Source organism: Wolbachia endosymbiont (group A) of Gastracanthus pulcherrimus (genome assembly GCF_964028265.1).
Lineage (GTDB): Bacteria > Pseudomonadota > Alphaproteobacteria > Rickettsiales > Anaplasmataceae > Wolbachia > Wolbachia pipientis.
On the sequence record NZ_OZ034763.1, the window covers coordinates 1,150,969 to 1,208,639 of the forward strand.

Genomic DNA, 57,671 nt, shown 5'->3' on the forward strand with positions numbered 1-57,671 from the left:
ATATGCAAGTATACCAATTATTAGTATTGAAAATGCTGAAAAAAAGAAACCGCCATGTGGTAAAGCGCTACACATTCCAAAACTAATACCTGAATTCCAAACTTCAACTAGTTTTATAAAACTAGCGATCTCAATTGATTCTCCTTCATCAATCAATGAGTTTATGTACAATTTGCTCGTTTGGTCAATCAATACTATAATTAATATAACAACTAAGCATAACTTTTTCATAAATTTGCCTTTAACCTATAAACTTTAAGTATATCATAATTTATCTGTTTTGTTAACTCCTCAATACTATGGAATTTTTTTTCTGACCTTATGAATTTTAAAAGTTGTATATTGACTTTATGACTATATACGTCTTCATCAAAATCGAATATGTGCATTTCTATTATAGGCTTTTTCAGATCCTTAAAAGTAGGTCTCATACCAATATTGACTACTCCATATAACCAATTTGGATTACTATCAGGAAAAGTCACTCTAGCGTAATATGTGCCAAACTTAGGTTTTATCATGCAATCTTCTATAGGAATATTTATGGTTGGAAATCCTATTTCTCTACCTCTACATGCACCTTTTGTCACAACACCAGAAACTTGATAAGGCCTGCCGAGCAATTTATTAGCAATTTCTATTTCGCCCCTTTGTACATACTCCCTTATTGAAGAAGAAGAGCAAATTTTGCCGTCAATTGTTAATGGCTCTAATTTAGTCAAAGAGTATCCATATATTTCAGAATATTTCTCTAGAGTTAATATATTACCCAATCGTTTATGACCAAAAGTGCAATTTTCTCCGACAATTATGTGTTTAGCGCCATATTTATCTATTAAAATCTCACTGATAAAGTCATCGCAGCTAACCTCAGAAAAACCTCTATTAAAATTAATAATATATAAGTAATCTATACCATAGCTGCTGATTAGTTCCTTTTTTTGTTCTTGGTCTATTAACCTAAAATTGTTTCTACCAAATAAAACAGTTGATGGGTGAGGCTCAAAAGTTAAAACTGCAGAGGGTAATCCTCTTTCTTGTGCTACCTTCTTTAGAGTAGAAATTGCAAACTCGTGTCCTAAATGAATGCCATCGAAATTTCCGAAGGTTAGTGCTATATTATTTTCTATCCCTTGCTCACAATTATAAATAATTTTCATACAATTTGATGTTTTTACATGTTTCTTATATATAATAACTATATTTTAGTAAGCTACGGAGATAAATTGTGAAAAATGTTGTGATATATGTAAAGAAGGGCTGTCCATACTGCATAAGGGCAAAGGATTTACTAGATAAAAAAGGTGTGAAGTATGAAGAAATTGATGTGCTCAAAAACTCAGATCTATTTAACGACATAAAATCAAAGTATAACGTTAGAACAGTTCCACAGATTTTTATCAACGATAAGCACATTGGGGGGTGTGACAAATTGATGGATCTTGAAAAAGAAGGAAAGTTGGATGATATGCTAAATAATAATGACAATCACACTGATGTCACAACCTACACAAACAGCAATGATGAATGTGGAGAGTGTGTTATACCACATGATGATTTTATGTAACTTTTTATCTTGTTTTGTCGTGTAATACGTAAATGAAAACTAGTATGCTCACTTTAAACAATTCTTAATGAATTAAAAATACAATTCATTCAGTGAGTTTTTTTAGTGGGAAAAAATGACAAAAAATATTTCAATTATTAGCAGAAACTTAATTAGTATCGAATTAGTTAACAAACAAGATTTAGAGAATTTCATCAAGATTTTCACAGTGCTTGATAAACATATAGCAGCTAAAACACTTTTTACAGAAGAAGTGAGAATAGAGTATAAACAACACAACGGCATAGAAGTTGTTGAATTGCTAAAAGATACAGACTTTACATATCATGAGGTTGAAAATGTATTGAACCACCTGAGTAAACATGGAATGAAGGTGCCCAGCAGTGTTATAGCACACACCCTTTTTGCTGCATACAATCATGCACTTGAATTTAAGGATGTAGCATTTTCCTTTTCTGAAGGCTCTCCACAATTTAACATCAGAGTGAGTAAGAACACCTTCATAATAACTCCTATGAGTGAGGAGAATTTGGAATTGAATTCACAAAGTAGCAAGAAATTAATAGAGTCGTTACAGAGCGAAAAAAATATTTATGATTGTATAGTAGAAGAAAATACCATTAAAGTTATAGTGCATTCTGAAATACATCAAGCTATAAATTTGATTATAAAATCACTGATAAAGTCTCGCCTTTTAGCAAAAGAGGAAGAAGGAAAATTCAAAGAGAAATTGAGACAACTTGCTTTTAAGGATCAAGCTTTTGTTGAGTATTCCAGTATCAAAACCATCAGTAGGTATCCACATAATCATCCTCTGAGAAAGCATGAAAGTGTTACTAAGGATATAGAAAATATTTTATGTGATTTCATAGCAAATGAGAATAGCGAGTTCGCTATAGAGCGGTTAAATAGGCTGAGCTCAGCAGTTTCTCCGGATACTCCAAGAATCATCACTAAAACTATAGATAAACTTGTTAAGTTTCACTAAGATATACGAGAGCCAATAGATTTCTTGTATTACCTTTTGTCATCCAAGTAGCCTTGGCTACTTGGTTCTTTTTTTGGGTTCCAGCTATGTACATAGCTGTATGAACATTGTAGCCGTTATTCAAGTAGCCCGCAGAAGCGAAAAACTTACTTGACAAACTCCGCCAACTCCCTTATCATGAAACTGAAGCTATTTATTTATCTTCTCTGTACAGATTAAATGACAAAAAAACTCACGTATCTGGCGTATCATGTTTAATTTTTTGCACTATGTGCACCTTATGTCTTTATAAAACTTCTAGGTTTTTACCTAATATAAGCTAAAATGCGCTTATAAAGCATTTAAAACATAAAAAAACGCCAACTTAAAAAATGGATAGTGAATAACTAGCTACCCTAGGGTTTCTTTTGCCTTTTTTTCTGTTTAGTAAATTTCTTAATGTTTATAATTTAGATTAGTTGCGGCTTAAAAGCAACTAAATCGCGGTTATTAAGCGTTTAGAATAAAAAAACGCCATACTTGAAAGTATAATGTAAGTAATTAGCCAACCACGGGGCTTCTTTTGCCTTTTTTTTGTTTGGTAAATTTTTTAACATTTATAGCTAAACGACAACCGTCATCCCACTACTTGTTAGCGGGATCTAGAGATACCGCGAATGAATCGCGGTATGACGGTTCGTGGCGGTATGACGGTTCGCGGTGGCATGACGTAGAATTTTATACTCACCAACTCAGTATTCCAACCTGGATTGTATCTTATCGGTAAAAAAGAAGAGCTATTTTAGGAAGTTTTTATAGGACTAAAACCAAAGAAAACTTGCATATAAGTTTATCAAGATGTAAAATTGAAGTTATTTTAAAAGAATAGGTTAATTATGAATCTTGTAACAAAATCTGCTATCGATTTTACTGCTTCATCTGTTCTCTCTGACGGAGAAATTGTTGATGATTTCTGTCTGAGTAAGCGCATAAAAAATAAGTATGCTGTCCTTTTTTTCTATCCACTTGATTTTACTTTTGTTTGCCCAACTGAATTGATATCGCTCAATAATAGAATAAATGAGTTTGCAAAGCGTGGTGTTGAAGTGATAGGAATAAGTGTAGATTCAAAATTTTCACATTATAAATGGCGAAACACTCCAGTTAATGATGGTGGTATTGGAGAGATTAGCTACACTTTAGTGTCTGATATCAAAAAGTCTATATCAAGAGACTATGGGGTCTTATATGATGACTCAATTGCGCTGAGAGCAACTTTCGTTATTGATGATAAATTTATTGTACGTCATCAATCGATAAATGATTTGCCTTTAGGGCGTAATATCGATGAATTCGTTAGAATCGTTGATGCAATTAAACATAATGAAGAGCATGGTGAAGTATGTCCAGCAGGGTGGAAAAAAGGTAAGCCAGCAATGCAGGCAAGCGATGAAGGAGTAGCTGATTATCTAAACTCATACAGTGAAGAATTATAAATTTAGTACAAAAGTTCTTATTATTGGATCTGGGGCAGCGGGTTATGCTGCCGCTATATATGCAGCACGTGCAAACTTAGAGCCAATTGTAGTAACGGGAATGCAGCCTGGTGGTCAGCTTACAATTACTACAGATGTTGAAAATTATCCTGGTTTTGTTTCAATACAGGGTCCAGAACTAATGGAGCAGATGAGGTTGCATGCAGAAAAGGTTGGAGCAAAAATAATAGATGATGAGATAAAAAGCGTTGAACAACTTGAGGATTCTAATGAGTATAGATTTAGATCTTCGGGTAATATCAATGACTACTACTCGGATGCAATTATAATTGCATCCGGTGCGCAAGCAAAATGGCTTGGTCTCAAGAGTGAAAAGGAATTTCAAGGTTACGGAGTTTCGGCTTGTGCAACTTGTGATGGTGCATTTTTTAGGAATAAAGTTGTAGCCGTGATTGGTGGTGGAAATACTGCTGTTGAAGAAGCAATATTTTTAACTCGATTTGCCAAAGAAGTGATATTAATACACAGGCGTGATAAATTAAGAGCGGAAAAAGTAATGCAAGATAGACTCTTTAAAAATGATAAAATAAAAGTAATGTGGAACCATACCGTAGAGCAGATTCTTGGAGAAGAAAATCCGAAGAAAGTTACTGGTATTATAGTTAAATCAACGGAAGCTCAAGAATTGAAAGTCGATGGAGTGTTCATTGCAATTGGGCATGCACCAAATACGGGTATTTTTAAAGGCTTTGTTGAAATGGGTGAACAGGGTTACATAATTACAAAACCTGGAACAACTTTAACTAGTAAAGCAGGAGTGTTTGCTGCAGGTGATGTTCAAGATAAGGTATATCGTCAGGCAGTAGTTGCAGCAGGAACAGGATGCATGGCTGCGCTTGATGCAGAAAAGTTTTTGGAGTCGTAGTTAATTCTAGGATTTTAGATAAATTGCTTGCAATTTTCCTTTTCTTTTACATAATTATGTTAGTAAATTATTAGATGGGTTTAATATGCTTTATGGAGAGAATAGGACAAATACTAATGGTTACAGATATCAGAGAACTCTAGATGCACCGACACAAAAGTTATTTAAAGCTATTGATGATGAAAATCTAGAAGATTTTAGACAAGCTTTGGAAGGAGATGCGGATGTTAATGCGTTTGATGAGGGATATACACCACTAATGACTATTATCATGAATGGTGATGACAGCCCTATATGCTTAAAAATGATGATGTTGCTTTTACAACATCAAAGTTTAAATATTAATGCTCAAGAAACTAAAGAACGCAATACAGCTCTACATCTAGCCTTTCGCATGGAAAATAGGAATTTTGTACAGATGTTACTTAGACATCCTGAATTAGGTCTAGGCACTGAAAATTCTTATGGAGATCGTTATGGGACACACAGAAGTTATACTCCTAAAGAATATATTGAACAAATTGGGAGAGAGCAGAGGAAAGATTTTTCGCATCTTACAATGGAAATAACAAAAGCACGAAAAGGAAAAGAATTATTAGATGCTCTTTCTAGCGGAAATATTTACCAAGCGAAAAGACTATTAAATCAAGAGCTTAACCCTAATTGCTGGAAAAGAACCTACAATGAAGAAATAGAAACACCGCTTAGCTTAATTATCGAATCGTGTTTACGAGGAATAACACAAGATAACGAAGAAGTATTGACTAAACTTTTAAAACATAAAGACCTAGATTTTAGTCAAATAAAGCCAATACAAGATATAGAGAAAAATCCATGGGTGAAGCAAATAATTGAACAAGCCATTAAAGAGCGATTAACCGGTACTATTAATAGAAAAGATCTAGATGATGTAAAAGAATTGGTAAAGGATAATTGCTTCATAAATCGTGCAATTGTTACTGCTGCATTGAGAAATGTTGATAATCCAATCGAGTCCATTAAAAATTATCTAAATGAAAAATTTCCTGCAAGTGTGGAACAACCTGTGGCAAATACGAATAATATACCAGCAGGTTTTGAGCGGGCTTTTCAAGAAGTTGTAATTGAGCTTGAAAAAATAAAAGCTCAACTTGCAGAAACAGAGCAAGAGCTGGATAGTGCAAAGCAAGAGAAATTAAGTCAGCAAGCAAGGATTAGCGCTCTTACTAATCAAGTAGCTCGACTGACTGAAGAAAGAGATAGGCTTTCATCAGAAAATAGACGGCTCTGTACTGAAAGTCTGAGTAATAAAAACGAAAAACCCTCGCAAGCAATTTCTCCTGGTAAAAAACAAAGCAACTACGCTTCTGCTGCTTTTGTATTATCTGGAGCGTTTGCTGTTGGTGCATGTTTAGCAGTTTTATACGATTATCCAGTAATAGGTGCTTGTCTTACAGCAGTTGCACTGGTTCTTCTTTTAGTAGGATATTTTTTATACAAAGGAGATGAAAAAGACATAGGACCTGGTAGTGCCACAGATAATCCTCGAGTTACAAGGGTTTTGGCTTCTTCTCCAAACTTTGTTGGAAATTCTTATACATATTAAAAACATCTTGATAATTGAGGTGAGTGTAAACTTGAGTGGTCTCAAGACTCGAATGACCAAGCAGTTGTTGTATTGATCTTATGTCAATATCTTCCTGAAGCAAATGAGTAGCAAAACTATGACGAAATGCATGTGGAGATAAGATTTCTGGCAGATTTAATATTCTCCTTATTTTCTGCAAACGATTAGCCACATAAGTTCTTCCCAATTTTTTTCCTCTTACTCCTAAAAAAAGATATTGTGCTTCATCATTAATGCCAAGATAAGGACAGGTTTTTACATATTCCTGTATACATTTTTTTACTACCGGAAGAATGAATACCTGCCTTTGTTTATCTCCCTTACCTGTTACTATTAAACTTTCATTGTTAATATCACTAACCCTAAGGTTCAACGCTTCACTGATTCTTAAGCCTGTACTATATAGCAGGACGATAATCGCAATTTCTCTTTTTACCACCCAAGATTCGCCCAGATCGGATAGTTTCATTTCTTTCAATAAAGTTTTTATATTAGGTATTGATAATGCTTTGGGCAAAGTTCTTCTCTGAATTGGCCTTGATAAGGAAAATACAGCTTCATTGTCTATATTGTAGTTGTTTTTTATGTACTTGAAAAAATTTCTGATTACTGACAATGCACGAGCGTTAGATCTTGCATTCACACCTCTTGCGTAACGAGAGGTAAGCCAACTTCTTAACTCAGGTACGCTCAATTTTTCCAAAGTGCCGACATTTACTTCTCCACCAATGTGAGTATTTAGGAAACTTATAAGATCCTTCAAGTCCCTCATGTATGACTCTAAAGTGTTTGGTGAATAAGATCTGTTGCACCTCAGCCACTCATACCATTTTTCAATGATTGAACCGAGGTCCACAATTATTTTTTAAAGAAAGCATCGATGCACGCATCTCGAAAGGCTTCATTTATATCAGGATGAGAGTGACAAATTCTGTATATATCCTCTGCTGCTGCGCCATATGCCATTGCAACCGCTGCTTCGTTGATTAGCGTATCAGCGTATGCTCCTATGATATGCACACCTAGTATTGTATCTGCTCTGCTACAAGTCAGCACTTTCACGAATCCTTCAGCATCATCAGTGATTTTTGCTCTGCCATTTGCAGCAAATTGACACTTACCCACTTTGTATTCACGGCCAGCATTTTTGAGTTCCTCTTCGGTTTTACCAATCGAAGAAACCGCAGGGTGAGTGTAAATGACAGATGGTATGATTCCATAATCAACGTGAGGTACTTGCCCAGCGATTATCTCTGCAACTGCTACCCCTTCTTCCTCTGCTTTATGAGCAAGCATTGCTCCACCGATCACATCACCAATAGCAAATATTCCTTTCACATTAGTTTCATATCTGTTGTTAACTTGAACGAAACCGCGATTATCTTTTTCTATTTCTTCATCAATACCAAGATTCTCAGTGCATGGTTTGCGACCTACTGCAACCAGCACCTTATCTGCTTCTATAGTATTTGTTTGGTTATCTTGAGCAGAGCAAACTTTCACACTCAAAGAGTTACTACTTTGTTTTATCTCCTCAACTTTAGTGCTAAGTAAAAATTTTATTCCTTGTTTTTGTAGACTAGAAAATAGAGACTTACTTAATTCTCCATCCATTGCTGCAGCGATTCTGTCAAAAAATTCTACTACAGTGACTTCAGACCCTAGCCTCCTCCATACAGAAGACATTTCAAGCCCTATTGCCCCGGCTCCGATTACGACAAGTTTTTTTGGTACTTCAGTTAAAGATAGTGCACCGGTGGAAGAAATAATACTTTTCTCATCGATATTAATTCCTGGCAAAGAAATAACGTCAGAACCGGTTGCAATTACTATATTTTTTGTCTTCAGCACCTTACCTTCAACTGAAACTTCAAGATTACCTTGGTCAAAAGAAGTAATTTCCCCAAGCCCATTGACTTTAGTGATTTTGTGAAGGTTAAACAGATATTCTATACCTTTTCCAAGTTCCTGAACTCTGGCATCCTTATAGCCTAGCATTTCTTTTAAGTCGAAACTTGCGTCCTTAATTTTTATGCCAAACTTCGACAGATCATTTTTCGTGTGAGCATACTGATAGGAAGAATGGAGCAATGCTTTGGAGGGTATGCACCCAACCCGCAGGCACGTACCACCAAAAATGCTATTTTTATCTATGCAGGCAACTTTCAATCCAAGTTTTGCAGCAGCGATAGCACACTTATAACCACCTGGACCACCACCTATAACAATCAGGTCATAATCAATCATAAAGAACAAACCTATTTTCTAAAGAATAAACACCTTTTCCCTCAGTTGTTACATATATTTTATCGTGAGTAAACACTGGAGTGTGAAACACATTGCCAGGTACTTTGACTACCTTTCCTGCATTTTCAGATCCCGGAAAAGCAAACATTGAACCTTTATTGCTTGTCACCCACAGTGTATGGGCATGCATAATTGGAGCAAACAATTGCGTATTTTCTATTAAATCAGATGCCCAGACTGTTTCTCCATTTTTTATATCCAGGCCAATTATTTTATCGTCTTTAGTAACTATAAAAATTCTTCCGCCTTCTTTTTGCTCCTTTGGAGGAATAAGAGGACTGTAATATGATTCAATGTCTGATACACTTTTTACTTGCAGTGACTTTGACCATAAAATATTCCCTGATTTTACGTCAATACCATAAATATAAGAATTGTTTGTAGCTATTAAAGTATCGCCAAGCACTCTCGGTGTAGTAGTTACATCTGTGAGCTGTGTATCCAAAAGGTTTGTAGCCAATTTTTGGCTCCACAATTTTTTACCGTCTTCATTAAAAGCTATTAACTCACCATTTGAAAATGGCGCTATTATTTTATCGTTAGAAATTGCTGGCGATATGGAATACAAACCTCGAACCTCATTGATACCGTTTTGATAAGCCCAAACGAAGCTGCCATCTTTTATATCAAACACGTACAGATAATTATCAATAGTCAATACTACCAATTTATTGTTTATTACTGCTGCTTTCTCTCTTACTGGAGCTCTCAATTCTTTTTCCCACTGAATCTTGCCGGTTTTTGCATCTATTGTGTGTAGAACGTTATCCACTATAAAGAAAACGTTTCCTCTGTGACGCAATAGGCTCATGTTACTAATTTTTTTTCTGTGTGAGAGGTGTAATTTCCAATTCATAGCCTTTGAGTTATCAATATCAAAGGAATATAAAGCGCCGTGCTTGTCTGATAAAATAACGCTATTTTCTGTAAGCACTGGAGCTACATATCCTTGAGATAGTTTTTTATCCACTAGACTTATTCTCTCGCTTGCCATTGTGTAACTGCTACACAATAACATTATCATGACAATTATTACTTTCATTATTTATTGAAAACAAGATTCATTAATATACATCTTAAGAACCTTAATTACAACGGAAATGTTCTTGCTGCATGTTAAAAACGTTGATTTATGAACGAAATATTATATTATTATGTGAGATAATGTATACTCTTAGAGGTAGTACACCTCATCCACTATGCGGCAACGTGCATAGCTGTACGAACATTGAGATATAAAAGTAATTTATACCAAGAAGAAAGATGTCATCCAAATAGCCTCTTTTCCTGTCATCCCAGTGCTTGACACTGGGATGGCTCTGTTGCATCGCAACTGAAAAAATCTGGTGGCTACTGACAAAATTCATTATAAAATAGCCATTTAACCGCTTAAGGAAAAATATGCCACAAAAAATGAGAGTTAGTAACTGCCATGAATATAACAAATTTCTAGAAAAAAGAGGAAATATTTTTCGTTACATCGATAAAGCTATCGAAAATTGGTATGAAAATAGTCCAAAAATGCAGGGCGGCAACTATATTTATAGTGATAAAGTTGTGATTTTAGTGCATATAATCGTTAATCTTTTTAGAATTGGCTTAAGACAAACAGTCGGGTTTATAAAAGGATATTTGCAACAAATAGGAAGAGATTTGGCAGTTATCAGCTATTCGCAAGCTTCAAAAAAAACTTAATATTAAGATCAATGATTGCAGAATTGATAAAAATAATATGGAAGATATCGAAATTGCCATAGATAGCACAAGCATCAGCATTTATAACAACACACAGCAGGGAAAATAGCGCTGACAGAAAATATCGTGGCTATGAACAGACAAGAAAATTGCATGTAATGTTGAATATAAACAGCAAAAAAGCCATAGCTGCAGAATACAGTAACGGTCTGATCACTATGGAGCTTGCGATTTACTTAAAGGAGTTAATTTTCAGCATGCCATAAAAGCACTATATGCAGACAGAGCATATGACAGACATAAACTCTATAAATTGTGTGATGAATGCGGCATAAAGACAAAAATTCCTCCAAAAAAACAATGCAGCAGAGCATCCAAAGTATGGCAGAGAGAAATGCTGCAATTAGACTAATAAAGTCATACAGCGAAGATGGAATGAAGAGGTGGAAAAGGCAAACAAACTACGGAAAAAGATCTTATGTAGAAAGTTTTTTCTCGCGACTGAAACAAACATTCGGGTTTAATTTTCGGAACAAATCTGAAATTAATCGTGGGAAGGAACTGCTACTCAAGTGTTATTTGCTTAATCAATTTACTGACATTGGTATGGCTAAATTTGAAATGGCTACATGAATTTATCGTAAATTACCACCGCATAGTTGTAACATTGTACCATATTACAATGTTCGTACAGTTGTGTGCGCGACCGGGGGTTTTATACTATTCTAGAAGTAACATACGGAAAAGGGGGGATTCGAACCCCCGACATATTTTCATATGTGCACGCTTTCCAAGCGTGTGCTTTAGACCACTCAGCCACCTTTCCATGCTTATTCATAATATTGAAAATTGTACTGCTAAACAATATAAAAACCTGGTATATAGGGTTCACCACGAAAATTCACAGTATTGTTAAACTTGCTTCTGCAAGTTGGAAATGTTTTATCGCAACCTGCGAGTATTGAATATTTATCTCCAGCAAAAATTTGGTATGGAGGCGAAGTAAACAACGTAACTACTTTATTTTTATATTCTTTTACTACACCTTCAAACGCTATTGAGCCAAAGAATTTTACTACTCCGTGCTTATAATATTCATCACTCTCAGTTAAATTCGTGTCTTCAAATCTTCTTTCGTCTATTACTTTAGTGATTGTACTTATTTTACTAAATTTTTTAGTATCGGCTTTACATTTATCATCGCAAAATTGTGCTCTGCATGCAGGAGAGTATAACTCTGCTATGCTTCTCTCAAGCTTTGCTGAAAGCCCTCTAATTTCAACAATAAATCTTCCACTACTTAATGTCACTTTACCAAAAATTCCTGAATGTAGATTCATTGTTCCCTGGGTCAAGTCTTTATAATTCACAAGAAATATTTCAATATTTGCAAAGTCGTACTTTCCTGATAAAACATCTTCTTCTTTAATATCAGCACTATTTAATATCCCTTCAATTTCTAGATTATCAGTTTTTAAATCGCTGTTTAATATTATACTACTGGCTGTAAATCCACTTGAAGATTTATAGAGTATATTATCAATATTTAAATCTTCATCATAGTCAGTGAATCCCATTACTTCTCCACCTGCGAGCTTTAATTTCCAGCACGTAGCGGTGGTAAGTAATTCTCCAGCTAAATGATTTTTTAGTGTGGTTTGCATAGGGGCCTCTTGCTTAATTGATTAAATTTGAAAGTAGCTATACGGCCAGTAGAATAAGGGCAGTGTGTTCTTTTCTCATCATCTAAGTAGCCATAAAGCGTCATTCCGGTGACCATAGGGTGTCATTCCAGTGCTTGACACTGGAATCCAGGAAATTTTGCTTGTAAGTAAGCAAACTGATTTGGTGAGCATAAAAAGTGGCTGATCTTATGCTGAATAAACGCTTTTGATGAAGTTGCATGGAAAGCTGGATCCCAGTGTCTGGGCACTGGGATGACATCCTTCTTGGTGGAGTGTCCTCAAATCACAATGTTCGTACAGTTGTGTGTCACGCACTGGGATGACAGGAGAGAGGACACCATATGTTTATTTGATCGACAAATAAACACTAACAGACAAGAATACACCACAGTTAACTGTGGTGTGTACTGGCTGGTTAGAAAGAAAACTTCACACCAGTAAGAAGGAGAATTCCTTGGTTAGAAGGTACATCAGCATCAGACTCATCTTTCAGCTTACCTGTTTCGTTAGTCATAAAATAATGGAGAGCTGCGTAAGGAACAAATTTGCTCTTACTGCATGCAGGAGACAGATCATATTGAACGCCAAGTGCACCATCATGAAGCATATCTTTGTCATTCATTCTGCTGCCAAAATACGTCAAACTTGTGTAGATATTCTCATGTTGATACCCAGCTCCTACAGTCCAATACATGGTATCTATACTATCTTTACCAAATTGAGCTTTCAGCCCTTCCACTCTTTTGCCATCAGTAGCATCTTTACTATCAATTTCCGTATAGGTATCACCAATTAATTTTTTAATACCCTTCGGTTGACCAGATTTGCCCAAGTATGCAAAAGAGGCAGCAAATTTTACGCCTTGATCTTCATTAATCTTATAATCAGCGCTTACACCCAAATTAACACCCATAAGGTCATTGTACTCTACATATTCATTATAAACATGCTTATCTTTATTTAGTTTTTTTGCTTGACCATACTCACCAACTGCAGAAGTTTTAACTTTTACATTATATTTATCAAAGTCATATTCATATGATGCACCAGCACTTACTATGTGCTCATAGTCTGGACCGACATGCCTTATCTTATCTTTTACCTTACCGTCTTTCTCTTCTTTTTCTTTCACAATAAACAAGCTACTATCATAACGAGGTGCATAACTGATGCCAAACCTTGCGCCCATATAATTTGGTGAGTAGTAAGCAACTCTAAATGGCAGTGTAGTCATAACGCCTTTGTTATATTTCCCTGCCATACGGAAAGAGAATTTTTCACTTTCACTCGAAAAACTTTCAGTGTAAAGACGTGGTGTTACATAAAATGGAAAGCTAGCAGCGCTTCCTTCTAAGTTCACTTTTCTGAACCAGTCACTATCTGCAGCTCCGTCAACAGTCGCAATTCTTGTTGCATCAAGCCTCATCAGAGCCTCAGGACCAAATTGGTAACCAAGCTTCACGTCACCATATTTTGAGTTAACAAACACATGCGCACTTCTGCCTTTTGCAGCATAAACACCCTGTGAAGCTCCCTTACCTTCGGTCACTGGGACATGAAACTGCACGTCAGCACCATAAAGAAGACCTAAATCTTCATTCTTATTTTCTGCTCTGAGGTGCAATATTGCATCAGCAATCATACCCATATCGTTGCTGTAATCACCAATATTTCCTATTCCTTCATAGAATATTGGATTTGCTCCTTTTGTTATATCTGGAGTGGCATTATAATACTCTGTAGATCTGTTTGGCATAACGTTATAACGTTTATAATCTGCGCCACTTGGTCCAGCTTTGCCATAACCTTGAGCATCAACAACACCACCAAAAGTTATTCTTAAATTACTTTGCCCTTGATTGGTATCGATAATATCAACTCCACCAACTGAAACAACAGGACTTGCCTTACCTTTTTCCTCTGTATTTTTGTTAACAACTTTTATATCCTTCTTTACATCTTTAGCTTCAACTTTAGCATTCTTAGTTTTAGAACGCTTAGTTTTTGAAACTTTACCTTTTTCTATATTAGAATTCTTAGCGTTTAGAGCTTTCGCTTTTGAATCCTCTATAAGCTTTGCTTTTTTCTCATTTGCTAGCCTGATCTCCTCTTTTTTCTTCTGCTCGGCTGCTAATCTCATCTCTTCCTTTTTCTTAAGCTCTTCAGCTTTTTTTCTTGGATCAGCATTACATATTCTGTCCATCTTTTCTTTCAGTTTTTTATTTGATGTTTTCATAACTTCTGTTTTTCCAGAAGTTTTTGTGCTCTCTTGCTTTTTTATTTCCTTCATACTCTCATCAAGAAAGTCAGCTGCAAAACTGCTGAAAGAACATAAAGTTAATAAAGAAACTAGAGCAGTTCTAGTATACATAGACTTTTTCATGAAGTGCCCCCAAAAAATTTCGAAATCATATCTTAAATGTAAATAGTATAAAAATGTTGAAAATTCAACTTAAAGCAACCTTATAACGAAAATAAAAGTAAAATGCAATACCTTAAAAGCAACTTTCTTAATATGCTCAACGTGTATATTAACCAAAATTTAGTACAGAGGTTCGCTTGTTAGTGCATTATAACTCGACTATTTATTCTATGGAAGTAAAATTTTTCCACCACAAGTTATTTGCCATTCTTCTTTAAATTTCTTTAGGTATTCTTTTTTTTCGCACTCTAAAAGCAGCTCTTCCACACTTTTGTTGTAGCTTTCAGTAGTAATCCGTCCCTGATGATGCATGAACCTTAAGTAAATCAAATAAGTGTTAATTACATCTGTTTCACAATAATCTCGAATCTCTTGTATCTTGCCGCTATCGTATAAGTCCATAACTTGTGACCCATCAACTCCAATCTTACCAGGAAGATTAAATGCTGCACAAACTTCGTTCATTTTTACTCTCGCAGAAGCTCCAAAATCAGAGAGGGATTCAAGCAAATCACAATGCCAATCACTGCTATATCTCTGATTGTAACTATTCCACTTATCGCCAGCTTTATGAAAATATTCTGCTTGAATGCCATGGACCATAGCACGATACTTCAGCACTGGTATATCAAAAGTGCGTCCGTTGAACGAAACTAATCTTGGCTTTTTCTCTGATATGTAGTTAAAAAATCCTTTCACTAGCTCCTTTTCACTGGAATTTAGTGTGCCTCCAGATCTTATTTCTTGCAGTGTGAACACCTCATAACCACTCTGGTAGCTTATATTGCAAAGTAAAAAACTAATAACTACAACAAGGTGAAAAGGCTGACGCAGAAAAGAGTTTTGCCCGTTTGTTATTTCAAGATGATATTTTGTTAATGCATCCCTCTTCTCTTCTACACTACTATCATCACTAATATTGAGTAAATTTTTGCAGGAATTTACATCTGGTATAGTTTCAATATCAAATACCAATAAAGAATTAAGCATTGCCTATATACTCCTCCGGACGGTCGATCCAAGGTCGCACTTTCACAAATAAAAAGAGGTGTACCTTGCACTCAAATAATTTTTCTAGTTCAGCACGCGCTTCGATATTAATTTTTTTAATATTACTGCCATCTTTTCCTAGTACTATTTTTTTATGATTATCTTTCAACACAAATATGATCTGTTTGATGACTAAACTCTTATCTTTTTTTTCCTCAAATTGTTCAGTTATAACAGCTGTAGAGTATGGCAATTCTTCACGCAAGTTCAAGAATAATTTTTCTCTCGTAATTTCTGCTGATAAAAAATTTGTCGAGGAATCGGTTATTTGATCTTCTTCATAAAACCAGGGGCTCACCGATGCAACTTCAGACAAGTAATTCATCAAATCAGAAAGTCCATCATTCTTTAATGCTGATATCATAAAAACCTTTTCAAATTTATAAAGCAAATTCAGATGCTCATGCGCCATCTTTAATTCAGGCCTTTTTACCAAATCAGTTTTATTGATAACCAAAATGCATCTGCCTTTTGTGCGCTGCAGCCGCATAAATATAGTCTTAATTCTTTCTATATTTTTCAAATAATTGCTTACATCAACAAGCAACAAAGTGATGTCACTATCCTTAACTGCCGACCATGCAGATTTGACTAAAGCTTTTTCAAGTTTTGTTTCTGCTGAGAAAATTCCTGGGGAGTCAGTAAAGACAACTTGTGTGTTGTTGCATGTTGCAACACCCCTTATTTGCGTCCTTGTTGTTTGCACTTTAGGGGTGACAATTGCAATTTTCTTGCCTATGATGCTGTTAATTAATGTAGACTTCCCAGCATTTGGTAAGCCAGCTATGGTTACAAATAAGCATTTTTGTTCTTTCACAAAGAAAATTATAAAGAAAACTGAATGCCCGCGTCAAGCTACTTATATGACAAGAAGGATGACAGAACCCTTTTTGGTTAGCATGCAAAAAGGAAAAAAACTTATTCTACAAATTAAAAATACAATATACTCAAAAACTTTTCAGAAAATCCATAGGAGGGTTTGCTAATGAAGGTTCTTGAGTTGACGCCATTGCCAGAACGACTGCTTGATTTAAGGGTAACGTTTTAACCATAAGGTCACTAACTCCTTAATATGTGTGTTCATAATTTGATTTTCCACGAAAGACATAATAGCAATAACCAGTGTAAGTTAAAATGATTGGTAAAAGCGGTATTATAACAATGAGCATTAAAGATAAACTTGGCCCAGAAGCAGCTGCATCCAGAATGGTATATTGAAAAGGTATAATCCATGGGTAGATACTAATTCCTAAACCTAAATATCCCATAAAAAAAATAGCAATACTGAGAAAGAATGGACGGTACTCCCGTTTAGTATTCTGAAGATCAAACCACAGCATGAAAAATAGCCAAGATGTGAGTAATGGAATAGAAAATAAATAATAAAAATTTGGCATACTAAACCAAAAGTTTTTAATACGTTCATTTAAAAATGGTGTCACTACACTCACTAGTCCCATGAAAATACCTACAAAACCAAGCGTATAAGAAGCAACCTTGCGTGCCCATTCTTGTGTTATATTTTCTGTCTTCATTATGAGCCATGTAGAACCTAAAAGTGCATATCCAAATATCACAGCAATGCCTGTCATTACACTAAAAGCACTTGCCCAATCAAATTGGCCACCAGAAAAGTTGCGTCCGTTTACTTCTACACCATGTATAAATGCACCTAAAATCATGCCTTGGCAAAATGCAGCACCAAGTGACCCAAAATGAAAGGCATAATCCCATAATCGCCTGTATTTTCCTTCTGCCTTAAAACGAAACTCAAAGGATACTCCGCGCACTATAAGGCCAAGCAGCATAATAATGATTGGAATATAAAAAGCAGGCATTAATATTGAATATGCAAGAGGAAAAGCAGCAAACAACCCTCCACCACCCAATACCAACCATGTTTCGTTTCCATCCCAAAATGGTGCAATTGAGCTTATCATGTGATCACGGCATTTATCTGACGGTGCAAAAGGAAGTAAAATACCAATACCTAAATCAAACCCATCCATTAAAATATACAGTAAAACAGCTATGGCAATTAGTAATCCCCAGATTAGGGGTAAATTAATTAAGGAAGAAAAATCAAACATGATTGTTGTCCTTTCCAGATGTACCAGCATCAATCACTGAAGCTCCAATACCGTGTTTATAAAATTGCTCTTCTTCTTTAATGACAGGAATTCCTTTGTATATAAGTTTCAGAATATAGTAACTACCTGCTCCAAATATAAGGGTATACATAACGATAAATGCAATCAAAGACCATGCAACCTGAGGACCGGTAATCGCAGATGAAAATGATTCAATTGTGCGCATAATTCCATATACAGTGTAAGGTTGACGGCCAATTTCAGTAGTAAACCAACCTGCAAGTAACGCTATGAACCCAGACGGCATCATTGATATCCACCATCCATGTAAGAAACAACTTTGGAATAATTTGCCACGAAGATACTGTATAACACTTACTGACCCAATTATGATCATTAAAATTCCAACTCCAACCATTATACGGAAGGACCAGAATACCCATACTACAGGTGGTCTATCTTCTTTTTTCCATTCCTTTAATCCTTTTACTTCTCCTAAAAAATCATGTGTTAAGATCAAGCTGGCAAGATTAGGAATTTTTATCTCGTAGTGATTAATTTCATTTTGCTGATCCGGATAAGCAAATAAAAGTAAGCCAGCCCCTTTTTCGGTTTCCCATATACCTTCCATTGCAGCAATCTTAGCAGGTTGATGCTTTAGTGTATTTAATCCATGCCTATCTCCCATGAACAGCTGAAATGGTGCAGCTAAAGCTACCATAATGGTTGCCATACCAAGCATAATTCTTGCTTGAGGAGCATGTCGTTTTCTCCAAAGATAAAATGCTCCTACACCACCAACCACAAAAGCTGTTGTAAGATAGGCTGCTGTTACCATATGAATAAAGCGATAAGGGAAAGAAGGATTAAAAATAATCTCTAACCAATTGGTTGGATATAGGAGACCATTCTCACCAATCGTGAATCCAGCGGGTGTTTGCATCCAACTGTTGGCCGCAATAATCCAAAAAGCTGAAATAAGCGTTCCCACTGCAACAATACAAGTAGAAGCAAAGTGCATACGAGAACTTACTCTATTCCATCCAAATAGCATAATACTCAAAAAAGATGCCTCCAGAAAAAAGGCTGTTAAAACCTCAAAGGAAAATAGAGGGCCGAGAACATTGGCTATGCGGTCAGAAAAAATCGACCAATTGGTACCAAGTTGATATGACATTACAACTCCAGATACCACTCCCATGCCAAAAGCAACGGCAAAAATCTTGATCCAGAATTTATAAACATCACGGAAACGTGTATCACCAGTCTTAAGCCAACACCATTCCAAAAAGGCTAGAAAACTTGCAAGCCCGATCGTGAAAGCAGGAAATATAATGTGAAAGCCTATTGTGAAGGCAAACTGAATTCGAGCTAATAATAAAGGATCAAATTTAAACATTTTACCTAATACCCATGTATTACAAATAATAGCCAAATCTGCCTATAATTCAATCCATTTTTTCACAAAATTGACCTTATCCAGAAAAAGTAGAGAGAAAGTTAAGACGTTTTTGTCATGAGAATAAATTGTGCAGGAATACAACTGTTCTCCCTTGTCATACCGTCACGGTATCTCTAGATCCCGCTAACACGTAGCGGAATGACGATTGTCAGGCCAGCGCCCCTATGATGTCATCCCAGTGCTCCTTTTTTTGTCATCCCAGTGTCAGCTACTCGGATGACATCATCCTTTTTTTGGGATTCCAGCGTCACGCGCTGGAATGACACCTTCCGTATAAACATTAAGAAATTTACTAAGCGGAGAAAAAGGCAAAAGAAGCCCCGTGGTTGGCTAATTACTTACATTATACTTTCAAGTATGGCGTTTTTTTATTCTAAACGTTTAATAACCGCGATTCAGCTACTTTTAAACCGCAACTAATCTAAATTATAAACGTTAAGAAATTTACTAAACAGAAAAAAAGGCAAAAGAAACCCTAGGGTAGCTAGTTATTCACTATCCATTTTTTAAGTTGGCGTTTTTTTATGTTTTAAACGCTTTATAAGCGCGTTTCAGCTTATGTAGGTAGAAATTTTATAAGACATAAGGTGCACATAGTGCAAAAAATTAAACATGAGACGCCAGATACGTGAGTTTTTTTGTCATTTAATCTGTACAGAGAAGATAAATAAATAGCTTCAGTTTCATGATAAGGGGGTTGGCGAAGGGTGTCAAGTAACTTTTGCATTTAATCCATTTCTATGGCTTATATGATAATCGTTATTGTAGTATAATTTAGAATAATGCAATAGATACCTAAATGTTTTAGCTATTAATTATATGTTGCACAAAAGCATATATTGCCCTACCATCCAAGTAGGTTAGAAATAAAGAGGTTTTTATGAGTTTTACTTTACCTGAATTACCATACGATAAAACAGCTTTGGAGCCTTATATATCTGCAAAAACCTTAGATTTTCATTATGATAAGCACCATAAAGGATATTTAAATAAACTCAACGAGCTAGTTGAAAATACGGATTATCAACATGTAAAAATTGAGGAATTAATAACAAAAGTGCATGGTAATAGCGGCAACTTGCCTATATTTAATAATGCAGCACAAGTTTGGAATCACACTTTTTATTGGAATTCAATGAAAAAAAATGGTGGTGGTAAGCCTAAAGATGGTAGTCTTCTAGCAAAAAAAATTCAAGACGATATCGGTGGCTTTGATAAATTTTATGAAGAATTTTCGAGTCATGGAGTAAGCCATTTTGGCAGTGGATGGGTATGGTTAGTGCTCGAAAAAGGTAGGTTAGGAAAGCTCAAAATCACCAAGACTCCAAATGCAGATTTGCCAATAATTTATGGCCAAGTGCCACTACTCACTATGGATGTGTGGGAGCACGCCTATTATTTAGATTGTCAAAACCGTAGAATTGACTACATAAAAGTTTTCCTTGACCATTTAATTAATTGGGATTTTGCAGAAGAGAATTTAAAAAAGAACACATAAGATGAATGTACCCCAGGTAACAAAATTAGATAATGGTCTGCGCATAATAACTGAGCAGGTGCGTGATGTTGATTCCGTAGCTTTAAGCATACGAGTTGGTGTTGGCAGTAGAGCGGAAAGTGCAAATCAAAATGGAATATCCCATTTTCTAGAACACATGGCTTTCAAAGGGACGAAGACAAGAACTGCATTTGAAATTGCAAAAGCTTTTGATGACATAGGTGGGGTTTTCAACGCCAGCACTGGTAGGGAAAGCACCACCTATTATGCAAAAGTCCTCAAGAAAGACATAAAAACTGGTATTGATATATTAATAGATATATTGATGAATTCCACGTTTCCAGAAGATGAATTGGAACGTGAGAAGGGTGTTGTAATACAAGAGATTTTTCAAACTAATGATTCACCAAGTGACATTATTTTCGACAAATATTTTGAGGCAGCTTATAAAGACCAACCATTTGGTAGGTCAATCTTAGGCACGCAAAATACTGTAAAATCTTTTACTCGAGGAGATCTAGATAATTACATAAATGAGCATTACTTTGGTGAGAATATGCTATTTGCCGTTGCAGGAAATGTTGAACATGAAGAAGTTGTTGCATTAACCAAAGATTTTCTCTCAAAGATTCGTTCTAAAAAGCTGAAAAAAAGCCAAAATGCGAGCTGTACTGGTGGTGAGTATTTGGAACATCGTAAATTAGATCAGGTACACTTGCTAATTGGTCTACCTAGTGTTTCTCGCCATGACGATAAATATCACACGTTTCAAGTGCTTGATTCTATATTAGGGAGCGGAATGTCATCACGTTTATTCCAGGAAGTAAGGGAAAAGCAGGGATTAGCTTACTCTGTTTATTCATTTAATTCCAGCTATACTAATACAGGAATGTTTTCCATTTTTGCTGGTACAGACAGTAGTAACTTAGATAAGCTTTTAAAATCTATAACGACAGAGTTGAAGAAGTTGTCTACAGATGATCTGAAGGAAGAAGAAGTAAATAGAGTGAAAGAGCGAGTAAAATCCCAAATTTTAATGTCACGCGAAAGTGTTAGCTCACGTGCTGAAACATTGGGACACTACTACGGTAACTATAATAGGTACATCAGTAAAAATGAATTAATAGAAAAAATTAGTGCAGTTACCACTGCTAACGTAAAAAAAGCAGCAGAAGAATTGTTATCTCAGCATGAAAAAACCACTCTAGCTGCAATTGGAGAAATTGAATCATTGCCAAGTTACGATAAAGTGGTTTCTATGCTTAAAGCTTAGTGTACTTTAATTATGTTGCTTAAGCTCACTAAAAAGTTCAATGAACGGTTGCAAAATCCTTTCTATAAAAAGTTTGCTTTCTGGTTCATCGCGTATATTACTTATCAGTTTATTCAAAGTTTTCTCGCTGTTTCGTAAAAATAAATAGCTTTCTACTGCTTGCACACCAGACAAGACAGTCAAAATTCCTCCTATCACTAGACAAGCAGCTATAGCAGGTACGGTACCCACTGCAATTGCAGTTGCGATTAATGATAACCCAGCTAAGAATGTAACGGCTGAAACGCAAAACGCTATTTGATGTTTTTCTTTATTGTTAACCATAAATACCTCACAAAAACTATATTTTTAACATACCAGTGTTGTCATGTATTGTCAAGTTTTTAAAGAAGATTAAAAAATGCAACGCACATGTGCAAAAAACGCTAACTATGGATTAGCCAAGGAAGAAAGAGTAGGAAGAGGAAGGCTTTTTCTGTTTTAGGGAATATAAAATAAGCGTAGAAAAATATGAACTAGGTGTATAATTCACAGTGTAGTGGTGTCTCACTAATCCAATTATTTTTCTCCCGATCTAGCCTATCATCTAATATAGCCTGCCTTATTGATGCCATTAACTTATTCATAAAGAAAATATTATGAATGGTAACGAGCGTGTAAGCCAGGAGCTCTTTAGCTTTCAGTAAATGGTGTATATAAGCTCTTGAATGTTTTCTGCAGGTAAAACATAAACAGTCACTTTCAATTGGGTTGTTGTCCAGCTCAAATCGTTGATTCCGCAAATTAATATGCTCTTTGCACTTTGAAGAAATAGAATTTCTGTTTTTTACTTTAACAAGTGCGCCACCATGCCTTGCTAAGCGGGTTGGATGCACGCAATCAAACGTGTCAATTCCAAGCTCTACTCCGCGAAAGATGTCCACAATTCCACCAATACCAAGCAAATGAGTAGGCCTGTCTTTTTTCAGGTGGTCCATAGTGAAAGAAACTACATCATGCATCTGCTCTTTACTTTGACCAAGTGATCCACCTATTGCTTGACCAAAAAATGGCAAATCGTTGATAAAATCACAACTTTCTCTACGTAAATCTTGATACACTCCGCCTTGACTAATTCCATACAGTGCCTGCTTGCCATTATTGTTTTTTTCAAATTCATTTAAAGAACGTTCAGCCCATCTGTGGCTCATGAGCACTGATTTTGCTGTGTATTCTTTGCTTACGTGAAATGGAGTGCATTCATCTAAAACTAGGATTAAATCTGCACCTAATTTCTGTTGAATTTGTACAGATTTTTCAGGAGTTAAGCAATAAATTTTACCATTAATGTAAGAACGAAAAATTGCCCCATCCTCATTAATTTTGATCAAAGTTTTTTGTTTTTTTCTTATTCCTTTTATCTCTTCCGAAACTGATCCGTGGCCTAAGCTAAATATCTGATATCCACCTGAGTCAGTTAGCATTGGCCCATTCCATCCTATCATCTTGCGCAAACCACCAAGTTTTGCAACAGTATTCTCTCCTGGTTGAAGCATTAGGTGATGGGTGTTGGAAAGTATGATTTGGGTACCAGCTTCACTTATTCTTTCAATATCTGCAGCTTTAATTGCAGCTTTTGTTGCGCAGAATATAAAAGCGGGGGTTTCTACGCTTCCATTTGGAGTTTTAATTGTTCCAACTCTTGCAGAACCTGATTGCTTGATTCTCTTGAATGAAAATTCTTCTTTCATCTATTTGCCTGAAAGTTCTGTTATGATGTTTTCTACTTTCTCAGGAGTAAGATTTTCATAGAAGTCATTATTGATCTGCACAACGGGAGCATTAACGCATGCACCTAGGCATTCAACTTCTTTTAAAGTGAACAAATTATCTTTAGTAGTCTCACCGATATTGATTCCAAGTTTTTTTTTAAAGGTATTTAAAACTTCTTCACTATTGCACAACCAGCAAGGAGTTGTTCTACAAATTTGTATTAGATATTTGCCTACTGGTTTTAAATTATACATGGTGTAAAAATTTGCCACTTCATATACACGAATATGTGGAATATGCAGCATATCAGCAACATAACGCATAGCAGATTCAGAAACCCATCCGCATTGCTCTTGAACCAGATATAGTAAAGGCATAACAGCACTACCTTCTCTACCTTTGGGATACATCTCTATAAACTTTCCCGCTTTCTTGAGGTTTTCTGATGTAAAACTAAACTGCTCTTCTTTTTCTATCATTCATGAGACTCGTGTAAACTTTAACAGATTATACCTGTAGAACCAATGATTGCAATTGTTGGTTTTTTGAGAAATAGCATAAAGCTTCTTAGCCCTCTTCAAGCTTATATTTACCTTTTAGTATAAAATATTATATTAATTTTTTAATTTTAGTTAAAATTTTCATTGACATTAACACACAGGAGTAATCATAATAGCATTTTATTAATATTTTAAATAAAATTATGTCTATATTAAGAAGATTACTCGGGATCAACTCAAATACACCGGAAATTAAAGAAGCGATAGGTTTTAATCCAACAAACGTAGAATTAATTGAGGGGAATGGAGTTGCTTACGGACTCAGCTATCAAGATAATGGTAATGGGAGCAGTAAAGTAAAATTACTTATTAGTCCATTATATCAATCAAAAACATACGAATGTGGTACAAATATCAGCGTAGCAAATGAATTCAAAGATCAATTATCTCTCACATTAATAGAAGATTCAGCTGAAATAGATAAAGTTGGAGTTATCTTTCCTGAAGAAGGAATTAGCGAAGAAGGAGAAAAATGCGTTAAAGGCTTATCTTTTAACACTTACGGAATTAAACAATCAGTTAATACTCCTTCAGTTGAACATTTAGATAAAAGAAAATTACAAAAGAATATTGATAATAATAGTCTTGCAAATGTGGGCAATAGTTACTTTCAACCAAGAGCAGTGAAAGTTGGTAATGGTGACGTAATTGTAATCGCCCATAACTTAAAGGATCAAACTTTAGTTTCTTGGTACTTAAAGTCAAGCGAGAGCGGAAAATTTAAGGTATTGACTGGAGAAAAAGGTGTTACAGAAAGAAAATTGTTCAATTTTGATAATCAGGGGCAATTGGCATTAAATGGAAACACGATGCTTTATTCGCAAGTGAGCAAAAGGATTACTAAGGAAAATCAAGAGGTGAGAAAAACACGTATTTTTAAATTTGATATGGCTAAAGTGATTCAGGGTCTGAAGGATGGAGTTAATGGCTTTTTACTTGGTAATCGAAAAGGTCAAATAGATAATAAAGCACTATCTCTTTCTAGAGAACATGAAATAAGCTTTTTGCAGTATGTTGAACAAACGGAAGGAAATGATCTAGTTGCTTTTCTTGAAAATGACCAATCAGCTAATGAGCAGAGGTTACATATAGCAACTCTACTTAAAAATGGATCAGTGTCAGATTTTCCTATCTATCAATTTACAGATCCTATAGAGCAATTATATATTAAAGGCAACGGTCAGGGTGGTTTTATCGTAACTGCGGTAAGTGGAGAAAATATTGTAACTTTTAATCAAAACGGCTCTGGAAAATCTTCTGAAGCAACAATAATACCGGCAAATAGCATCAAAACTCTCAGTGATTTTGTTAATATCATTAACGGTCGATTAACGCCAGATATTATTTCTAGTAGTACCGTGGCTCCTATAACTGTTGCAGAAACGGTTGTGACTTCTAAGAAAACGCCGACTGCTGCAATTACTAGCACAGCAGAAACCGACGCTGTGAAGACTACTAAATTGACAACGGAAGCCGTTGCACCTACTTCTACAATAAGTAAACCTTCAACGGAGTCAACGACAGTAGCAAAAACAACTACTACTTCACAAGCGACCACGGTTGCTACAACGTCAACTAGTGTGCCGATAGTAACTTCAGGGACTGAGACAAGTACTGTAAAACCTACAGCAGCGACTGGTGCGTCGACTTCTACGATGAGTAAACCTTCAACAGAGTCAACGACTCAAACAAGTACAGTAACAGTGAAGCCAACAACAGAAGCCGTTGCACCTACTTCTACAACGAATAAACCTTCAACAGAGTCAACGACTCAAACAAGCACAGTAACAGTGGAACCAACTGCGCCAACAACAAGCTCAGAGAAAACTACACAAACAGTATTTAGTATACCAAGTACTAGAACAAAAGAGTCAACAACTCCTATATTCACCACGACTTTACTTCCTCAGTCTACTTCTTCACCACAACCTACTCAACTTGCTATAGGGTCTAATAAGGCAGGAATGATAGGGGGATCTTTGGTTGGAGCAATAGGTATTGTTGGAATTATAGGATTCATAGCATATAGATATGTTAAGGGTCGTAATGCTTCTCCTGTATTAGAACTAACTGATTTGGGTTATAGAAGGCGATCATCTTCAAGTAGCGATGAAGAAATTTTTACCACTGGTAACAGAATGCGAACTATATATCAATCTGAAACAGTGCTAAATAGTATATCAGTAGAAAGTAGTAGTCGATCAAGAAGTAGCTCATCGTCTTCAAGCGGTGGACCAGGCTCTTGACTAACTGAAGCGGAGTCTAAAAGTGAAAAAAGCTTATCTTGGGATAGTGATGATGTGCCGGAATATCACCTTTAGCTATTTGTCTAAATGTTTTTAATATGTAGACTGTTAGGAAATTGTCTTTTGCTTTTGTGATTTTCATGTTAAAGTACAATTCCTGGGTGAAATAAGTAGCTGCTGTTGTGTGATAAACATAGCAGAGGAAAGTCCGGGCTCCAAGGAAAAATAGTGACGGGTAATGCCCGCCGGAGGTAACTCCAGTTATAGGGCTACAGAAAATTACCGCCTAAAATATTTTTAGGTAAGGGTGAAAAGGTGTGGTAAGAGCACACCATGGCAATGGCAACATTGGTAGTCGAGTAACCAACACTAGGAGCAAGATTAAATAGAAGTAGATTTTATGTTTTCCTCATATCTACTCGGGTAAATCGCATGCGGTAAATGGTAACATTTACTCCAGATAAATAGCTACATAAACAGAACTCGGCTTATATTTCACCTAGGCGTTCACATGATACGTGCGATATAAGCCATGCTATATTTAAATGTGTAGGCATTTCATGCGTTGTCCTTCACTTGTTCTGCTTGATAGCCATCACTACTTTCGCCTACATTAACATTAGAATATTCATCATCATCAATATACTCTTTCAGAACATACCCTCTGCCCCAAACGGTTTCTATGTGGCTTTTTCCATCATTTGCACTTTCAAGTTTCTTACGTAATTTGCACATAAAAACATCAACTATCTTGTTATCTGAAGGTTCATCTAAGCCATTGTAAAGATGATTTAAGAACATTTCTTTTGTTAATACTGTTCCTTTACGCAGTGCTAGCAATTCTATCATAGAATACTCTTTATTAGTAAGGTGAACCGTTTTACCTTTCACCTCAACAATCCTGTGATCAAAATTGATATTTATATTACCAATCTTTATCACCGATTCAGGATGGCCTTTAGTACGACGCACTATGGCCTTAATTCGAGCTAATAACTCACTTTTATGAAATGGTTTGGTTAAGTAATCATCGGCACCATACCCGAGTCCTTTAGCTTTGTGATTGACAGCGGATATACATGAAAGTATTAAGACAGGAACTTTGATTTTTGCACTTCTTAGTCTTAGCAATATATCATATCCGTCAATATCACCAGGCAAGTGTATATCTAAAATAACTAGGTCATAGTAATCTCCGTTTGAGGAAACCATATTATTGTTATAATCTTGTGCAGAAGTAACAACGTCACAGAAATGTCCATCAGAAGTTAAGGCGTTAACCACAGTCTTTGCACTTACTTGATCATCTTCAATTAATAATATACGCATATTTTACACCCCATAAATAATTTATAATTTTAGTAATATATATAACTAAGGAAAGTAATAAATCAAATTTTTATTAACAAATGATCAAAATTACACTTATTAATTAATAGTAAATATATTGTTCCAAAGTTATATAAATAGATCTAAAATATAATAGACATACCATGATAGTAATAATATTTTTAGTAAATATTGAATTAAAGTTACTATTATTAAAAGAATACTTCGGTTAATAAATATTTAACTATTCTATATGTCTGTGTTATATTTTTAATTTACTTATCCTACTATTTTAAAGTATAAGTAATATTTTCAGGAATATTGTGTGGCAATATCAATTTTAGGTGCTGGTGCATGGGGTACAGCAATCGCAATTTCATTAGGTAGTAAGAAAGATGTGATTTTGTGGACTCGCAATGAAACTACATTTGAATCAATCAACGGGAAAAGAGAAAGTGACAAGCTACCCGGTTGTCGAATTTCTGATAATGTGTCAGTAAAATTGGCTATTGAAGACACAATTAATGCTTCAGTAACAATCCTCGCTGTTCCCACTCAGTCTCTGAGGAAGGTATGTCAGCAATTGCATAATTGTAATCTGAAAAAAGATGTAGCAATAATTTTAGCTTGTAAGGGAATAGAAAAGTCTACATTAAAATTACCTAGTGAAATAGTAAATGAAATTTTACCTAACAATCCTATTGCTATTTTTTCAGGTCCTAGCTTTGCTGTAGAAGTTGCAAGAAAATTACCCTATTCAATGGTTCTTGCATGCCAAAATAACACATTAGGTTCAAAGCTAGTATCAGAGCTGCAACAAGAAAATGTTAAATTGGAGTTTAGTAACGACATTATAGGAGTACAGATTTGTGCAGCGTTAAAGAACGTTTTTGCTATAGCGTGTGGGATTGTTCTAGGTAGTAAACTTGGGTTTAATGCTCATGCAGCATTGATTACGAAAAGTATGAGCGAAATTAAGGCTTTATACTCAGCAAAAATTGGTGACGGTAGTGTGGATATAAATACACTACTTGGGCCAGCATGTCTGGGTGACCTAATTATGACATGCACATCCTTGAATTCAAGAAACTTATCTTTTGGGTTTAAAATAGGTAATAGTGACAATGGCTTTAATGTTCAGCAGATTTTGTCAGAAGGCAAGTCAGTGATTGAAGGTTTTAGCACTGCTGAGTCCATATTTAATTTAGCAGGAAAGCTAAAGATAAAAATGCCTATATGTGAAGCGGTCTATAGATTATTGTATGAAAGCGCCTCTATAGAGGATACTATTTCTGTTCTTATAAGTTAATTTTGTATTTGGATATATTGTGAAATTTTTATATAAATTAATATCAACGTGGTGGCTGTCTGGAACAGTAAAAAAAATGCCAGGTACTGTGGGTAGTTTGGCTTCTTTTCCGCTTGTTCCTGTAATCCTGAGCAACAAAATTTTAGGTGCAGCAATTATTTCTTTTTTATTCTTAATTGGATTATGGTCTACAGGTAATTATATAAAACATTACAAGACTTCATGTGATCCAAAAGAGGTAGTAATTGACGAAGTGGTTGGTCAATTGCTGACGATACTTTTAGTTTCGATATTGTTAAGCCAAGAGATGAATTGTTCTTCATTGTTGTTGTGCTTTTTTTCTTTTAGGTTTTTTGATATAATAAAAACGTGGCCTATAAATTTAATCGATAAAAATACCAAAGGTCCTTTAGGTATTATGCTAGATGACGTTATAGCTGCAATTTTAGCCTGTGTTCTTATAGGAGCCTTTTATTGTTTATTGTTGGTGTATGCAGGATAAAAAAATTTATTATTCAAGCTTAATTGTTCAAAATCTAAAGGATTATATACTGTACACAGCGAATTTATCTGAGTGGGAAGTACACGATGAATTTGATAACATCATATTTACAATAAATGGTACCAGGGAGTCATTATTTAATTTTGTGTTCTGTGGAGATCAATGTACCGAGCTTTCTATACAAAAAACTCTAGATTATCTCAGAACAAGAGATATAGAAGCAACATGGGTAATAAATTCACATATGAAAATAAGAGATATTTTAGAAAAGTGTGAAATAAAACACGTTAGCACACCAAAAAAAGCTTTACTTAATATGAAAAATTACTTTTTACCTGCTGATGTTATTCCAAACTTGAGGTTAAATGCTGTGAATGGTAGCAACCTCTTAGAACAGTTAGATCTACACACTTCTAAAATTTTTTATCATGGCGTTGGAATTGTCAGCACATTTTTTCGCGGATTATCAAATTATGATGATAAGAACTCAAGATTAAGATTTTTTCTTGTAACACTAAATAATGAAATTATTGGGACATGCGGTCTTTATGTTCAAGATAGCGTAGCTGGTTTTTATAGTGATGGAGTTTTACCAATTTACAGGAATCGTGGAATAGGTACCCAAATGGTTTTAGAAAGAATAAAGATAGCTAAACAGCTTGAATGCAAATATATAGTAGCACATTGTATGAAATCTTCTGTGAACCTTTATAAGAGATTAGGCTTTCAAATGTTAGGCAACCTTTACTTATATACCTCTTCAGCATAATTCTGAGCGGTTACAAATTTTTACATTTGTTTTAAAAGTGCTATGTTTTTTTTGTATGAAGTGGTTTTAATATTGATTCTAATATTATTCTTTCTCTCTTATTCTAAATTAAAAATTAGTAATAAGATTAAGAACTTACAGCATCAAAATGTTATCATAAATAATTTAATTGATACTGTGAATGATGGGTTTTATATTTGGGATGCAAAAAAACGTATAGAAAAGTTCTCTCCCAATTTACTAATTTTGCTTAATACTGTTTTTTACTCATTTAATGAGTTTGTGAATTTTTTTGAGCAATCAGAAAGCTTAATCAAAAATTTTGTTGAGGCAAAGGAAATAAATAAATCTTTTACTCTAGATTTAAAGTCAAAAGACAGTGAGGTTTATTGCATATGTTACGGTAGAAGCATAATAGATGATTCTAACAATGTGATAGGTGTGCTGTTATGGATAAGGAATGTCTCAGACTGTAAGATAAAGGCTAACGGACTTGAGTTAGAAAATAGTAAGCTTACACAGGAAGTGGAGAGCTATAAAAACGTTTTCAACTCTTTACCATTTCCAATACTAAGATATAACAAGAGTAGAAAGGTGGAATTTTATAACTTGTTTTATGATAAATATGTAGATGGTTCTAAGAAATTTGCTATTACCGGTAGCGCTCATAGCACAAAACCAGGAAGACATGTCATAACTTATAAGAACGAACCTAAGGTTTTCGATTTTGTTAAAATTCCAATACAAGGTTCTGGTAGCATAGTAATGTATGGGAAAGATGTTAGTGATGCAGAGAAATTATATACTGAATTAAACAGTTATTTAGCTACACAGAAAAATTTGCTTGAGAGGTTACCGGTTGCTATAGTAATATATAGTAAGAATCAAAAGCTAAAATTTTATAATAATGCTTTTATAAAAACCTTTCAATTTGACCCAAAATTTTTGGCATCTTACCCAACTTATCATGAAGTTATGCTTTACCTCTGCGAATCTAAAAAGCTTTTAGAAAAAGAGGATTTTCAAACTATTAGTAATCAAAGACATGAGTTGTTCAAAAAATTATTTGAATCGTATGATGATACGATGCATTTCACGAATGGAAAAGCGTTCAGGGTATCAACAATACCCTACGCTTCGGAAGGTTTGCTGTTCTCTTACGAAGAATGCAAAAGATAATACTTAAACTCCTTCTCTCTCTACCATGAGCTGTTTTACTTTCGCTATTGCTCTTGCTGGATTAAGTCCTTTAGGACAAGTTTTTGTGCAATTCATTATTGTATGACAACGATACAACTTGAATGGGTCGTTTAAAACATCAAGTCTTTCACCTGTCTTATTATCACGGCTGTCAGCAATCCATCTGTAAGCTTGTAATAGTATTGCTGGTCCTAAAAATTTATCACTATTCCACCAGTAGCTTGGGCAACCAGTCGAACAGCAAGCACATAATATACAGTCGGACAAGCCATCTAATTTTTTTCTATCTTCAGAAGATTGAGAGTATTCTTTATTTGGTAGGGCAGGCTTATCTGCTTGTAACCAAGGTTTAATTGATTTGTATTGCTCATAAAATTGGCTCAAATCCGAGACTAGGTCCTTTATTACATACATGTGAGGTAATGGATATATTTTTACGTCACCTTTTATATCATGTATAGATCTAGTACATGCAAGAGTATTGGTTCCGTCAATATTCATGGCACAAGATCCACATATGCCTTCTCTACAAGAACGTCTGAAAGTTAAAGTCGAATCTATTTCATCCTTTATTTTTATTAATGCATCAAGTACCATAGGGCCACAACTATCCATATCAATAAAAAATGTGTCTATTCTAGGGTTTTTCTCGTCATCAGCAGACCAACGGTAAATTTGAAATCTTCTGATGTTTTTTGCTCTAGCAGGAATAGGATAAATTTTGCCCTTTTGATTAATTTTAGAATTCTTTGGCAAAGAAAACTGAACCATATCACTTACCTTTTATTGTTTATAGCTAAAACCCTTTGTAGATAACATATTTTATTATCATCTACTATATTTTTATTAAATTCCTTTTAAATCGCACACATATTGTAGCCAAGCGAAGCTAAAATCTCTCTTTCTAGATTTTTCATTATAATTTCTTCATCTTTTTTTTGGTGATCATAACCAAGTAAATGCAGTAATCCATGCACTAACATGTGTGCAATGTGAGCAAGAATGGGTATATAATACTCATGCGATTCTCTTTTTATTGTGTCTATTGAAATTGCTATGTCTCCTAAATCGCACTCATTAGACAATTGTTCATACGGAAATGATAGTACGTTAGTTGGCTTATCCATTTCTCTAAATTTTAAATTAAGTTGATGTAGCAAGTCATCATCAGCCAGAGCTATTGATATATTTGGTTTATAGTGGTCTATTTTTAATTCTTTTAGAGAAGCATTGATGACACCTAATACAAAATTTTTAGGATTTTCTATAATGCTGCACCATTTCTTGTCAAGAATATTTACTTCTAACATGAGTGACACATCAGTAAGGGTGTCATGCAAATAGCTGACACTGGAATCCAAAAAAGAAGAGTTATAGACCCTTGTGTCATGTACACAACTGTACGAATATTGTACACTAGAAGGATGTCATCCCAGTGCCTAGACACTGGGATCCAGGAATTTCGATTAGACATCAAGTTAGTGAATATAAAAGTAGCTAATCTTATATTAAAACACAACGGCTTTAATGTGGTTGCATTAAGGCTGGATTCCAGTGTCAAGCACTGGAATGACACCTTTGTGTTTGATGCAAAATCGGCTATAACGTTTAATGCACTGCCTTCGAGACAAATATTCATACAGCTGTGCGTTGTGTGCTGAGATGACATCATTTAGGAACTGAAATGACAGGTATTACACATCACTCATCCTTATTATTTCATTCCATTCAATTTCCGAAACTGGGGCAATTGATAAACGTGGTTGTTTTAATATAGTCATATTTTTCAAAAGTGGGTTTTGTTTTATATTATTTAACGTTACTTGGTTATTTAAAGGTTTCAAAAACTTTACATTCACTAATCCGAACTTGGGATCATTAACATGATAATACTCTTTAAATACTTCAACGATTCCAAGTATTGCTTTCTCTTTACCTGTATGATAAAAAAACGCAAGATCGCTTGCTTTCATAATTTTCATGTAATTTTGAGCTTGATAATTGCGCACACCATCCCACTCAACTACCTGATCCTTTTCCATTTTTTGCCATGAGTATTCACTTGGCTCTGACTTGAGTAGCCAAAATTGCATCATTTTTTTCTTCTTAAGTAAGCTGGTATATCATAGATATTGCTGCCCCACTTAGCTCCTTCGCTTACCTGTTCATCTGGTTTTGTTTCCAGTGTTTTGTCTTGCGTACTTTCACTTTGACTATATGGCCACTTAAATTTCTCTTTCTCTGAGTCTTCGCTCTGACTTATAGGTGAAGTTTCTGATTTATTATTGCGACCATCAATGCCAGTTGCAAGAACAGAAACTCTAACTCTTCCCTCCATCGCTTGATCAAAAGTAGCACCAAATATTATATTTGCATTTTCATCTACTTCTTCACGCACTCTATTGGCTGCAGCATCAACTTCAAACAGAGTCATATCTCCGCCACCAGTAATGTTAATTAATATTCCTTGCGCACCTTTCATTGATACATTATCAAGCAATGGATTAGATATTGCAGCCTCTGCAGCGCTAATTGCTCTATCTTCTCCTTCTGCCTCTCCGGTGCCGATCATCGCTTTGCCCATCTCGCTCATTACTGTTTCTATATCAGCGAAGTCAAGATTGATAAGCCCTGGCATGACCATCAAGTCAGTTACTCCTCTGATGCCAATGTGCAGAACATTATCAGCAAGTTTAAATGCATCAGAAAATGTAGTTTTTTCATTTGCAATTCTAAATAAATTCTGATTTGGAATGACAATAAGTGTATCCACGTATTTTTGCAGTTCTTCAAGTCCAAGCTCTGCAATGCGCATACGGCGCACACCTTCAAAACCGAACGGTTTAGTTACAACTCCAACAGTCAATATCTTTTTTTCTTTTGGCGCTCTATCCTTAACTGCGGCTCTTGCTTCTCTGGCTGCTTTTGCAATTACCGGTGCTGCACCGGTTCCAGTACCACCGCCCATTCCTGCTGTGATGAAAAGCATATGACTATCTTTTATATGCTCCATAATCTCATCAATTGACTCTTCTGCTGCACCTTTGCCAACATCAGGCAAAGCACCAGCACCAAGCCCCTTAGTTAAATTAATGCCAAGCTGAATTTTTTTATCACATAACGACTTTTCTAGTGCTTGAGCATCGGTATTTGCGACAACAAAATTCACTCCTTGCAAATTAGATTGGATCATGTTATTCACAGCATTTCCACCAGCACCACCCACTCCCACAACGGTAATCCTTGGGTGTAATATAGGCAACTCCGGCAGACTAAGATCAATAGACATTTAAATTACTCAAATTTAGCGAATTCACTTGATAATAAGTTACCGCTTTTTTAATAATATGCAAATACTTTTCACTTCTATAGGCGTAAACAGTAAACGGGACTTACTTATTCTTAACATTTACACTAATAAGTGCCGTTAATTATAATAACTAGATTCTTAAATGACATCACTTAACCGATGCAAAAAATAGAAAATGTTTATAAAAAGGGACAGAAACCTATCCCTTTTTATTTTGTTGAAGATTATTATACTTCCTGATCTTTCCCTTTCGATGCTTCAACTGCAACATCTTTTAATTTTGAGGCAACTTGATATGTTCCATAAACAGCAGCAACTGCAGCAATTGCCATTATGGCACCCGCAACTATCTGACCAGCAACACCTGTTCCGATAAATCCAGGTAATGAAGCAGCTATTGCTTGATTTGTTCCAACAAAGTAACTGGCAGTCTTAGCAAGAAACCCAGAAGCTTCTGCTGCACTAACAAAGCCTGCTTTCATATGCACTGCTGTAAAGACAACACTTGCAACTGCAAGCGGAAATAATGCTGTTCTCCCTTTATTATGCATAGCGTACTGACCAGCTCCACCAGCAGCACCAGGAATTCCCCAGTATTTTTCAGCTCGTATATATCCTTCTGAAATAGCATGAAAAATGCCATCCCCTTTTCCATACTCATAATTTGTTAACGCCATAAATCTACTCCTTAAATAGAATGTTAGAATTTCATTAAGGAAGCATATAGTAAAAAAAATTGCCTGTCAAGTAAACTAATTTTTTAATATACCTTTATTCTGTAATTGAGCGCTTCAGCAATGTGTGCTCTTTTTACTTCTTCACTTTTTGCAAGATCTGCAATAGTTCTTGCAACTTTTAATACGCGTGTGTAGCCTCGATTGGAAATGTAATTTTCTTTCAGTACGTATTTTAGCAATTCTAACCCTGCCTGATCTGGTTCAGTAAATTTATTAAATGCTTCACCGCTTACTTCTGAATTGCAACGAATATTTAATTCACTATAGCGCTCAGTTTGAACTTTTCTTGCTGCTATCACTCTTTCTCTTATGATTTTAGTACTTTCTCCCTCCACAGAGATTTCAGGAGAGAGTATGCTAACGTTTGGCATTTCAATGCATATGTCTATTCTATCAAGCAATGGGCCTGATATTTTGTTTTTGTAATCTGTGCCACACTTTGGAGCTTTGTTGCACGATCTGCTTGCATCACCTAAATAACCGCACCTGCAAGGGTTCATTGCAGCAATCAGTTGAAAATTTGCAGGGTAGGTTATGTGAGCATTTGCCCTTGCAACGGTAACTTTTCTATCTTCAAGTGGTTGGCGCAGAGAATCAAGCACAAGTCTTGGAAATTCTGGCAACTCATCAAGGAATAACACGCCATTGTGAGCCATGGTAATTTCTCCAGGTTTTGCATTCTTTCCTCCCCCTATCATCGCTGGCATAGAGCATGAATGATGAGGTTCACGAAAGGGACGAGTTACTTTGAATATTTCATTACCAGTTTTTGTTATGCTGGAAATAATATTAACATCAATCATCTCCTGTTCGGTTAAATCAGGCAGCAATCCTATAAAGCGCTTAGCAAGCATTGATTTTCCAGTACCAGGAGGGCCAACAAGAAGCATATTATGCCCACCTGCTGCTGCAATTTCAGCTGCTCTTTTTGCAACAACTTGGCCTTTGATATCCTTCATATCGGGAACCAATCTTTTTTCTTTGGGTGCATCACTATAATTAAAAATTACTGGCTGAATTAATTGCTCACCCTTAAAGTGTCTGATAATATCAGTTAATTTCTCTATAGCCAGAATTGAAACATTCTTCACCCATACAGCTTCTACACCATTTCCTCTCGGGCAAATTACTCCTTTATTGTCCTTTTTTGCATTAATTGCTGTTGGCAGCACTCCTGAAACTGGAATAACTCTGCCATCAAGGGCAAGCTCACCCATAATGATATAAGACTGAACTTTTTCAACTGGTATCACATTCATTACAACAAGTAGTCCAATAGCAATAGCCAAGTCATAATGACTGCCTTCTTTCAGCAAATCCGCAGGGGAGAGATTAACTGTAATTCTTTTTGGAGGTAGTAGTAGATTGATTGAATTTAACGCTGCTCTGATGCGCTCTCTGGATTCTGCAACAGTTTTATCCGGCAAGCCAACAATATTGACTGCTAGTACAACATTGCATAATTCTATTATGGCTATTTTGATCAAAATTTGCAAGACTTTTTATGCGAAATACTATATACAAGTGATTGTGATTGATTTCAATTTGATGAATTAACATTCTAATAATATTTTGCTTAGTCTGCCAATCCACTTGATCAAGCTTTGATTCAACACTTGAGGAAAAGTTTTTCAAGCTATCTGTAACAAGGCTCAATTCTTGTTGTAGTTTTTTTTGATCAAGCGTTCTTTCTTTCTCTTCTTCAATTTCTTTCAAATGCTGTTTCATTGTTGTGATTCTTGGTTCAAATTCTTCTTGGCTTATAAACCCTTTAGCATAGCTATCAATAAATTTTTTGATACTTAATCTTAACTTACTTTCTTGCTTTTCACGTGTTTGATTATGTAAAGGTTTTTTGTTCTCTGATAATCTACGTTGATATTCATTTGCAATCCTATCTGGCTCTTTCAAGATACTCTTGACTTCTTCCCATATAACTCCATCTAATATATCAGTGCGTATTGATTTATTATCGCAGATTTTATTGCCATTGAATTTGCTAGAGTTTGTACCAGAGCAACGATAGTAATAATATGTCGACTTTTTATGAACGTGGTTTGTACCACAATAAGTATATTGACAACGTTGACATACCATTAAACCTTGCAATAAATATGTTTCTCTTCTTTGTCGTACTCTTGCTCTTTGCCTATTTTCAGTTAGTTGTGCCTGCACTGAATCAAATAAATGCTCATTGATTATTTTTGGTACTGGAATATAAGTCCAATTCTCTTTATCACTATTAAAGCGACCACTTTTAAGTTTACCACAAGTTCCTTTTTTTGATTTTTTTACTTGTGGTTTTGAGCATGTCCTAGTTTTACCATAAGCTGCTTGTCCTATATAAGCAGGATTTTTTAACATGTTCCAAATAGTGCTCCTTTTCCAATACCTTTTTCCTGTTCTTGTTATTACCGGTATCTTATTCAGTTCATGTACAACTTCTCCTATACTTGCTCTTTCTTGGCCAACCCGACTAAATATTTTACGCACTATATTTGCCTCTTCTTCATCAACCTCAAATTGAGCACTTCCTTCACCTACATGTTTTGCTATGTAGCGATAACCGTAAGGCGCCCTACCCATCACACTTATACACCCAGCTTTGGCCGCATGAAGTTTACCTCTACGGTTTCGTTCCATAATCTTTGCACGTTCATACTCTGCTATTGCTCCCTGAATCTGTAGAAATAAATGGGAATCCGGATTATCATCAAACTTATGATTCAAAAATACTATTTCAGATCCAGCCTTTTTAAACTCTTCGAGTAAGATCATTTGATATGAAAATTTACGTGATAGCCGATCAGGTGAATGAATATATATCTTATCAATCTTACCTTCTGCTACTCTATCACGTAAATTTTCTAAGCCAGGACGTTCTAAATTTGATCCACTATAACCATTATCGACAAACTTATGCTCATCTAATAACTCATGTCCATCACTACCAATGCGACGCTCCAATTCTACAATCTGACTCTCTATCGTATTCTCCTGTGCCTGTTGTCTTGATGAAACTCTTGCATACAAGCTTACGGTTGTCATTTTCTTCTACCTCCTTTGTTTTACATTTCAATAATTGTTCATAAGCATCTGCTAGATATGTATCTGCCAATCGATTAGGCTTATAACCCCAATAAATAGCCAACTCTCCTTTTTGCATGTTTTTCTTCCTGTGAATTTTTTTATAGGTTAGGAGACTTCTATTAAACTAAACCAATGCACACCTTATGTCTCGTTTAAGAAAGCTATCTAGTTCACACAAATTCTCCCTAATAAATATACAAGATTTGAAGAAATTATGTCCAAAAAATCTTTGCCTAAATCATCATATTATGTATAACATGGCTTATTTAATATGTTATGGAGATTTATCCAAGTCATAAATTCTGGGAGAGCGACTTAGAAGTTCCTGTTAACCTTTTATTAGATCGTTTTCAGGATTCTAATATACGTCAGTCTTGGTTAGATTCCCTTTCTGGTAAACAACTGAGCATTATTTTTCAGCATTGCTTTAAAAATCATTTAAATGGACAACTTTTTCAAGACGGAGACTACGATGATAGATCCACTCAACAAAAACGTAAGATACTTGCCAGTTACTCTGACTCTCTTTTTAACTATTATCTCATTAGCCACTTTGATCGTACAAAACTTGAGGCTACAGTCAGTGAAGTAGCAAGATTTGCTCTGACTGAGAAGTTAATGAGATCGTATCTGATAAAAAATAATACCAAGTATGATAAAAGATCCTTGTTGTTTTTACTATTTCACATAAATTGTGAATTTCTAAAATCTGTCTATCATTTTGATAAAGTACAAAAGAAAGGTTTCATATCATTTGCTCTACAGAAATCACCAAGACAAATAAACACTTCATTTAAAGAGTTTATGTCACAAGAAGCTGTAGAGCAGATACTTAAGGATGATGACCAGTTGCAGGGTTTTTTCCATCATCAAGATCGAATATATATGTTTGTACGTCGAGGAAGTGACATGGATTTACTGCTTAATTCAAACAAAGTTGTTCATGGTCATAAACCTGAGTGGATGATTTTAGATTTCTCTCTTGATGGCACTCAGGTTAATCTCTGTGCTAAAAATACTAATAAAGCTGTGGAAATAGCAAATAGCATTGTAAGTGGGTATTTTGACTGCGAATGTACTTTTGTAAATATACAAGATAAGAACTTTCCACTACAAGTGCACAAATTTCTTCAAGCATGTATAGAGGGTTCTGATCCTAATATTTGTATATTTGAGTTAAATTTTAAGTCAGATTATTTTAAGAATAGTAATACATATCTTACTTTAAGTGTAAAGCCGTATGATTCTATTGCACCAGAGTTACATATTTTAAAGCCATCTATTGGCAATATACTACAATCTATTCAATCAGCTAAAGTAATGTTCCAAAACAAAAAGGTAACATTTTCTTTCAAAATAAGTGGGGAAGTTTATTATTCAGAGCATCCACTCAATAAAAAAGAAAGAGAGGACCTGAAGAAACATATGGAACAATCTTATGGTCTTAAAATTCTTTCACGAGCAAATTGCTGATCTTTTAAGTTCAAATAGTTCTTGGGTTAATCCAAGTCAAAATCACATTAAAGCAGCAAGATACTTATTTGATCTTGGATGGATACAAATGCAAGAAAGGTATTATATTGTTTGCTCTTGTGAAGAAGATTATCTTGATTGGCCAAATGTAATTGATCCAAGTTGTAGCAATGAGATTTTCATTGATCCAGACTTTGATGAAGCATGTGATGACGCTATTTGTGAAAACTGTTCTCGTCATATTCTGCCTAATACTTATCAAAAACAGAGATTTCATCTCTTATCCATATACTTAAATATAGAGAAAATCATAGACTGGTTTGAAACCGAGTTGAATGATTCAAGACTTATGTGGGAAAAAGTGGAAAAAGGAGTTTATTATGTTTGTAATCAAGGTCGTACTGTAAATCTAATAATCCTTGATTTTTGTACTGATGCAATATTTCTAACTATAGATAAACTTAGAGTCCATCCAACAGTTCTCATTACTCTAAAAAAAGATATACCGAATCTATTATTGAGCCTATATGTAGTGCGAATGGTAGAACTTTTTTGTCAGCTTAAGACTTTAACTGAGATATTTCAAGAAGCAGCTAAAAGAGGAGTACCAGAGGTAGTAGAAAATACTTCTTTGCAAGTTTTACCAGCTTCATATATTTCGCTTAAACGTGTTGAACCAATTATACCAACAAAGCTTTTGGAGTTACAGGTAGTTAAAGGTATGGTATATGTTAATAGCGTTGAAGTTATAAATAAAAAAGCTGTGTCATGTCTTAATATTTTTCGAATATTGTTCAAGCAATTTTTACATGACTGTGAAAAAGAATTACCACCTGAAAAACATACACTTCTCAATATTAATCAGTTAGAAAAACTCTTGGGACTTAGTTTAGAAGCAGATTTAGAACATCAAATCAGAAAACCATTAAATAAAATGCAAAGAACAATCAAAACTACACTTGCTGAGAGATTAGGATTAAGTATTGAACGTGATGATGTGATACAAACCCTTGGTTGGCAAAGATCATCACATGGTTATCGGATTAACCCTTTTACTTTGACTATAAAAAAATAGAATTTCCTGATTTTAAAAATTTTCAGCTCCATGAGTAAATTTTCCAACTCCACGTGCAAATGGTCCTGTTTTTACATCAAGCCATTTATCTTCTTTTGAACCATTAGCCATTCCTTTAACTATTTGCTTTGCTTGTAAAAGCTCTTGAACTATACGCTCTAGTCTATCCCTTCCCATACTATGAAAAACTTCAGGCAGTCTATGTCGTTGTTTATGTATTCCTGCACTTCCTGTGTGAGTAAATGGATGTCCTGAAATAGCAGCTCGCGCAATTGAATCAATAAGATATATTTTAAGATCCTTATCACTAGTATTTTGAGCTTTTAATTGTTCAGTGATGTCTTCTAATAGCCCTGTTTCTTCATTTCTCAGATAAGTACGTACAGTACGATCAGCCAGGCCATTTGCCTTAACAACAGCTCCATAAAATAGTGCATTTTGTCTTGGGATTTTTCCAATTGACCTAAAAATCATTGGTTTAGTTATATCCTCAACAGGCCAAAAAGCAAAAGAACACCTGACTCCATTTACGAGAGCAGAAGTGCCTCGAATAGCATCTCGTGCTTGCTCTACGGTTGATATAGGTTTTTCTCCCTTTAATTTCCTCATATGATGTGCAGTAATGATTGAAGCCCCAGTGCTGCACGCTAAATCAGATAACAAACACATGAGATAATCCCCTACTGCTGGATCAGCATTTAAATCTGCATGAATGAAAGAAGCAAGGGGATCAAATATAATGAGCTTTAAATCCTTTATTCTTCTCAGCTGCTTCATTACCGACTCAAATTCTGGAGAGATTTCTACAACTTTACCGCGAACGTTCTTAAGTATGGTAAGAGATCCTCCGATGTTTGGTAATGGTACAATAAATAGCCTACCTTTATATTTCAATCTCTCGCATTTTGGATCAAGTCGTTCTAAGCGACGATGTATTTCATTTGTATCATCCTCCGCAGAAAATACCACCACAGATCCATGTTCAGTAACAAGTGGACCAAATCCGCATACCTGATCTATGCTACCTGCAACCTTGAGGGCTAGGTCAAGAAGTAGCATACCTTTGCCTGTATCTCCCATTGCAGCCAAAATGGAGGTTACACCCAAAGGAAATAATCCTTCAACCAAGAATCTTTGCTTTGGTACTGGGCCTACAAAACGCTCTACGCTCCAGCTAAAAATATCAAGTGGTGGTTTAATAATTATTTTTCTTGAGTTTTTTTCGATAAATTCTTCAATATTTATTCCCTCTAACACACAATCAGCAGCATCCCAACTCTTTGGTTTATTCGGTGGAATCTTAAGCGTAGCAAGTGATGCAACACCAAGTTCTAAAAGTCTCTTTTCAGCGTTTTTGGTATATTTATTACCTGCTTCATCGTTGTCTGGCCAAATAATAATATGCTTGCCCTTAAGCGGAGTCCAATCTGTTTTATCAATAGGCGCATTTGCTCCAAACGTTGCTGTTGTTGCAGTTATTCCTTTCTCTATAAGTGCTTCTGCGCATTTTTCTCCTTCAACCAGAACAACCTTATCAGATTTTAAAATACCTGGAATGTTGTAGAGTGGCCTTATTTCTGGCTCTTTGAATCTTTGTTTTTTAACATCAAATGGTTTAAACTGTTTTTTCTCTAAAGGAGGATCATAACGGTAGACTATTACAATCAATTGGTTATTTTCATCGTAGTAGTTCCAACTACAAGTTAAGTATTGTTCTAAATTTCTCTGTTCTTTGAAGTTGGTTTTTCCAAGCCATTCACTTATTGAGAGCATTACTTCAGGAAACTCTATTCTCGCATTCTTCCCGTGTACCGTTGCCCAAAGATCAATAATGTCACCACCTTCTCCAGTTGCAAAATCTTTCCATAATCCGGCTCTTTCGCCTGTTAACTCTATTACAGTACTTTTGCCCTTGTTACCCTGTACATCACCTACATAAAACTTATCACCACGAAATGTCCCTCTTGGTAAAAGATGAAAAAGACAAGATCTGATGTTTTGCAAAAGCTGAGTTTTTAGCTCTAGCATAGTGTCGGTTTTTGTGGATAAATTAAGCCGTAGCTATAACTTTAGAGTTCTGCCAACGCCCATTTACTCTGCTAATGAATTTTGCTGGTATTGATTTACCGTTTCTTAGCTCATATACTACTTGCAAGACATTTGCACGTTTATTTGGTTGAAACATTACCATACCAGATGTATAAAAACTTCTTAAAGCATTAGCACCAATTAAAGCTTGAAAAGGACTTTTTGCGAGTGTAGCTGTGGATACTTTTCTGGTATGACGTGTAATAATGATTCCAGCCATAGGATTAATTACAGAACGTAGTTTTTCTACTCTGCTTTGCAGGCCAGAAAACATATTTTCATAGTCAAGAGAATCCAAAACGATAAGATCTATCGTTTTAAATTTTTCTCCTATTATATCTTTTATTCTCTCTATACCTTCATCATTTAAAGTTAATCTCATCTTTGTAGTAACAATCAAGTTTTCCTCTGCTAGATTTGGCAGCCTTTGATTAGTTATGATTTGTTGTATGCGTTCCCTGATATAATTGTACTCCATCTCATTTTGCAGATAGATTATTTTTAGTGGCCTTGCTGACTTCATCTTAAGAAACGACACTCCTGCTGCAAGATGTGCAAGCAAAGAGAGAAGAAAATAACTTTTGCCAACCTTTGGCGTACCACCAATGACTAAAAGACCACCTGGAGTGAGAATTCGTGGAGCTATTATATCTTCTGGTATTGGTGATTGATCACTTAAGTACTGCTTTACAGAAAATATTTTTTCTTCTCTTTTCCGCCCTTTTTTTTCTCCACTCTTTGATTTTTTATTGAGCCACTTTCTAGCAGAATATATATCACCCTTAATTAAAATCCAAAGATCAATAATATCACCACCAGTTCCTTCAGTAAAATTACGCCAATCACCAGCTTCCTTACCTACTATTTTAACTGTAATTGTATTTCCATTTAAGTCTCCAATATAAGTTTTTTCTCGGTAAAACTCACCATTTGGAAGTAGGTAAGAAACACACTCCTTGATATTATCAATCAATAACATCTTTAACTCTTTTTGCTTTTTAGACATAAAATTCCCATACATATTTTTCATACGTGTAAAGTTGAGATTAGCTAGCTCACAAACAGTTTCAAAAGATTTTGAATTCAGCCAATTAATTGCTTCTTCTCTTAGCTTTGGGTTTTTTCCTACTGCGTCCTGAATACCTCTAGTAACGACAGCAGACCAAAGCTTTTCCTCGTCGTACTTCAAAATGGTACTCTGTCAATTTCATAATTTTTGCGGTATTCTGGAGTAACTACCGAGGCAATTTTGTTCTTCTCTCCATATTCATCAGTTATAACACTTACCTTTACTGTAAACTCTAAGCCATTTAATTCTGCAACTGAATTTAACTTACGAGCAAGGATTGCATTTTCTGAGTTATCATGTGGATGAATGTCACGTGCCGATTCCAAGATACTGCGAAGCATAGAACGACCCATTTCTCCCCAAGTATCTTCTGCTTTACTACTTTTAATACCAATTATTTGATAAATTTTGTGCTTTGCGTATGGGCCTTCAATAACGGTAAATTCTGTATTTAAATAAATGCTACCGGTAGTGGGGCTTTTAGTAAACCAATGCTCATAACCTCCAGGCTTGATTGTCATTTTTACCTTTACTATTGTACCTTTTGGTATCAATCTACTTTGCGGTTTTACAGTGTTAAAATCAGTTAATAGGTTTTGTAACATATATCACTCTCCATGTTTAAATTTTAAAACTTGCTTTTAATCTTTGTAAGCAGCTTGCCTAAATGCGGTTCTTCAACCATACTCAGGCGTCCACTGCGGTCTTTAGCTGGGTATCCCCAAGGGTTTAAAGTGTGGCAAACAAAAGAGCGTTTCTCCGTTCCATCATCTCTCTTGATTCCAACCATACTGATTACTTCATCAACTATTCCAGGAATCTCACTAGCAGTTTTAGTCCCTTCGCATTGAGGTAGCCAAATTGGACGATTGAAATCATCGAGATATTGACCTAAAGTGCCAACTATGATGATGTCTTTGTCTCTGATGTGTTGAAATTGATTGAGCCAAGCCATCATTTCCTGAGCAAGTAATCCATATGCAGCTCTCATGTCCTGTTTTCCCGATCTCTCAGAAAAAGCCTCAGGTTGCATTTTTGCCCATAATAGACATAAACGTGAAGCAACGGTTATACTATCTACAAAGATGCATCGGTATTTAGAAAACTCAGGGAAAAGATCTTTGTACTTACCAGATACATGTTCATGGTGTCTTTGGCTATATGCTTGATCATACTTCAGCGCAGGATTAGGCCCCCCTATAAGACAAGCAATATCTCTAGCTTCATTCCAAGTGCGAAGACTAATTGAATCTCCTTGCCAATCTTGAACAGCAAGAAGCCCTGCTTCAAAATCAAGGCAAAGTGTTGGTTCATCTACGGTCTTTAGGAGACTTGTTTTACCAATACCATAAGGACCAAAGATGACCATTTTTACAGTTGATATTGTTTGCAATCTTTCATTATTATTCAAAATTTTAAGAACCATTATTTATCCATGCTACGATGTATATATATACAAGAAAGGCAAAAATTTTGTTCAATTTTTCTTTTTGCCTTCGTAGTAAATAGGAGAAAGTTTGGCACGTATCTTCTTGATAATATTGTTTAAAGTGGTTCTTGAAACGTTGTTCATTTTGGCAACTTCATGTAAGTTAAAAAATTTAAGTTGCTCACATATATTTTGCCATTCCTTTGGTAAAACCGAGATCATATAGTCTACATCAATGCGTTTTGTTATTTCACCCTCAAGTAGCTCTGTTACATCGATGCTAATATAGTTATTGATATCGCGTTTTGCACATCGCTGTTTCTTTAACAGGTTAATAGCTTTATTTTCAGTTAATCTTGCTACAAAGGTGTTAAAGCTACTTTTATCTTCATCATACTGATCAAGGCATGGCCAAATTTCACAGAAGAGTTCTTGTTCAAGGTCTTCGTTATTCTCATCAATAAAGCACTTAGCAAGTTTTAGTCTATAGGCTTGGTATTTTACGTTTTTAACAATTATAGCTATATTTTTTAATTTCATGGTTTTCCCTAAAACAAATTAATGCTTTAAGGATGGAAGTTATTAATGCCCTTATGTAGGACAGGAGCAAAAATAAATAATACTGATGCAATTTTTAATCTATTGATATTCTATTGTTTTTTTTTGAGAATAATACTGATGCAATTTAAAATAATACAGTTCAGGTTTTTGGAACCTATTTTGAATGGATTTCAATATTTTTAAGAATGGGTAGCTCAGGCTTCCTAAAGTTATATTAAAAACATATAAGAATTTCATATTTTGAAATTCAATATCACCTAAAGAGCTAAAAATGTGGATTTCGCTATTAAAAGAATAGCTTAAATTTTTAAGAGGAAAATAGTTGAAAAGTATGCTCTCTATAACCTTAAGTTCCGTTCCTAATTACTGGCTTCCTAAATCAGGAATTAGGAAGCAGGAATCTAGAATTAGCCTGTATGGCAGGTTTTCACCATGCGTTCCTAAAACCGTTCCTAGGAACGGCATATCTGAAGTCCGCCAATATGGAGGATTCTAGCTTCCTGAAACCCTTATATATAATATATATATAATACATATATAAAAATATACACATATATAAAAACATATAAAATATAAGAGTAGAATAATAAAAACCTCTAAAAGTAGAGAAACCCGTTTGAAAGGTCTTCAAATTCAAGAATTATAAAAAAAATTCCTAAAAATTTGAAGATTTTTTGGACGAAAATTTTTCAAATCTTGTATATATATGTACACAACAATTGAAAGGCTTGGTAAACAAACTGGCTGTAAAAGAGCTTTTATGTTAGTTGTTAAATTTCGAAAATTAAAGATTTTTTGGACGTAATTTTTTCAAATCTTGTATATATATGTACTCGGCAATTGAAAGGAAATGCTCACCCTAGATCTTGGCAAACAAACCGGCTGGACTATTTTAAATGATGGAATAGTGCAAAGTGGAAGTAAGAGTTTTCATGTTAGCAGGTTTAGTGGTGGTGGAATGCAGTTTTTAAATTTTCGTAATTGGCTTAATTCACTTAAGTATAAATTTCCAGGCATTGAAGTTGTATACTTTGAAGAAGTGAGAAGACACTTGGGAACTGATGCTGCACATATCTATGGAGGGTTTTTAGCACACCTTTCTGCTTGGTGTGAAGAAAGTAATATTCCCTATCAAGGTGTTTCGGTTAAGACTATTAAACGTTTTATAACTGGCAAGGGCAATGCAAGTAAAGCTGATGTAATTGAAGCAGTGCAGGAAAAGGGTTTTTGTCCAACAGATGATAATGAAGCAGATTCTTTAGCATTAATGTTCTATGTTATGAATTTTAGTAAAGATTTCAATACGTTGAAAATATCATAAAAAGTGGGTCCTTTTGGCCAGGCTGGCGGGTTTGGTGGTCCCGACCTCAGGCCTTCTTTAGCGTTAGACATATTTCAAATGTTAACTACTTACGAAATTATAGCTGAGCAGTGCTAAAAAGGAGAAAAAAAGGTGAGAATTACGCAAGCAGAGTGGGCAAGGGAAAAAGGGTTTTCGAGGCAATATGTCTGTTCTTTGGTAAAGAAAGGAATTGTTGAACTCAAAGATGGGCTCATTGACCGAGAACAAGCAAATGAAGCGGTGGCAGCAATAAGAGATCCAAGCCAGCCGCTGAGAAGAAAGGAGAGCGGAGAAAAGCTTTCCACGATGTTGCTAAAAACGCGAATAAAAAATGAAACGGAGCGTGGTAAACTTTTGGAAGCTAGAGTGAAAGCTGAAGTAGGCAAATTTGTGTCAATCGAAGAAGTAAAAAATGAAGCATTTAATGTAGCAAGGGTTGTCCGTAATAATTTACTTAATATTCCAAATAGAGTTTCAGCGCTGCTTGCATCACTGAGTGACACTGAAAAGATTCATATGGCGCTAACTGAAGAGATTACAAACTCATTACAAGAATTATCTAATACTAAATTTCAAATATAAAAAAGATTTTGAATATAAAATGGCTGATAACTTAAGTTTGGAGTTAATAAAGTGTCTCATCAATCAACCTGGATTAGATGTTAATGTTAGAGGATTAAATGGAAAGACACCACTACATTGTGCTATAGAATTTGATGAATTAAGCATGGTGGATTTGTTACTCACGAAGAAGAATATTAATCCTTTTGTGGAAGATAATGAAGGTAAAACATCTCTTGATTACGCCAAAGAAGGGAAAAAAGCAGAAATATTACAAGCGCTAATTAATAACAAGTACGGGTCAGAACAAGATAGCTTACTTCATTTAGCTGCAATGATAGGTGAAGTTAATGCAGTTAGATATTTGATAGGAAAAGGTATTGACGTTAATGTACAAAATGCTTTGCACCATACTCCATTACATCTAGCAGCAGGCATAGGACATGCAGAAGTTGTAAAGATTTTGATAAGAGAAGGAAATGCTGAAATCGAGGTTTTTGATGCACGAAATCAGACACCGATGCACTATGCAGTTAACAACAAAAAATTGGAGATAGTAAAGTTATTACTGGAGCTAGGAGCAGATGTAAATAGCGCACGTGTAGGACAAAACTCGATGAAATTATCACCTATTCATATAGCTGTAAGTAATACTAATTACGATGAAAGAGACTTATGTCTTGATATCCTCAAATGCTTAATAAAGGAGCCTAATGCTCAAGTGAATCTACAAGACTACGAAAATAAAACACCTCTACATTACGCTGAAAGACTTAAAACAATAGAGGTCTTACTAACGCGAGAAGATATAGATCCTCTGGTAAAAGACGATAGCGGCAAGACACCATTTGATTATGCTAAACCTGAGATAAAGAAGATCTTGATGAACAATAAGTATGGTCCTGAAAAGAACAGTCTACTCCATTTAGCTGCACAAAAAGGAGTTGTAGAGTCTATTTTAAAAGAAGAAATTGATATTGATATTTCAAATAATAAAGGTCTATCACCGATTTACCTTGCTGCAGAAAAAGGTCATTTACATGTGGTAAAGTTATTGCTGAAAAAAGGAGCAAACTATACACCTGTTTTGCACTTAGCAATCAAGTCAAATAATTTAGAATTACTTAAAGTTTTATTCAATGAAAAAAATGGAGCGTTACTCTGCAGAGATACCGTTGTTAATTTTCCAACCCTTCATAATAAATATATAGCACAGAGAGAAATAGCAGATAAAAGGATGAAAAAACATAATAATATTATCTGCATCTGTATTACAGTTAGCGCAGTAGCAATGGCAGCATATATAGGTTTAACGGTAACAGCAATAAGCAGTGCAATCATTTTTGCAACAATAACAGGGGTATTTGCGCTTGTTATAGCAATAATGATAAGTGAGATGAGCAAAAGATATATAGAAAAAGAGTTTCAGAAAAAGATGTTTATGGAACTGGAAGAGTGTAGTTCTACTGTTAACGATGTTGAAATAGAACCAATTATGAGTAGATGCAGACAATGATATACGCTAGAGCTTTTTCTGAAGGTTTAAGACCAGATCCCCAGCTTAAAGTATCAGAGTGGGCGAATGAGTATCGAGTTCTATCCCCAACTGCAGCATCAGAGCCAGGTAAATGGAGAACGGAAAGAACTCCTTATTTAAAAGAAATCATGGATTCACTTTCTCCGTCCTCACCAACAGAAAAAGTAGTATTCATGAAAGGAGCGCAGATTGGGGGAACAGAAGCTGGTAACAATTGGATTGGCTACATCATAGATCAGACTCCTGGTCCAATGCTGGTAGTACAGCCAACAGTTGAAATGGGAAAACGTTGGTCAAAAGGAAGATTTGCGCCGTTAATAGAGAGTACGCCATGTTTAAAGAGTAAAGTAAAAGACCCAAGGTCAAGAGACTCAGGCAATACTGTACAAAGTAAGGAATTTCCAGGTGGAATAGTAGTAATAACTGGAGCAAACAGCAGTGTAGGACTGAGATCTATGCCAGTAAAGTATCTCTTTCTTGATGAGATTGATGCGTATCCAGGAGATTCAGGAGGAGAAGGAGATCCAGTACTGCTTAGTATTGCTCGAACTAATACATTTGCAAGGCGAAAGATTTTTTTAGTATCAACACCAACGATTCATGGAATAAGCAGAATTGAGAAGGAATTTGAAGCAACAGATAAGAGATACTTTTTTGTTCCATGTCCGCATTGTAATTACTATCAAGTTTTAAAATGGTCACAAATAAAATGGGAAGATAAAAATCCAAATACAGCACACTATATATGTATAGAATGTGGTAAAAAGATAGAAAATCATCAAAAGACAGAGATGCTTGAACTTGGAGAATGGAGACCTACTAATAGAGTAAAAGGTGAGAAAAAAGGATTTCATCTTTCAAGTCTTTATAGCCCAGTTGGCTGGTATAGTTGGACTCAAGCAGTAGAGGATTTTCTCCATGCGAAAGAAAGTGAACAATTACTGAAAGTTTGGATAAATACTACGCTTGGAGAAACCTGGGTAGATAAAGGAGAAGTACCGGACTGGAAGCAATTATTTAACAGGAGAGAATTTTTTCAGATTGGCATAGTACCAAAAGGCGAAGTAGTTCTCACAGCAGGAGTAGATGTTCAAAAAGATCGCTTGGAAGTAGAAGTTGTAGCCTGGGGAAAAGGCAGAGAAAATTGGTCAATAGACTACCGAGTATTTGAAGGAGATACAGGAGGTAGGGAAGTATGGGGAAAACTCTCTGAGCTCTTAAATCATCATTTTATCGGTGAAAATGGGCTTGAGTATATGATAAGCATGATGGCAGTAGATGCAGGATATGCGACACAAGAAGTATACAATTGGGTGAGAAGTCATCAAGGCTGTGGAAGAGTAATGGCAGTCAAAGGTGTAAATAAAGCACTAGTACCACTTAGCAGCCCAAGTAGAGTAGATATAACAGTTGGTGGTCAAAAGCTGAAAAGAGGAATAAAGCTGTGGCCAGTAGGGGTATCGATATTAAAGTCAGAGCTTTTTCAGCTACTTAATATTTTAAAAAGCGGGGAAAAAGAGAAAGTGCCAGCAGGATATTGTCATTTTCCTGAGTATGCACCTGAATATTTTAAGCAGCTAACGGCAGAGCAATTAGTCAGTAAAGTAGTGAAAGGATATACAAAACAAGAGTGGCAAAAGGTAAGAGAAAGAAATGAAGTACTAGATTGCCGAATTTACGCAAGAGCAGCATCTATTGCGCTTGGAATTGATCGTTGGCCAGAGAGTAAATGGAATAGTTTGAGTGGAAAAATGGAAAGCAAAAAGCCTAAAAAAGTAAGGCAAAGCCAATGGTTGAATGAGAAGAAATGTATAACGAAGAATATTTAATTCAAGTCGAAGAAGCGATAAAGAAACTACAAAATGGAGAGAGAGTAGTATCAATTGCATATGGTGACCATATTGTACGGTACGGGGAAGTTCAAATAAAGGATTTATTGGAGCTCAGGCAACGAATAAAAGCGGGGTTAAAAGTTGCGGGCATGAAGCCAAAGAGGAAAATTGTTTTTTCAACGAGTAAGGGGATTGACAAAATTATATAAAAGTGTTACAATTCGAAGTTGGTATCTTGCAGTGAATAATATGGATCAAAATCAAGGGAGGATTAGTGTTAATGTAAATTTTGAGGGGGAGTTTGCTCATTACCTTATAGAAATGGCGAAAGTTCAAAATAGACCTATAGAAGAGATTGTAAAAGATCTAGTAGAAGAAGAACTTGAAGTAAGTAAACTATCTGAAGGTGACGAAATGGATGAAGGAGAAATAGCTCTACTTGAACTTGCTGCTAAACGTAATGTTCCTGGAGCAAAAATAATTAGGCATGAAGATATCAAGTGGGAATAATTTACCAAATTGGTTATTTAGAAGGTGTAGATACCGAAGATCTTCCTTCTCTTCCGAAAACAATACGGTTAAGGGTGCAAAAAGCTATAGAAAAACGTCTCACAATTATTCCTGATAAAGTAGGTGAGGCTTTATCGCATAAATGGGTAGGCTACTTTAGGTTGCGTGTTGGCGATTATCGAGTCATATACTTAATAGATAACTCAGAGCACATGGTCAAGATTGCAGCAATAGGACATCGAAAAGAAATTTATAAACGTAGTCCAGAGTAATGACTCTCTACATACAATCTGTTAAACAAATTCTCTAGCAACTTGCTATAATTTTTCAATGTCAAATTGTGCAACAACTTGCTGCATAATTAAAGAGGCAAAATGTTATTAAAATCATTCAAGCAATTATTTAACAAACCAAAGATAAAAAGCTCTGCATGGGATGCAGCAGGGTCAGGAAGAAGATTTTTTCACTTTCAACCAGAGTCAGGAAGTATAAATAATTTGCTGTCTCAAAGCCTTGAAACTTTACGTAGTAGATCACGTGATATGGTGAGAAAAAATCCATATGCAGCAAATATCATTGATACAATAGTAAGTAACTCTATTGGAACAGGAATAAAACCACAATCAAAAGCAAGAGATGGAGAATTTCGAAAGAAAATACAAGAATTATGGCTAAAATGGACAGATGAAGCGGACAGTAATGGAGTAAGTGATTTTTATGGATTACAAGCTCTAGTATGCAGAAGTATGATAGAGGGAGGAGAATGTTTTGTACGTTTAAGAACGAGAAAGCTGGAAGATAGATTTTCTGTGCCATTACAACTGCAAGTACTTGAGTCTGAACATTTAGATAATAAAACAAATCAAACTTTAGGAAATGGTAATGTAATAAGAAACGGGATTGAGTTTAACAGGCTTGGGCAAAGAGAAGCTTTTTTCCTTTTTCGAGAACATCCAGGAGAAGGCTCATTTGGAGAATCAGTGAGAGTGCCAGCAAATGATGTTTTACATATTTATAGACCATTAAGACCTGGGCAAATTAGAGGGGAGCCATGGCTTTCTAATATACTGCTAAAGCTTTATGAGCTTGATCAATACGATGATGCAGAGCTGGTGAGAAAAAAGACAGCAGCAATGTTTGCAGGGTTTATTACAAGACTTGATCCTGAAGCAAATATTTTAGGTGAGGCGCAAGCAAATAAGCAAGGAGTAGCACTATCTGGCCTGGAACCTGGAACAATGCAGCTTTTAGACCCAGGAGAGGACATAAAATTTTCAGAGCCATTCAGATGTTGGAGGAAGTTATGAAGCATTCATGAGACAGCAACTGAGGGCAATAGCAATAGGTACAGGGATAACATATGAGCAGCTAACAGGAGATTTAACCGGTGTTAATTATTCATCAATCAGAGCAGGATTAATAGAGTTTCGTCGTAGATGCGCTATGCTGCAACATAACATTATGGTATTCCAATTTTGCAGACCAGTATGGAGTAGATGGCTAGAACTTGCCACTTTATCTGGAGAGCTTTCTACAACAGATAATCAAGTATTTAAAGAAGTAAAATGGATACCACAGGGATTTGATTGGGTGGATCCACTGAAAGACCAGCAAGCACAGCAAATGGCAGTAAGGAATGGATTTAAGAGTCGATCGGAAGTAGTATCAGAAATGGGTTACGATGTAGAAGAAATTGATCAAGAAATAGTAGAAGATCAAAAGCGAGCTAATTCTTTTGGACTTTGTTTCGATTCTGATGTTAATCATAAAAGGGGAGGAAGTGGTGTGGATAAATAAACCAGTAATGGTAGAGAGAAGAAGCTTTGAACTACTATCATTATATAACAGCAAACAACCTATCTTTAAGAACTTAAAGCATTTTCATATAAACCCAAAAGGAATAGCAATAATACGTATTTATGGAGTTTTGACAAAAAAAACAGAAGCTTTTGATCATATTTTAGATATGACTTCGTATGAAAATATTCATGAAGAGATAGAGAGCGCTTTAGAAGATAAAAGCATAGAGACGATTCTACTTGACATAGACAGTCCAGGAGGGGAAGTAAACGGTGTCTTTGACCTAGCTGATTTTATTTATGAATCAAGAACAAAAAAGAGAATTATTGCAATAGCAAATGATGATGCATATTCTGCTGCGTACGCTATAGCCTCTAGCGCTGAAAAGGTATTTGTGAGTAGAACTTCAGGAGTAGGAAGTATAGGAGTAATAGCAAGTCACATAGATCAAAGTAGGTTTGATGAAAGGCAAGGTATTAAGTATACCACAATCTTTGCTGGTAGTCGAAAGAATGATTTAAATCCGCATGAGCCAATGACGTCTGAAAGTCTGGAAAGCTTACAAAAAGAAGTAGACCGACTATATGAAATGTTTTTGCAGCTAATAGCAAGGAACAGAGGTCTTTCAATTGAAAAGATTCGATCAACAGAAGCAGGGCTATATTTTGGCGAGAAAGCAGTAGAAATAGGTGTTGCAGATGGAGTTACAACATTTTTTGAATTTATCAATAATCATAAAAGTAGGAGTGTTAGTATGACAACTAATGAGTTAACTGAGGAAGGCTACGAGAACTGTCGTAGAGAAATTTTAGAGATAATAAGATTATGTAATATATCAAAGATGCCAGAAAAGATAGGAGAATTTATAGAGCAAAGCGTGAGTGTTGAGCAAGCCAGGGAAGTTTTAATGGAATTACTTGCAGAGCGAACGAAAAAGACAGAGATACTGAGTGCAATACCACAGAATTCAGGAGAAGATTTAATGATACAGGTAGCAAGAAGTCGTAGGAGTTAAAGTATTTTTATAACCGCCGTATATAGCATTGATAAAAGCGGCGGTAAGCAGTTAAGGAGAGAAATTTATGAGTTGTATAAGTGAACAAAATAATCTAGGTGACTTATTAAAGTATGAGGCATCAAGTCTATATTCAAGAGACCAAATAACGGTAGCAAAGGGTCAAAATCTGAAGCTAGGGACAGTTGTTGGTCGTGATAAAGACAACATGATTAGGATAATAAATCCAACTGCCACAGATGGCACACAAACAGCAATAGGTGCAATAGTAAGTGATGTAAATGCGACAGAAAATGCCAAAGCAGTAATTATTACTCGTAGTGCAATGCTAGCTGATTATGCAGTTGTATGGCCAGCAAATATCACTGAAGAGCAGAAAAATGCAGCAATAAAGCAACTTGAAGGACGAGGGATCATCATCCGCAAAGGGGTCTAGTAAATAATAAAAAACATAAAGGGGAAAAAATGCAAAATCCATTTACAAATACAGCATTTAGCATGACGGCACTAACAAATGCGATGAATATATTGCCGATAAATTATGGACGTGTTGAAAATTTAAATTTGTTTCCAAGTAGGTCAGTAAGATTTAGACATATTACCATAGAAGAACACAACGGAGTATTAAGTTTACTACCAACGCAAGTTCCAGGAGCACCAGCAACAGTAGGAAAACGTGGTAAAAGAAAAGTAAGAACATTTACGATTCCACATATTCCTCACGATGATGTAGTGTTACCAGAAGAAGTACAAGGAATAAGAGCATTTGGATCAGAAAGTGAACTGAAAGCGCTGGCAGATGTAATAACTGATCATTTGCAGCTAATGAGAAACAAACATGCAATAACGTTGGAGCATTTGAGAATGGGAGCGCTGAAAGGAATAATTTTAGATGCTGATGGGTCAGAATTATTAAATCTGTACAACGAATTTGAAATAACACCAAAAGTAGTAAATTTTGCACTGGGAACAGCAACAACAGATGTAAAACGTAAGTGTCTGGAAGTATTGCGGCACATAGAAGATAATCTAAGTGGTGAATATATGACCGGGATTCATGCCTTGGTAAGTCCTGAGTTTTTTGATGCACTTACTTCTCATACTAAAGTGAAAGAAGCATATGAGAGATGGCAAGAAGGAGCAGCACTTCGAAATGACATGAGGTCAGGATTTACGTTCTGTGGAATAACATTTTAGGAATATAGAGGGCAAGCAACTGATCCTGAAGGAACCGTGAGAAGATTTATTGAGAAAGATACAGGGCACTGTTTTCCAGTAGGAACAGCGAGCACATTTACAACATATTTTGCACCAGCAGACTTTAATGAGACAGTAAATACTCTTGGACAGCCACTTTATGCAAAACAAGAGCCAAGAAGATTTGATAGAGGAACTGATTTGCATACGCAGTCAAATCCTCTGCCAATGTGCCATAGACCTGGCGTATTAGTAAAAATCGCTATAGCATAACATACTGGTAGAGTAACTACAAGGTGGTGAGGCACAGAACGACTCTACCGGTATGCGCTTTCTTAGCATGTAAAGGTTAGTATATCAAAAAGAAATATGCAAGAGAATATTAAGCGATTATTGGAGGATTGTTTTAAGCATCTAGGAGTGGAAGCCATATATTGTAATAAAAATAAGGCGGACATTCGTAAAATAAAAGTGCTAATTAAACGTCCTGAGACTACGTACTCTCTAGGTGCAGATGGAGCATTAACTCAGCAAATTGCTTCTGTAGAAATACGTGATCAGGACGTTACTTCCTTTAGCATAGGCGATTATATCAAGATTGAAAAAAGGTTCTACAAGATTTTTGAACCACCGTTAAAAGATTCTTCGAGTGAAATATGGAAAATTGAGGCAATAGAAAGTGTTTGATTAGTAACAATATTAATGAAATAATCTCCAATGTTGAAAGAAAAGAGCAGAAAATAAAACTGGCAGCTATAAAAGCGTTAAACAAAACGGCACTATGGTTAAAAGCGCAAGCAGCTAAGGAAATCAGTGAGGAAAAGAAGGTAAAATTAAGTTTGATAAGAAAGAGATTAAGAATTTTTAAGGCGAAAACTAGCAGATTAGAAGTGTTAATTAGAGCAAATCTCTATGACATTAGAGCATCGACAATTGGCAAAATACAAAAAACAAGAAGAGGATCGAAAGTAGGAAAGCATGAGTTTATAGGAGGATTTGCAGCAGTTATGCCAAAAGGAAATAGCGGTATGTTTAAACGTGAAGGAAGGGCAGCATTGCCAATAAAGGAAGTTAAGTTGCCACTAGAACCTGAGGTTTCAAGGATAATAGGGAATCTTGTTAATTATGAAGTTGAAGAAGTCTTTACAAAGTTTTTTGAAAGTGAATTGAGCTATAAAGGATGAATTTGAAAGATTTACATGATAAAATTTGTACCACGCTGAAGAGAGAAATACCAGCAATTCAAACTTGTGAAATTTATCCATCGATAAGAAAAGAATTATTAGCGCCAGCGTTATTTGTAGAGCTTGTGAGTTTAGAATCGGGAAAAGATCC

At 35.4% G+C, this 57,671-nt stretch carries 59 protein-coding genes, 1 tRNA gene, 1 other RNA gene and 2 pseudogenes (2 of these 63 only partly in view); 33 read left to right on the plus strand and 30 right to left on the minus strand.

Annotation, left to right across the window (positions count from 1 at the left end; genetic code table 11):
- On the minus strand, positions 1-231 hold the start of the coding sequence (lspA, locus tag ABWU47_RS05965) for a signal peptidase II (protein ID WP_006279329.1). 246 nt of this gene lie to the left of the window's left edge; the window shows 231 of its 477 coding nt (coding positions 1-231); the start codon lies at positions 229-231; its stop codon lies beyond the left edge, outside the window.
- Positions 228-1,160, minus strand: a complete 933-nt coding sequence (gene ribF, locus ABWU47_RS05970; protein WP_010082493.1) for a riboflavin biosynthesis protein RibF — start codon at positions 1,158-1,160, stop codon at positions 228-230. Before ribF ends, lspA begins: the two co-directional genes overlap by 4 nt.
- 68 nt (positions 1,161-1,228) lie before the next feature.
- On the opposite strand from ribF, the gene grxC reads away from it, so the two are divergent.
- The 5 genes from grxC (at position 1,229) to ABWU47_RS05995 (ending at position 6,540) form a co-directional block, all read left to right on the plus strand.
- Positions 1,229-1,567 carry a glutaredoxin 3 gene (grxC, locus tag ABWU47_RS05975; protein ID WP_007550037.1) on the plus strand — a complete coding sequence of 113 codons (339 nt, stop codon included), beginning with the start codon at positions 1,229-1,231 and terminating at the stop codon, positions 1,565-1,567.
- Between the two features lie 115 nt (positions 1,568-1,682).
- Positions 1,683-2,555: a hypothetical protein gene (locus tag ABWU47_RS05980; RefSeq protein ID WP_007550039.1), complete on the plus strand. Its 873-nt coding sequence runs from the start codon at positions 1,683-1,685 to the stop codon at positions 2,553-2,555.
- Positions 2,556-3,430: 875 nt separating this feature from the next.
- The gene (locus tag ABWU47_RS05985) at positions 3,431-4,030 is read left to right on the plus strand and encodes a peroxiredoxin (RefSeq protein WP_012673206.1); all 600 of its coding nucleotides are present in this window, start codon (positions 3,431-3,433) and stop codon (positions 4,028-4,030) included.
- Positions 4,017-4,955 carry a thioredoxin-disulfide reductase gene (gene trxB, locus ABWU47_RS05990; protein ID WP_077188227.1) on the plus strand — a complete coding sequence of 313 codons (939 nt, stop codon included), beginning with the start codon at positions 4,017-4,019 and terminating at the stop codon, positions 4,953-4,955. The genes ABWU47_RS05985 and trxB overlap by 14 nt, the downstream gene beginning before the upstream one ends.
- Positions 4,956-5,040: 85 nt before the next feature.
- On the plus strand, positions 5,041-6,540 hold the full coding sequence (locus ABWU47_RS05995; RefSeq protein ID WP_077188228.1) for an ankyrin repeat domain-containing protein: 1,500 nt from the start codon (positions 5,041-5,043) through the stop codon (positions 6,538-6,540).
- Here ABWU47_RS05995 and ABWU47_RS06000 read toward each other — a convergent pair.
- From ABWU47_RS06000 to ABWU47_RS06015, 4 genes are all read right to left on the minus strand, one after another.
- Complete coding sequence (locus tag ABWU47_RS06000) at positions 6,485-7,417, minus strand: tyrosine recombinase XerC (protein WP_006279615.1); 933 nt, start codon at positions 7,415-7,417, stop codon at positions 6,485-6,487. The two genes, ABWU47_RS05995 and ABWU47_RS06000, sit on opposite strands and share 56 nt — an antisense overlap.
- A gap of 2 nt (positions 7,418-7,419) precedes the next feature.
- Positions 7,420-8,808 carry a dihydrolipoyl dehydrogenase gene (lpdA, locus tag ABWU47_RS06005; protein WP_077188229.1) on the minus strand — a complete coding sequence of 463 codons (1,389 nt, stop codon included), beginning with the start codon at positions 8,806-8,808 and terminating at the stop codon, positions 7,420-7,422.
- Positions 8,801-9,910, minus strand: a complete 1,110-nt coding sequence (locus tag ABWU47_RS06010) for a PQQ-binding-like beta-propeller repeat protein (protein ID WP_077188230.1) — start codon at positions 9,908-9,910, stop codon at positions 8,801-8,803. Before ABWU47_RS06010 ends, lpdA begins: the two co-directional genes overlap by 8 nt.
- A 148-nt stretch (positions 9,911-10,058) precedes the next feature.
- Positions 10,059-10,196 carry a hypothetical protein gene (locus ABWU47_RS06015; RefSeq protein ID WP_353285629.1) on the minus strand — a complete coding sequence of 46 codons (138 nt, stop codon included), beginning with the start codon at positions 10,194-10,196 and terminating at the stop codon, positions 10,059-10,061.
- Between the two features lie 73 nt (positions 10,197-10,269).
- Between ABWU47_RS06015 and ABWU47_RS06020 the strand changes: the two genes are divergently transcribed.
- The 3 genes from ABWU47_RS06020 (at position 10,270) to ABWU47_RS06030 (ending at position 11,196) form a co-directional block, all read left to right on the plus strand.
- The gene (locus ABWU47_RS06020) at positions 10,270-10,563 is read left to right on the plus strand and encodes a transposase (protein WP_080717625.1); all 294 of its coding nucleotides are present in this window, start codon (positions 10,270-10,272) and stop codon (positions 10,561-10,563) included.
- A gap of 262 nt (positions 10,564-10,825) precedes the next feature.
- Positions 10,826-10,975 carry a hypothetical protein gene (locus tag ABWU47_RS06025; protein ID WP_285520262.1) on the plus strand — a complete coding sequence of 50 codons (150 nt, stop codon included), beginning with the start codon at positions 10,826-10,828 and terminating at the stop codon, positions 10,973-10,975.
- Positions 10,945-11,196 carry a hypothetical protein gene (locus ABWU47_RS06030; protein ID WP_022626339.1) on the plus strand — a complete coding sequence of 84 codons (252 nt, stop codon included), beginning with the start codon at positions 10,945-10,947 and terminating at the stop codon, positions 11,194-11,196. The genes ABWU47_RS06025 and ABWU47_RS06030 overlap by 31 nt, the downstream gene beginning before the upstream one ends.
- 106 nt (positions 11,197-11,302) lie before the next feature.
- On the opposite strand, the gene ABWU47_RS06035 is transcribed toward ABWU47_RS06030, so the two are convergent.
- From ABWU47_RS06035 to ABWU47_RS06070, 8 genes are all read right to left on the minus strand, one after another.
- Positions 11,303-11,389 (minus strand) — tRNA-Ser (locus ABWU47_RS06035).
- 31 nt (positions 11,390-11,420) lie between these two features.
- Positions 11,421-12,227 (minus strand): DUF2163 domain-containing protein, encoded by an 807-nt coding sequence (locus ABWU47_RS06040; protein WP_010962809.1) that lies wholly within the window; start codon positions 12,225-12,227, stop codon positions 11,421-11,423.
- A 100-nt stretch (positions 12,228-12,327) separates the two neighbouring features.
- Complete coding sequence (locus ABWU47_RS06045) at positions 12,328-12,507, minus strand: hypothetical protein (protein ID WP_155975174.1); 180 nt, start codon at positions 12,505-12,507, stop codon at positions 12,328-12,330.
- Between the two features lie 156 nt (positions 12,508-12,663).
- A complete protein-coding gene (locus ABWU47_RS06050) occupies positions 12,664-14,631 on the minus strand; it encodes a porin (protein ID WP_353285630.1) in 1,968 nt (655 codons plus the stop codon).
- A gap of 207 nt (positions 14,632-14,838) precedes the next feature.
- Positions 14,839-15,660: a 3'-5' exonuclease gene (locus tag ABWU47_RS06055; protein WP_006279435.1), complete on the minus strand. Its 822-nt coding sequence runs from the start codon at positions 15,658-15,660 to the stop codon at positions 14,839-14,841.
- Entirely contained in the window at positions 15,653-16,537 is an 885-nt protein-coding gene (gene era / locus ABWU47_RS06060) for a GTPase Era (protein WP_077188232.1), read from the minus strand. Before era ends, ABWU47_RS06055 begins: the two co-directional genes overlap by 8 nt.
- Before the next feature lie 250 nt (positions 16,538-16,787).
- On the minus strand, positions 16,788-17,810 hold the full coding sequence (cydB, locus tag ABWU47_RS06065) for a cytochrome d ubiquinol oxidase subunit II (RefSeq protein ID WP_010962802.1): 1,023 nt from the start codon (positions 17,808-17,810) through the stop codon (positions 16,788-16,790).
- Positions 17,803-19,209 (minus strand): cytochrome ubiquinol oxidase subunit I, encoded by a 1,407-nt coding sequence (locus ABWU47_RS06070; RefSeq protein ID WP_006280502.1) that lies wholly within the window; start codon positions 19,207-19,209, stop codon positions 17,803-17,805. The genes cydB and ABWU47_RS06070 overlap by 8 nt, the downstream gene beginning before the upstream one ends.
- 943 nt (positions 19,210-20,152) lie before the next feature.
- On the opposite strand from ABWU47_RS06070, the gene ABWU47_RS06075 reads away from it, so the two are divergent.
- Entirely contained in the window at positions 20,153-20,770 is a 618-nt protein-coding gene (locus ABWU47_RS06075; protein ID WP_006279402.1) for a superoxide dismutase, read from the plus strand.
- Between the two features lies 1 nt (position 20,771).
- On the plus strand, positions 20,772-22,043 hold the full coding sequence (locus ABWU47_RS06080) for a M16 family metallopeptidase (protein ID WP_077188233.1): 1,272 nt from the start codon (positions 20,772-20,774) through the stop codon (positions 22,041-22,043).
- 6 nt (positions 22,044-22,049) lie between these two features.
- Here ABWU47_RS06080 and ABWU47_RS06085 read toward each other — a convergent pair whose 3' ends face one another.
- The 3 genes from ABWU47_RS06085 to nuoE all read right to left on the minus strand — a co-directional run bounded on the left by ABWU47_RS06085 (position 22,050) and on the right by nuoE (position 24,274).
- Positions 22,050-22,367, minus strand: coding sequence for a hypothetical protein (locus ABWU47_RS06085; RefSeq protein ID WP_010082444.1), 318 nt, complete (start codon positions 22,365-22,367; stop codon positions 22,050-22,052).
- Positions 22,368-22,558: 191 nt separating this feature from the next.
- Positions 22,559-23,773 (minus strand): tRNA guanosine(34) transglycosylase Tgt, encoded by a 1,215-nt coding sequence (gene tgt, locus ABWU47_RS06090; protein ID WP_353285631.1) that lies wholly within the window; start codon positions 23,771-23,773, stop codon positions 22,559-22,561.
- Positions 23,774-24,274, minus strand: a complete 501-nt coding sequence (gene nuoE / locus ABWU47_RS06095; RefSeq protein ID WP_010962799.1) for an NADH-quinone oxidoreductase subunit NuoE — start codon at positions 24,272-24,274, stop codon at positions 23,774-23,776.
- 224 nt (positions 24,275-24,498) lie between these two features.
- Between nuoE and ABWU47_RS06100 the strand changes: the two genes are divergently transcribed.
- Both ABWU47_RS06100 and rnpB read left to right on the plus strand, forming a co-directional pair.
- Positions 24,499-26,601: a hypothetical protein gene (locus ABWU47_RS06100; RefSeq protein WP_077188235.1), complete on the plus strand. Its 2,103-nt coding sequence runs from the start codon at positions 24,499-24,501 to the stop codon at positions 26,599-26,601.
- Between the two features lie 157 nt (positions 26,602-26,758).
- An RNA gene (rnpB, locus tag ABWU47_RS06105) (RNase P RNA component class A) lies at positions 26,759-27,108 on the plus strand.
- 51 nt (positions 27,109-27,159) lie between these two features.
- On the opposite strand, the gene ABWU47_RS06110 is transcribed toward rnpB, so the two are convergent.
- Positions 27,160-27,930 (minus strand): response regulator transcription factor, encoded by a 771-nt coding sequence (locus ABWU47_RS06110; protein WP_006280099.1) that lies wholly within the window; start codon positions 27,928-27,930, stop codon positions 27,160-27,162.
- Between the two features lie 325 nt (positions 27,931-28,255).
- On the opposite strand from ABWU47_RS06110, the gene ABWU47_RS06115 reads away from it, so the two are divergent.
- From ABWU47_RS06115 to ABWU47_RS06130, 4 genes are read left to right on the plus strand one after another with little or no spacing between them, the layout of a single operon-like run.
- Positions 28,256-29,239 (plus strand): NAD(P)H-dependent glycerol-3-phosphate dehydrogenase, encoded by a 984-nt coding sequence (locus ABWU47_RS06115; RefSeq protein WP_006280098.1) that lies wholly within the window; start codon positions 28,256-28,258, stop codon positions 29,237-29,239.
- Positions 29,240-29,258: 19 nt separating this feature from the next.
- Positions 29,259-29,741: a phosphatidylglycerophosphatase A gene (locus ABWU47_RS06120; RefSeq protein ID WP_006279290.1), complete on the plus strand. Its 483-nt coding sequence runs from the start codon at positions 29,259-29,261 to the stop codon at positions 29,739-29,741.
- Entirely contained in the window at positions 29,731-30,510 is a 780-nt protein-coding gene (locus ABWU47_RS06125; protein WP_006280097.1) for a GNAT family N-acetyltransferase, read from the plus strand. The genes ABWU47_RS06120 and ABWU47_RS06125 overlap by 11 nt, the downstream gene beginning before the upstream one ends.
- Before the next feature lie 42 nt (positions 30,511-30,552).
- On the plus strand, positions 30,553-31,689 hold the full coding sequence (locus tag ABWU47_RS06130; protein WP_077188236.1) for a hypothetical protein: 1,137 nt from the start codon (positions 30,553-30,555) through the stop codon (positions 31,687-31,689).
- A 3-nt stretch (positions 31,690-31,692) separates the two neighbouring features.
- On the opposite strand, the gene ABWU47_RS06135 is transcribed toward ABWU47_RS06130, so the two are convergent.
- Entirely contained in the window at positions 31,693-32,481 is a 789-nt protein-coding gene (locus tag ABWU47_RS06135; protein WP_010082472.1) for a succinate dehydrogenase iron-sulfur subunit, read from the minus strand.
- Positions 32,482-32,567: 86 nt separating this feature from the next.
- Positions 32,568-33,020, minus strand: a complete 453-nt coding sequence (gene ybeY, locus ABWU47_RS06140; RefSeq protein ID WP_010082473.1) for an rRNA maturation RNase YbeY — start codon at positions 33,018-33,020, stop codon at positions 32,568-32,570.
- A 24-nt stretch (positions 33,021-33,044) separates the two neighbouring features.
- On the opposite strand from ybeY, the gene ABWU47_RS07115 reads away from it, so the two are divergent.
- Entirely contained in the window at positions 33,045-33,371 is a 327-nt protein-coding gene (locus ABWU47_RS07115; RefSeq protein WP_236514572.1) for a hypothetical protein, read from the plus strand.
- A 33-nt stretch (positions 33,372-33,404) separates the two neighbouring features.
- On the opposite strand, the gene ABWU47_RS06150 is transcribed toward ABWU47_RS07115, so the two are convergent.
- From ABWU47_RS06150 to ABWU47_RS06170, 5 genes are all read right to left on the minus strand, one after another.
- Positions 33,405-33,803 carry an EVE domain-containing protein gene (locus ABWU47_RS06150; RefSeq protein ID WP_077188253.1) on the minus strand — a complete coding sequence of 133 codons (399 nt, stop codon included), beginning with the start codon at positions 33,801-33,803 and terminating at the stop codon, positions 33,405-33,407.
- The gene (gene ftsZ, locus ABWU47_RS06155) at positions 33,803-34,999 is read right to left on the minus strand and encodes a cell division protein FtsZ (RefSeq protein WP_077188238.1); all 1,197 of its coding nucleotides are present in this window, start codon (positions 34,997-34,999) and stop codon (positions 33,803-33,805) included. The genes ABWU47_RS06150 and ftsZ overlap by 1 nt, the downstream gene beginning before the upstream one ends.
- 248 nt (positions 35,000-35,247) lie before the next feature.
- The gene (locus ABWU47_RS06160; RefSeq protein ID WP_077188239.1) at positions 35,248-35,697 is read right to left on the minus strand and encodes a hypothetical protein; all 450 of its coding nucleotides are present in this window, start codon (positions 35,695-35,697) and stop codon (positions 35,248-35,250) included.
- Positions 35,698-35,780: 83 nt separating this feature from the next.
- A complete protein-coding gene (locus ABWU47_RS06165; protein WP_077188240.1) occupies positions 35,781-37,253 on the minus strand; it encodes a YifB family Mg chelatase-like AAA ATPase in 1,473 nt (490 codons plus the stop codon).
- A complete protein-coding gene (locus tag ABWU47_RS06170) occupies positions 37,174-38,805 on the minus strand; it encodes a recombinase family protein (protein WP_077188241.1) in 1,632 nt (543 codons plus the stop codon). Before ABWU47_RS06170 ends, ABWU47_RS06165 begins: the two co-directional genes overlap by 80 nt.
- A 318-nt stretch (positions 38,806-39,123) precedes the next feature.
- Here ABWU47_RS06170 and ABWU47_RS06175 point away from each other — a divergent pair, with 318 nt between their 5' ends.
- Both ABWU47_RS06175 and ABWU47_RS06180 read left to right on the plus strand, forming a co-directional pair.
- On the plus strand, positions 39,124-40,320 hold the full coding sequence (locus ABWU47_RS06175) for a hypothetical protein (protein WP_077188243.1): 1,197 nt from the start codon (positions 39,124-39,126) through the stop codon (positions 40,318-40,320).
- On the plus strand, positions 40,286-41,395 hold the full coding sequence (locus ABWU47_RS06180; RefSeq protein WP_077188244.1) for a hypothetical protein: 1,110 nt from the start codon (positions 40,286-40,288) through the stop codon (positions 41,393-41,395). Before ABWU47_RS06175 ends, ABWU47_RS06180 begins: the two co-directional genes overlap by 35 nt.
- Positions 41,396-41,407: 12 nt before the next feature.
- Here the strand turns inward: ABWU47_RS06180 and ABWU47_RS06185 are convergent, their stop codons facing one another.
- Genes ABWU47_RS06185 through ABWU47_RS06205 form a run of 5 tightly spaced genes read right to left on the minus strand, consistent with a single transcriptional unit; the run spans position 41,408 to position 46,521 of the window.
- Positions 41,408-43,423: an AAA family ATPase gene (locus ABWU47_RS06185; protein ID WP_077188245.1), complete on the minus strand. Its 2,016-nt coding sequence runs from the start codon at positions 43,421-43,423 to the stop codon at positions 41,408-41,410.
- 22 nt (positions 43,424-43,445) lie between these two features.
- Positions 43,446-44,672, minus strand: coding sequence for an AAA family ATPase (locus tag ABWU47_RS06190; protein ID WP_077188246.1), 1,227 nt, complete (start codon positions 44,670-44,672; stop codon positions 43,446-43,448).
- The gene (locus tag ABWU47_RS06195) at positions 44,669-45,157 is read right to left on the minus strand and encodes a hypothetical protein (RefSeq protein ID WP_077188247.1); all 489 of its coding nucleotides are present in this window, start codon (positions 45,155-45,157) and stop codon (positions 44,669-44,671) included. Before ABWU47_RS06195 ends, ABWU47_RS06190 begins: the two co-directional genes overlap by 4 nt.
- Positions 45,158-45,180: 23 nt before the next feature.
- Complete coding sequence (locus ABWU47_RS06200; RefSeq protein WP_077188248.1) at positions 45,181-45,978, minus strand: ATP-binding protein; 798 nt, start codon at positions 45,976-45,978, stop codon at positions 45,181-45,183.
- 51 nt (positions 45,979-46,029) lie between these two features.
- Positions 46,030-46,521, minus strand: a complete 492-nt coding sequence (locus tag ABWU47_RS06205) for an RNA polymerase sigma factor (RefSeq protein ID WP_077188249.1) — start codon at positions 46,519-46,521, stop codon at positions 46,030-46,032.
- An 871-nt stretch (positions 46,522-47,392) separates the two neighbouring features.
- Between ABWU47_RS06205 and ABWU47_RS06210 the strand changes: the two genes are divergently transcribed.
- The 14 genes and pseudogenes from ABWU47_RS06210 to ABWU47_RS06275 form a co-directional block, all read left to right on the plus strand.
- Positions 47,393-47,863: a Holliday junction resolvase gene (locus tag ABWU47_RS06210; RefSeq protein WP_077188250.1), complete on the plus strand. Its 471-nt coding sequence runs from the start codon at positions 47,393-47,395 to the stop codon at positions 47,861-47,863.
- Positions 47,864-47,995: 132 nt separating this feature from the next.
- Positions 47,996-48,466, plus strand: coding sequence for a hypothetical protein (locus tag ABWU47_RS06215; RefSeq protein WP_077188251.1), 471 nt, complete (start codon positions 47,996-47,998; stop codon positions 48,464-48,466).
- A 19-nt stretch (positions 48,467-48,485) separates the two neighbouring features.
- Positions 48,486-49,961, plus strand: coding sequence for an ankyrin repeat domain-containing protein (locus ABWU47_RS06220; RefSeq protein WP_208571634.1), 1,476 nt, complete (start codon positions 48,486-48,488; stop codon positions 49,959-49,961).
- Positions 49,958-51,811: a phage terminase large subunit family protein gene (locus ABWU47_RS06225; RefSeq protein ID WP_077188254.1), complete on the plus strand. Its 1,854-nt coding sequence runs from the start codon at positions 49,958-49,960 to the stop codon at positions 51,809-51,811. The genes ABWU47_RS06220 and ABWU47_RS06225 overlap by 4 nt, the downstream gene beginning before the upstream one ends.
- Entirely contained in the window at positions 51,790-52,023 is a 234-nt protein-coding gene (locus ABWU47_RS06230) for a hypothetical protein (protein WP_077188255.1), read from the plus strand. The genes ABWU47_RS06225 and ABWU47_RS06230 overlap by 22 nt, the downstream gene beginning before the upstream one ends.
- On the plus strand, positions 52,007-52,324 hold the full coding sequence (locus tag ABWU47_RS06235; protein WP_353285632.1) for a hypothetical protein: 318 nt from the start codon (positions 52,007-52,009) through the stop codon (positions 52,322-52,324). Before ABWU47_RS06230 ends, ABWU47_RS06235 begins: the two co-directional genes overlap by 17 nt.
- On the plus strand, positions 52,315-52,596 hold the full coding sequence (locus ABWU47_RS06240; RefSeq protein ID WP_010962706.1) for a type II toxin-antitoxin system RelE family toxin: 282 nt from the start codon (positions 52,315-52,317) through the stop codon (positions 52,594-52,596). The genes ABWU47_RS06235 and ABWU47_RS06240 overlap by 10 nt, the downstream gene beginning before the upstream one ends.
- Positions 52,597-52,698: 102 nt before the next feature.
- Positions 52,699-54,121 (plus strand): annotated as a pseudogene (locus ABWU47_RS06245) (phage portal protein).
- Positions 54,081-55,139 carry a S49 family peptidase gene (locus ABWU47_RS06250; RefSeq protein WP_410530065.1) on the plus strand — a complete coding sequence of 353 codons (1,059 nt, stop codon included), beginning with the start codon at positions 54,081-54,083 and terminating at the stop codon, positions 55,137-55,139. The pseudogene ABWU47_RS06245 and the gene ABWU47_RS06250 overlap by 41 nt, the downstream one beginning before the upstream one ends.
- 67 nt (positions 55,140-55,206) lie before the next feature.
- The gene (locus ABWU47_RS06255; protein ID WP_077188257.1) at positions 55,207-55,575 is read left to right on the plus strand and encodes a head decoration protein; all 369 of its coding nucleotides are present in this window, start codon (positions 55,207-55,209) and stop codon (positions 55,573-55,575) included.
- 29 nt (positions 55,576-55,604) lie between these two features.
- A pseudogene (locus ABWU47_RS06260) lies at positions 55,605-56,609 on the plus strand (major capsid protein).
- A 96-nt stretch (positions 56,610-56,705) separates the two neighbouring features.
- Positions 56,706-57,023, plus strand: coding sequence for a hypothetical protein (locus ABWU47_RS06265; RefSeq protein WP_077188258.1), 318 nt, complete (start codon positions 56,706-56,708; stop codon positions 57,021-57,023).
- Positions 57,020-57,520: a phage tail protein gene (locus tag ABWU47_RS06270; protein ID WP_410530066.1), complete on the plus strand. Its 501-nt coding sequence runs from the start codon at positions 57,020-57,022 to the stop codon at positions 57,518-57,520. Before ABWU47_RS06265 ends, ABWU47_RS06270 begins: the two co-directional genes overlap by 4 nt.
- Positions 57,517-57,671, plus strand: the start of a protein-coding gene (locus ABWU47_RS06275; protein WP_077188259.1) for a hypothetical protein. The gene runs 322 nt beyond the window's last position; only the first 155 of its 477 coding nucleotides appear in the window; its start codon is at positions 57,517-57,519; its stop codon lies beyond the right edge, outside the window. Before ABWU47_RS06270 ends, ABWU47_RS06275 begins: the two co-directional genes overlap by 4 nt.

Bases quoted from the DNA above. Each gene is read 5' to 3' on its own strand.
- ABWU47_RS06250 (WP_410530065.1), top strand. From the start codon at position 54,081: ATGTTAATCATAAAAGGGGAGGAAGTGGTGTGGATAAATAAACCAGTA.
- tgt (WP_353285631.1), bottom strand. From the start codon at position 23,773: ATGAAAGAAGAATTTTCATTCAAGAGAATCAAGCAATCAGGTTCTGCA.
- ABWU47_RS06080 (WP_077188233.1), top strand. From the start codon at position 20,772: ATGAATGTACCCCAGGTAACAAAATTAGATAATGGTCTGCGCATAATA.
- ABWU47_RS05980 (WP_007550039.1), top strand. From the start codon at position 1,683: ATGACAAAAAATATTTCAATTATTAGCAGAAACTTAATTAGTATCGAA.
- ABWU47_RS06040 (WP_010962809.1), bottom strand. From the start codon at position 12,227: ATGCAAACCACACTAAAAAATCATTTAGCTGGAGAATTACTTACCACC.
- ABWU47_RS06175 (WP_077188243.1), top strand. From the start codon at position 39,124: ATGGAGATTTATCCAAGTCATAAATTCTGGGAGAGCGACTTAGAAGTT.
- ABWU47_RS07115 (WP_236514572.1), top strand. From the start codon at position 33,045: ATGCAAATAGCTGACACTGGAATCCAAAAAAGAAGAGTTATAGACCCT.
- ABWU47_RS06130 (WP_077188236.1), top strand. From the start codon at position 30,553: ATGTTTTTTTTGTATGAAGTGGTTTTAATATTGATTCTAATATTATTC.
- ABWU47_RS06070 (WP_006280502.1), bottom strand. From the start codon at position 19,209: ATGTTTAAATTTGATCCTTTATTATTAGCTCGAATTCAGTTTGCCTTC.
- ABWU47_RS06195 (WP_077188247.1), bottom strand. From the start codon at position 45,157: ATGTTACAAAACCTATTAACTGATTTTAACACTGTAAAACCGCAAAGT.
- nuoE (WP_010962799.1), bottom strand. From the start codon at position 24,274: ATGATAGAAAAAGAAGAGCAGTTTAGTTTTACATCAGAAAACCTCAAG.
- ABWU47_RS06010 (WP_077188230.1), bottom strand. From the start codon at position 9,910: ATGAAAGTAATAATTGTCATGATAATGTTATTGTGTAGCAGTTACACA.
- ABWU47_RS06100 (WP_077188235.1), top strand. From the start codon at position 24,499: ATGTCTATATTAAGAAGATTACTCGGGATCAACTCAAATACACCGGAA.
- ABWU47_RS06220 (WP_208571634.1), top strand. From the start codon at position 48,486: ATGGCTGATAACTTAAGTTTGGAGTTAATAAAGTGTCTCATCAATCAA.
- ABWU47_RS06205 (WP_077188249.1), bottom strand. From the start codon at position 46,521: ATGAAATTAAAAAATATAGCTATAATTGTTAAAAACGTAAAATACCAA.
- ABWU47_RS06015 (WP_353285629.1), bottom strand. From the start codon at position 10,196: ATGCAACAGAGCCATCCCAGTGTCAAGCACTGGGATGACAGGAAAAGA.
- ABWU47_RS06050 (WP_353285630.1), bottom strand. From the start codon at position 14,631: ATGAAAAAGTCTATGTATACTAGAACTGCTCTAGTTTCTTTATTAACT.
- ABWU47_RS06135 (WP_010082472.1), bottom strand. From the start codon at position 32,481: ATGGTTCAGTTTTCTTTGCCAAAGAATTCTAAAATTAATCAAAAGGGC.
- ABWU47_RS05985 (WP_012673206.1), top strand. From the start codon at position 3,431: ATGAATCTTGTAACAAAATCTGCTATCGATTTTACTGCTTCATCTGTT.
- ABWU47_RS06180 (WP_077188244.1), top strand. From the start codon at position 40,286: ATGGTCTTAAAATTCTTTCACGAGCAAATTGCTGATCTTTTAAGTTCA.
- ABWU47_RS06055 (WP_006279435.1), bottom strand. From the start codon at position 15,660: ATGCTTAATTCTTTATTGGTATTTGATATTGAAACTATACCAGATGTA.
- cydB (WP_010962802.1), bottom strand. From the start codon at position 17,810: ATGTTTGATTTTTCTTCCTTAATTAATTTACCCCTAATCTGGGGATTA.
- ABWU47_RS06160 (WP_077188239.1), bottom strand. From the start codon at position 35,697: ATGGCGTTAACAAATTATGAGTATGGAAAAGGGGATGGCATTTTTCAT.
- ABWU47_RS06030 (WP_022626339.1), top strand. From the start codon at position 10,945: ATGGCAGAGAGAAATGCTGCAATTAGACTAATAAAGTCATACAGCGAA.
- ABWU47_RS05995 (WP_077188228.1), top strand. From the start codon at position 5,041: ATGCTTTATGGAGAGAATAGGACAAATACTAATGGTTACAGATATCAG.
- ABWU47_RS06200 (WP_077188248.1), bottom strand. From the start codon at position 45,978: ATGGTTCTTAAAATTTTGAATAATAATGAAAGATTGCAAACAATATCA.
- ABWU47_RS06185 (WP_077188245.1), bottom strand. From the start codon at position 43,423: ATGCTAGAGCTAAAAACTCAGCTTTTGCAAAACATCAGATCTTGTCTT.
- ftsZ (WP_077188238.1), bottom strand. From the start codon at position 34,999: ATGTCTATTGATCTTAGTCTGCCGGAGTTGCCTATATTACACCCAAGG.
- ABWU47_RS06225 (WP_077188254.1), top strand. From the start codon at position 49,958: ATGATATACGCTAGAGCTTTTTCTGAAGGTTTAAGACCAGATCCCCAG.
- ABWU47_RS06020 (WP_080717625.1), top strand. From the start codon at position 10,270: ATGCCACAAAAAATGAGAGTTAGTAACTGCCATGAATATAACAAATTT.
- ABWU47_RS06170 (WP_077188241.1), bottom strand. From the start codon at position 38,805: ATGACAACCGTAAGCTTGTATGCAAGAGTTTCATCAAGACAACAGGCA.
- ABWU47_RS06125 (WP_006280097.1), top strand. From the start codon at position 29,731: ATGCAGGATAAAAAAATTTATTATTCAAGCTTAATTGTTCAAAATCTA.
- ABWU47_RS06150 (WP_077188253.1), bottom strand. From the start codon at position 33,803: ATGCAATTTTGGCTACTCAAGTCAGAGCCAAGTGAATACTCATGGCAA.
- ABWU47_RS06110 (WP_006280099.1), bottom strand. From the start codon at position 27,930: ATGCGTATATTATTAATTGAAGATGATCAAGTAAGTGCAAAGACTGTG.
- ABWU47_RS06085 (WP_010082444.1), bottom strand. From the start codon at position 22,367: ATGGTTAACAATAAAGAAAAACATCAAATAGCGTTTTGCGTTTCAGCC.
- ABWU47_RS06045 (WP_155975174.1), bottom strand. From the start codon at position 12,507: ATGTCATCCCAGTGCCCAGACACTGGGATCCAGCTTTCCATGCAACTT.
- ybeY (WP_010082473.1), bottom strand. From the start codon at position 33,020: ATGTTAGAAGTAAATATTCTTGACAAGAAATGGTGCAGCATTATAGAA.
- ABWU47_RS06210 (WP_077188250.1), top strand. From the start codon at position 47,393: ATGCTCACCCTAGATCTTGGCAAACAAACCGGCTGGACTATTTTAAAT.
- ABWU47_RS06075 (WP_006279402.1), top strand. From the start codon at position 20,153: ATGAGTTTTACTTTACCTGAATTACCATACGATAAAACAGCTTTGGAG.
- lpdA (WP_077188229.1), bottom strand. From the start codon at position 8,808: ATGATTGATTATGACCTGATTGTTATAGGTGGTGGTCCAGGTGGTTAT.
- ABWU47_RS06265 (WP_077188258.1), top strand. From the start codon at position 56,706: ATGCAAGAGAATATTAAGCGATTATTGGAGGATTGTTTTAAGCATCTA.
- ABWU47_RS06230 (WP_077188255.1), top strand. From the start codon at position 51,790: ATGTATAACGAAGAATATTTAATTCAAGTCGAAGAAGCGATAAAGAAA.
- ribF (WP_010082493.1), bottom strand. From the start codon at position 1,160: ATGAAAATTATTTATAATTGTGAGCAAGGGATAGAAAATAATATAGCA.
- ABWU47_RS06255 (WP_077188257.1), top strand. From the start codon at position 55,207: ATGAGTTGTATAAGTGAACAAAATAATCTAGGTGACTTATTAAAGTAT.